This is a genomic window from Salegentibacter tibetensis (assembly GCF_020164485.1).
GTDB lineage: Bacteria > Bacteroidota > Bacteroidia > Flavobacteriales > Flavobacteriaceae > Salegentibacter > Salegentibacter tibetensis.
Genome location: NZ_JAIQZA010000003.1, coordinates 115,344 through 172,851 on the forward strand (window position 1 = coordinate 115,344; position 57,508 = coordinate 172,851).

Genomic DNA, 57,508 nt, shown 5'->3' on the forward strand with positions numbered 1-57,508 from the left:
TCAATGATATTCCTGATGCAAGACTTGCTTCGCCAGATGTCTTTGCGAACAAGACCCTAAGTGATGAGATTAATTTTGATATGTCTAATTCCGAGGTTGAATCGGTGATTAGAAGAAAGGTTGATGAGTCTATTACTTCAGCTTTTGAAGTATTGAGAAAGCGTATTGATAAGTTTGGGGTGACCCAACCAAATATTCAACGTTTAGGAAATTCCGGAAGAATCCTTGTAGAATTACCTGGCGCAAAAGATATTAATCGTGTAAAAGGATTATTGCAAAGTACAGCGCAACTTGAGTTCTGGCACGTTTATAAAAATACCGAATTAGGTAACTTTTTAGCTCAGGCTAATAATGTGCTTAAAGACGTAGTAGGTAAAGAGGCTAAAGAAGCAGCAACTCAAACTGATACTACGGCTACTGAAACCGCTAGCGATATAGATGATCTACTTGCAGAAAGTGAAGATTCTACTGAAGTAAGTACAGGAAACAATCCTTTATTTGAATTAATAGAAAGTCCAGGATTCCAGGGAGGTCCTGTTCTTGCTTATTTCTCTGTACAGGATACAGCAAAAGTGAATAATTATCTGGAAATGTCTCAGGTAAGATCTTTGCTTCCTGCAGAGCAGCGTTACGCTAAATTTGCCTGGGGTATTCCGGAAGATGAAGAAGGAGTTATTGGTCTTTATGCATTAAGAGGAAATCGTAATATGGAGCCACCACTTAGTGGCGATGTAATTACAGATGCACAGCAAACTTATGATCAAATGGGACGTGTTGCTGTTTCTATGCAAATGGACGGAAGAGGAGCCAAGGCATGGGAAGAAATGACAGGTCTTGCTTCAACGCAACAGAGCAACATAGCAATCGTTTTAGATAACACTGTATATTCCGCTCCCGGAGTTTCTACCGGACCTATTTCAGGTGGAAGAAGTGAAATTACAGGAGATTTTAATATTACTCAAGGCCAGGATTTGGCTAATGTTCTTAGGGCAGGTAAACTTCCTGCTTCCGCAGATATTATTCAAAGTGAAATTGTAGGACCAAGTTTAGGTCAGGAGGCTATAGACAGCGGGATCTGGTCATTTGGGATCGCTCTTATTTTCGTATTGATATGGATGATCTTTTACTACGGTAAGGCCGGTCTTTTTGCCGATGTTGCTCTTGCAGTAAACATTCTATTTATCTTCGGAATCCTTGCCGGTTTAGGTGCCGTGTTAACTTTACCTGGTATTGCCGGTATCGTATTAACAATTGGTATCTCGGTAGATGCAAACGTACTTATCTTTGAGAGAATACGTGAAGAGCTTGCTAAAGGAAAAGTGCAGAAAGATGCAATTAAAGATGGTTTTAATAATGCGCTTTCTTCAATTCTGGATGCAAACATTACTACCGGTTTAACTGGTTTTATATTATTGATATTAGGTACAGGTCCTATTAAAGGCTTTGCTACTACCTTATTAATAGGTATTGCAACTTCTTTATTTACTGCAATTTTTATCACCAGGTTGTTTATAGATGGTTATGGTAAAAACGGAAAATCACTTGAATTCGCTACAGGCGCAACCAAGAATCTTTTCAGAAATGTAAAAATAGATTGGCTTGGAAAGCGTAAAGTAGCTTATGTGATCTCTGGGATTTTAATTATTCTTAGTGTTGGTTCATTATTGGTACAGGGACTTAACCAGGGGGTTGATTTTGTTGGAGGTAGAACGTATACAGTACGTTTTGACAAGGATGTAAACCCAACCGATGTTGAGCAGGATCTTATCGCTGAATTTGGAAGTGCTGAAGCAAAAACTTTTGGCCCAAACAATCAGCTTAAAATAACTACTAAATATAAAGTAGACGAAGAAAGCACAGAGGTAGATGACGAGATTCAGGAATCTATGTTTGATGCTTTACAATCTTATTTACCGGCAGGTCTTACTTATGATGAATTTGCAACTGGTGGTGCCCGCCAGGATATTGGTATTATGCAGTCTATGAAAGTAGGTCCAACCATTGCCGATGATATTAAAAACGATTCCTTCTGGGCGATCTTAGGATCTCTCGTGGTAATCTTCCTTTACATCTTATTGCGATTTAGAAAATGGCAGTTTAGTATTGGTGCTGTTGCCGCAGTAGCTCACGATGTTATTATAGTATTAGGTATTTTCTCCTTACTTTATAAAGTGATGCCATTTAGTATGGAAATTAACCAGGCTTTTATCGCTGCAATCCTTACAGTAATTGGTTACTCATTGAACGATACAGTGGTAGTGTTCGATAGGATTAGGGAGTTTGTGAACGAGCACACCAGCTGGCCGTTAAGCAGAACTGTAAATAGCGCTTTAGATAGTACTATAAGCCGTACGCTTAACACCTCGCTTACCACCTTAATAGTGTTGCTTGCTATCTTCATCTTTGGAGGTGAAGGCATTAGAGGCTTTATGTTTGCCTTAATAATTGGTGTGATTGTAGGTACTTATTCCTCTTTATTTATCGCGACTCCTGTTATGTTTGACAGTGTAACCGATAAATCCAAGATTGAAAAGAAAAAGAAAATTGAAGAAGATTCAACTGAAGCAACTACCGCTTAAGTTTTCTTCGGAAAGATATAAGTAAAAAGCGCTCCAATTTGGAGCGCTTTTTTTATGCGCTGTTTTAGTTTAAATTAGGTTTATAGCTCGTAAACCCTAGTATGTTCAATTTTGGAAACTTCATTTCAGACTGCTCGATTTTAGGTTAAAATTGTATTTGATTGGATGTTATGAGTTGTATTCAATGCATCCAAGAACGTAAAAATATCTATCTTTGATTAGTGGTAAATCGAATAGAAAATATTAATTATAATTTAATTGAGTGGGCTATAACCAGAGCAGGTTTTAAGCTAGAAGATTTTTTTGCCAAAAACCCAAAGGTTGAAGAATGGATAAAAGGAAATAAGTACCCCACAATCAAGCAGCTAGAAGACTTCACGCATAAAGTTCACGTACCATTTGGTTATTTATTCTTAAATGAACCTCCACAAGAAGAACTAAATATTCCATTTTTTAGAACTGGTAAAGAAGACATCAAAAAGGTTTCTTTGAATATTTATCATACTGTTCAAATGCTTCAGGAACGGCAATCTTGGCTAACTGATTATTTAACTGAGAGTGGATATGATAATTTAAGCTTTGTAGGAGCTTTCGATGAAAATGATAACTACAAAGAAATTGTGAGTGACATAAGAAAAACTTTAAATCTAAGTGAAGGTTGGGCGAAGGAGTTTAGAACTTGGGAAGAAACATTAGATTACCTTAGTCGGAAAATTGAAGATACAGGAATAATTGTCACCTTTAATGGTGTTGTTGGTAACAATACAAGAAGAAGAATCGATGTTGAGGAATGTAGAGGATTTGTTTTAGTTAATGATAAGGCACCTTTTTTATTTATTAATTCTGCAGATGCCAAAGCAGCTCAAATGTTTACCTTAATTCACGAATTAGCTCATATTTGGTTAGGTGAAAGTGCCGGTTTTAATAATGATAATATGTTGCCGGCTGATGATCCAATCGAAAAACTTTGTGATAAGGTTGCAGCTGAGTTTTTAGTACCAGAAACACATTTTAGAAAATTATGGCTGACTACCCAAAACTTCAAAACATTGAGTAGAAATTTAAAAGTTAGTCCAATAGTTGTTTCTCGAAGAGCTTTCGATTTAAAGTTAATTACAAAAGAAGAATTCTTCGAATTTTATAATTCTTACATCAAAAGTTTTCATCTTAACAAGGAAAATCAAGCATCTGGAGGAAACTTTTATTCAACTGCTAGAAAAAGGGTTAGCCTAAGATTTGCGAACTATGTTAATACTGCTGTAAAAGAAAATAATCTTCTATACAGAGATGCATACCGTCTAACTAATTTAAGAGGAAATACCTATGAAAAGTTTGTGAACGAATATCTATATCAAGTATGAGAAGATATTTATTGGACACAAATTTCTTTATTCAAGCTCATCGTTCATATTATCCATTGGATGTAGCTGAAAGTTTTTGGTTAAGGACGAAAGAATTAGCAAAAAATGGACATATAATAAGCATAGATAAAGTAAAGAAAGAGATCTATGACAAGGCATCACATGAAGATGAACTGAAAATTTGGTGTGGTGATAACTTAGAAGATGAGTTCTTCAACTCAACAGATATAGCTCTTCCTCAATATATTCAAATCGTTCAATGGGTTAATTCAAAGAGACATCAATATCACGATCGTGCTATTGAGGAATTTTTGCAAGCAGATTTAGCTGATCCATGGTTAGTTGCTTATGCAATGAAGGAAAACTTGGTAATTGTAACTTATGAAAAAAGTGCTCCGGACTCTAAAAAACGAGTCAAAATTCCTGAAGTATGCAACCACTTTGGAGTAAGATTTATAGACACTATCGAGATGATGAGAGAACTCAATTCTAAATTTTAGTGGCAATCAGAATAAGTATAATTTTAGAAACAAATATACTTAAGGTAAAGCCGAGAAGTCCGAGTCCCTGCTCGACGAGAACTACCAAAATGTATTAAGTCTTCTGCTAAACTAATTTAAGTAAATGAAAGATGTGGTTTAAAACCTAATCTATCCTCTGGAAATCTATTTTATCACCAACTTCAATATTCCAGTCGTCGGCAAGGCCGGCATTTAATTCAAGAACAAATTGGGCCGGTGCTTCAGATGGTAAAGAAGTTTCATCTTCAGGCTGAGCATTCTTTTGAAAGCTTACCGCAGTACTGTCTGAAGCGAAATAAATAATATCTAAGGCGATATAAGTATTCTTCATATAAAAAGCCCTGGGAGCTTCATCATCGTAAATAAAGAGCATTCCCTGGTCGTCTTCCATGCTTTCACGGTACATTAAACCCGTTTGATGTTCATAAGCATTGTCTGCAATTTCAATATCAATTTGCTGTATGGTATCTCCATTAGGTTTAAGTAAGGTTGCTTCCCCTTCTTTAGTAAAAGTTATTTCCTCGGTTTCTATAGGAGTTTCAGCGTCATCATTCTTACAGGAAGATAAAATTGAAGCAGCTAAAACAGCCGATAAAATTATGGATTTGCGTATCATACGGTTCTCGGTTTGGTAGGGCGATACATAAAGTAAAGTCCAGCTATTATAAATGGAATACTAAGCCATTGCCCTGTGTTTAATAACCAGGTGGTACGCTCTTCTACCTGGGCTTCTTTTACAAATTCAACAAAGAATCTTACTGTCCATAGTAGAACCAGGAACAGGCCGAAAATATAGCCTACTTTATGGCGTTTTTCGGTTTTCCAGTATAAATACCACAAGAGTATAAAAATAAGTAAATAGCAGAAAGATTCATATAGCTGTGCAGGGTGTCTGGGGAAAGTCTCTCCTAAATTAGCGAAAATCACCCCGTAATCTGAGTTTGTAGGTTTTCCAATAATTTCAGAATTCATAAAATTTCCTATTCTTACAAAAATGGCACCACTGGCTACAGGAATAACAATTCGGTCTAAAACCCACAATACAGGTTTGTCTAATACGCGTTTGCGGTAAAGGTACATGGCGATAATAATTCCTATCGCAGCACCGTGACTTGCTAAACCTCTAAAACCGGTAAACTCAAACTCCGGTTCAAAGCGAACCGGTAAGAATATTTCTAGTAAATGATTTTGAAAATAATCCCAGTCATAAAAAATTACGTGACCCAACCTGGCTCCAATCAATGTTGCTAAAACGGTATAGATAAAAAGGGAATCCAGTTTTTCTATTGCGATCTTTTCCCTTACAAAAATGCTTTTCATAATATACCATCCAAGTCCGAAGGCTATTAAAAACATTAAACTATAATAGTGAAGGGTGAAAAAACCTAAGTCTAAACCTTCTGAAGGGCTCCAGGTGATCGCGTTAAAAAGCATAAATTAAAATTGATTAGTAGGGTAAAGATACATATTTGCAAGTAGTTGCCCTATACTTTGGTTTCTGTTTTTTCTGGAACCGGGTCGTAGCCTTTTCCTCCCCAGGGATTGCAACTAAAAATTCGCTTTAAGCTTAACCAGCCGCCTTTAAAAACCCCAAAGCGTTGCAGTGCAATTAAACTGTATTGGGAGCAGGTTGGTGTATACCTGCAAGTTGCAGGCGTTAGCGGAGAAATAAAATTCTGGTAAAATTTCACTAACAGGATAAACGGATATGCCAGCCATTTTTTAAGCATCGTTTTTCCTGTTTTTATATGTTTATAATTTTGACGCAAACCTGGGAATTCAGCATAGACTTTTAATCATTCCCCTATTTGTTGCCAGTTTTTGCGTCCAGCATCATGCTGGTTTTATACTGAAAGTAGTGCCTTCTTTTCCGTCTTTAAGCTGAATTCCCATGTCCTGCAATTGATCCCTTATCTGGTCACTTAAAGCAAAATCTTTGTTATTTCTGGCTTCCGCGCGAAGTTTTATAAGCAATTCTATAGTGGAAGAAAGCTTATCTGATGTATCATTGTTTTCTGAAACTTTATCTAAAAGTCCCAAAACATCGAACATAAAAGCCGACATGGTTTTCTGTAGTTCTTCTTTATCTTCCGCAGTTATTGTGGCAGCTTCTTCCTTGATATTGTTGATCATTTTAACCGCATCAAAAAGCTTGGCAATAAGGATTGGGCTGTTAAAATCATCGTTCATTGCATCATAGCAAGACTGTTTCCAGGTCTTGATATCTACGCTGGATTTTCCGGAAACCGGTAAGTCTTCAATTGCGTGGTATGCGTCCATCAATCGGTTGAAACCTTTCTCGCTGGCTTTTAAGGCTTCATCTGAAAAGTCAAGAATACTTCGGTAATTCGCCTGGAGCATAAAAAATCTTGTCACATTCGGCGAAAATGGTTTATCTAAAATATCATTATTTCCGGAGAAAATTTCTTCAGGAAGAATATTGTTTCCGGTGCTTTTAGCCATTTTTTTCCCGTTTAAAGTAAGCATATTGGCGTGCAACCAGTAATGAACGGGATTTTTCCCGGTAGCTGCTTCTCCCTGGGCAATCTCACATTCGTGGTGCGGAAATTTAAGATCCATTCCTCCGCCGTGAATATCAAATTCTTCTCCCAGGTATTTGGTGCTCATTACGGTACACTCCAGGTGCCAGCCTGGAAAACCGTCACTCCAGGGTGATGGCCAGCGCATTATATGCTGTGGCTCGGCTTTTTTCCAAAGTGCAAAATCCTGCGGATTTTTCTTATCACTCTGCGCTGCGAGTTCACGGGTATTGGCGATCATATTTTCAATATCCCTTCCGCTTAGCTTACCATAATGATTAGTTTCATTAAATTTCTTTACATCAAAATAAACTGACCCGTTTACCTCGTAAGCAAAACCTTTTTCAAGTATCGTTTTAACGATTTCAATTTGTTCAACAATATGCCCGGTAGCCGTAGGTTCTATACTCGGCGGCAGGTTGTTGAATTTTTGAAGGATATTGTGAAAATCTATGGTGTAGCGTTGTACTACTTCCATAGGTTCTATTTGTTCTAAACGTGCCTTTTTAGCAATTCTATCTTCCCCACTGTCGGCATCATTTTCCAGGTGACCAGCATCGGTAATATTTCTAACGTATCTTACTTTATATCCCAAATGTTTCAGATAACGAAAAATTAGGTCAAAAGAAATAAAAGTTCGGCAATTACCTAAATGAACATTACTGTAAACAGTAGGGCCGCAAACATACATTCCAACATTTCCTTCATTTATCGGTTCAAAGACTTCTTTTTCCCCGCTCATCGAATTGTACATTTTTAAGCTTTGTTCCTGGTAAAGCGCCATAGATAGTTAGTTGTTGGTTGTTAAAAAAATAGAAATTTTTAAAAGGAAGTATCCAGTTTTATATAGTCAAGAAATTCCCTTTTCACAGATTGTTCCTTGAAAGCTCCGCCAAATTCACTGGTTACGGTGCTACTGTCTATATCTCTTATTCCGCGGCTGTTAACGCAAAGGTGTTTTGCATCTACCACGCAGGCAACATCTGGAGTGCCAAGTGCTTTTTGCAATTCCTGAACAATTTGCATTGTCATTCGTTCCTGCACCTGAGGCCTTTTTGCGAAATAATCTACAATACGGTTCATCTTAGAAAGTCCTATAACGCGGCCTTTAGAAATGTAGGCTACGTGGGCTTTCCCAACTATGGGGAGTAAATGGTGTTCACAGGTAGAATAAACAGTGATGTTCTTCTCTACCAGCATTTCGCCATATTTGTACTTGTTTTCAAAAGTAGATGCGATGGGTTTTCTTTCGGGATCAAGGCCTGCAAAAATTTCATTTACAAACATTTTAGCTACCCTTTGCGGAGTTCCTTTAAGACTATCGTCAGTAAGATCGAGGCCTAAAGTTTCCATAATATGTTTTACATCTTTATTGATGAGCGCTACTTTTTCTATATCACTCAGTTCAAAAGCATCTTCACGAATAGGGCTTTCTGCACTGCTACCTGCATGGGCGTCTCCCTGCTCATCAATTTCATTCAAAATTTTGTCTATTTTCATACCGTTTTTACAATAATAGTCGTAAACCGATTGTTTGGCTTGCAAAGATACATATTTAATAGGTTTTTATGTAATCATAAAAGACTGGGTTTAAATAGATATTTGTTATTTTGTAACTTCTATGACTTATTATGAAAAAAGGGCTACTACTTCTTTTTTGTGTTTTTCTTCTTTTTGGAAGTACAGGCGTTGGTTTTGGCCAGGGAAGTTCCTGTGGAAGTTTAGATCCTTTTTGCGCCGGGAATGAAGAGCTGGTATTTCCAAATTCTAATGCAAATAATAGCAATGTAGTAAATGGCGAACCAGGACCAGATTATGGTTGTTTATTATCGCAGCCCTATCCTGCATGGTTTTACTTGCAGGTAGAAGAAACCGGAAATCTTCGTTTCAATATTTCACAATTTCAAAATGAAGATGGCAGTGGTTCTCAATATGATGTAGATTTTATTGTATGGGGTCCTTTCGAGCGAACAGACGATTATTGCACCAACGAATCTCTAAGCGCAGAAAATATAGTAGACTGTAGTTACGAACCCGATGCTGTAGAGCAAATGGATATTCTAAATGCTCAAGCAGGCCAGGTTTATGTCGTATTAATCACTAATTATGATGAGTTGCCCGGATTTATAAGCCTGCAACAAACCAATGCCGATCAGGCTAACTCTGGTTCTACAGATTGCGGAATATTAGACGAGGTGCTTGGTCCCGATAGATTCCTTTGTGATGAAGATGAAACTACTCTGGATGCAACTACAGATGGGGTAGAGCGTTACGAATGGTATAGGTTTAATGAAATGAATAATGCTTTTGAGATAATTGAGAATGAAGAGGAACCGACCTTAACAGTTACCAATTCGGGACGATATAGGGTAATTGTTTATGAAAATATAACAGGCCAGGCTGATGAAGATGAAATTGAGGTTGCTTTTTATAGCGAACCCGTAGCAAGTGTTCCTGAAAAACTTTATATCTGTGATCCAACTCAAACCACTATAGATTTAACTTTAACTTCAGCCGAAATTCTTAGCGGCAATACTTCTGAAGAAAATTACAGGGTTAATTTTTACGAAACTTCACAGGATTTGGAAGATGAGAATCCTATTTCCAATACAACAGCATTTCCGGTTGATGGAGCCAGGGAAATCATTGCCCGGGTAGAAGGTTTGGAAAGTGGTTGCTATTCACAGGAGATTTCATTTGATATAGAGCTATCTTTTATTCCTGAAAATTTTCTGCCGGAAGAAAGTGTGCTTTGCGTAAACTTAGATGGTTCGGTGAACCAGGAAGCAGGAATTGGTGAGGATTTAGGAGTGAATTATGATTACGAATGGATAGCCGAAGGAAACAGCATTAGTACCGATGCGATTTTGAATTTTACAGAAATGCCCGACTTTAATGATGTATCTTTGATTGTCACAGATAGCCGGTCTGGCTGTAGTGTGCAACTTACCACAACTTTATTGACTTATTCCCGGCCTGAAATGGTTTCTGTAGAAATAGAAGGAAGCGATTTTACAGGAGGCTATTTAATTACCGCTGAAGCTTCCGGTGGGATAGGAAGTGAAAATACGTCTTATGAATACCGAGCCGATAATGGTGCCTGGCAGCAAAGTGGGGTGTTTAGGAATTTAAATCCAGGTTCTCATATCATTAGTGCTCGTGAAATTAATGGATGCGGGGAAACTACTTCAGATGATTTTTTCCTTGTAGGTTATCCGCGTTTTTTTACTCCGAATGCCGATGGATATAACGATACGTGGAATATTAACAATACCGCAGAGATTCAAATACTAAAACTTTATGTTTTTGATCGCTACGGAAAATTAATCAAAGAATTAACTCCCGGTGGCGAAGGTTGGGACGGCACTTACAATGGCAGAGCTTTACCCGCAGACGATTATTGGTTTAGAGTTGAGTTTGAAATGCAGGACGGTAAACGTGATCATTTCGGAGCTAATTTTACACTGAAAAGATAAATGGCTGTTTGAAAAAGTCTTATTGCCGTCAAGCTGAGACCTGTGATAAAAAATTTTATCTAGCGGAGGGAAATGACGTTCTTTAAAAAAGGCCAATGTTAGGACGGAGGTAGCAGGATGTGGTAATCTGTTCTATAGAAAAAGCCACGAATACACGAATATTAAATTGCATCTATGGTAGGATGCGATAGCAGTACGTGACAGTCTTTTGTTCTCGGTTCCCGGTTTTTAGAATCTGTTTAGTGTTTGAATTTTTATCATTCTTATTAAAATACCTACGAGGTTAAAAGAAACCTCGCAGGAGAGATCGGTTTTCCTGCAAGGTTTACAAAACCTTGTAGGTCTGAATAGAGATGTGCTAAGGCATTTAAAATCCAGAAACCTTTATCTCCTCTTCATTTAAAGACCTTATTAAAAAACGTCAATGGTAGGTCTGAGATAAAAAAGTTTTATCTAGCGGAGGGAAATGACGTTTCGAGCATAGCGAGTTTTAAACTCCGTGTGTGAGTGTAGAAAATCAGCAGCGTTAATAATTTTTGAAGCCTTGGAAAAAATTTAGCTGCTGATTTGCGATTTTTTGGCCCTGTTGCCAAAAAAACACCTCCACATAGGACGCCTTTTTTTGTTTCGTTTTTTGGGCGAGCAAAAAATGAAAAAAAGAAACTTCCATACCAGTTAAGTTTCATTTTGAATTATAAAAACAAGCCTGAATAACAGGACTTTAAAAATACGTCAATGGTAACTTGTTTCAGCTTATAACATGTTTTAATTGCCAACATCTTAGATCCTGAAACAAGTTCAGGATGACGATTCTAACAAGACTTTTCAAACAGCTACTTTAACCTACAATTTATTCAGAATTCAAATTAAGCAGCGGGAAGATCGCCTTCCCCTTTTCTTGGTAACATAGATTTTCCCATTAGGTATTTATCTACGTGATAAGCGGCTTCACGGCCTTCAGAAATTGCCCAAACAATTAAAGATTGTCCGCGGCGCATATCGCCGGCAGTAAAAATATTTGGCACGTTGGTTTGATAAGCTTCGTCTCCTTTAATATTGGTTCGGCTATCCAATTCAAGTCCTAATTGTTCACTTAAAGTTTTTTCCGGACCGGTAAAACCTAAAGCTAAAAGTACTAATTCACAAGGCCATTCTTTTTCTGAACCTTCCACCTCTTTTAGCTGTGGTCTCCCATTTTCGCCTTTAACCCATTCTATATTAACGGTTTTTAGAGCTTTTAATTTTCCTTCTTTATCCCGAATAAATTCTTTGGTGTTAATGCTCCAGTTACGTTCCACACCTTCTTCGTGAGAAGAAGTAGTTTTTAGTGTAAAAGGCCAGTAAGGCCAGGGATTTTCCCTATCTCGGTGTTCTGTTGGCATCGGCATAATTTCAAAATTCGTTACCGATTTTGCTCCGTGACGATTAGAGGTGCCCACACAGTCAGAGCCGGTATCACCACCACCTATTACGATTACATTTTTACCAGCAGCCGAATATTTTTCGGTTTGTTCTTTCAAGCCGTCTACAACTTCGTTGTTGTTTTTCAGGAAATCCATTGCTTGCATCACACCATCGCCTTCAGCTCCTTCAATAGGAAGGTTTCGGCGTTTGGTGGCACCACCACAAAGTACTACGGCATCAAATTCTTTAAGTTTTTCAGCTTCATAATTTTCACCTACATGAACGCCGGTTTCAAATTTGATTCCTTCTTCCTTCATAATATTTACCCGGCGATCTATCACGTGTTTTTCCATCTTAAAATCGGGGATTCCGTAACGTAAAAGTCCGCCAATTTTCTTGTCGCGTTCAAATACGGTAACCTCATGTCCGGCGCGGTTTAGCTGCTGTGCTGCTGCGAGGCCGGCAGGGCCTGAGCCTACAACTGCAGCTGTTTTTCCGGTTCTGGATGCTGGAGGTTGCGGGGTAACCCATCCTTCTTTAAATCCTCGTTCTACGATATATTTCTCAATAAGTTCAATCGCAACCGGTGGATCTGTAATTCCCAATACACAAGCCGATTCGCAAGGTGCCGGGCATAATCTCCCGGTAAATTCAGGGAAATTATTTGTTCCGTGTAAAATGCTAAGTGCCTTTTTCCAGTCGTTTTTATAAACAGCGTGGTTAAAATCGGGAATTAAATTACCCAGCGGGCAACCGCTGTGACAAAAGGGAATCCCACAATCCATACACCGCGCTCCCTGAACACCTAGCTCTTCGGGAGACATTTCTTTAGTGAATTCTTTATAATCTTTAACTCGTTTCTCAACAGCTTCTGTCTCTTCAACCTTACGGTCGTATTCCATAAAACCTCTTATCTTACCCATAATTATGCTGTTTTGAGTTCAGTTTGTCTTTTTAACATTTTTTCTTCTTCCATTTTTTGTAAAGCCTTTTTATATTCTGCTGGCATTACTTTTATAAACTTATCTGCATTATCATTCCAGTTTTCAAGAATATCTTTGGCCACATCGCTTTCGGTATAGCGGTAGTGATTTTCTATAAGCTTTTTGAGCTCTGCCTTGTTTTCTTTTGAAGGATCTTCTAAACCAATCATTTCCATATTGAAATTATGATGATCCAAGGTATTATCCGGGTTATAGATATATGCGATTCCCCCGCTCATTCCTGCGGCGAAATTTCTTCCTATTTTTCCTAGAATTACGGCAATACCACCGGTCATATATTCACAGCCGTGATCTCCAATTCCTTCAATCACTGCTTTGGCACCGGAGTTTCTTACGCAGAATCGCTCACCACCCATTCCGTTAATATATGCTTCACCATCTGTGGCGCCATAAAGGGCAACATTTCCAATAATGACGTTTTCATTAGATTTGAAGGATGCTTCTTTAGGTTTTCTAACACTTAAAGTCGCGCCAGAAAGTCCTTTTCCTAAGTAGTCGTTGGAGTTTCCGTTGATATTCATCGTTAAACCTTTGGTCGCAAAAGCACCAAAACTTTGCCCTCCGGAACCTGTGAAATTTAAAGTGAGGGTGCCATCGGGTAATCCTTTTGCACCATGAATTTTTGAAATTTCGTTGCTTAAAATAGCGCCGGTTGTACGGTTAACGTTACTAATTGGGAAATCCAGGCTCATTTTTTCTTTTCTATAAATCGCTGGATGCGCATGTTTTAATATTTCAAAATCCAGCACGTTTTCAAGATTGTGATCCTGTGTTTCGGTATTGTAGAGCGGCATGTCTTCATCGATCTTCGGCTTATACAGAATGTTAGAAAGGTCTAAGCCCTGGGCCTTGTAATGTTCTATCGCCCGGTTCATATCCAGTTTCTGGCTCTGCCCAACCATTTCGTTAATACTTCTGTAACCAAGATCGGCCATAATCTGTCTTAATTCCTGTGCGATGAAATACATAAAATTGATCACATCTTCTGGAGTACCCTTAAATTTCTTACGAAGTTCAGGATCTTGTGTAGCGATTCCCACCGGGCAGGTGTTTAAGTGACATGCTCGCATCATAATACAACCTGATGCCACAAGCGGCGCGGTAGAAAAACCAAATTCTTCTGCACCAAGTAAAGCGGCTATAGCTACATCACGACCGGTTTTTAACTGCCCGTCACATTCAACCACGATCCTGTTTCTAAGGTTATTAATAAGTAGGGTTTGCTGAGCTTCGGCGATTCCTAGTTCCCAGGGCAGACCTGCGTGTCTAAGTGAGGTGAGGGGAGAGGCTCCCGTACCCCCGTCAAATCCTGAAATAAGAACTACATCGGCTTTTGCTTTTGCCACCCCGGCAGCAATAGTTCCCACGCCAACTTTAGAAACCAGTTTTACATTAATCCTGGCTTCGCGATTCGCGTTTTTAAGATCGAAGATCAATTGAGCCAAATCCTCTATGGAATAAATATCGTGGTGAGGTGGCGGTGAAATTAAACCTACATAAGGAGTGGAATTTCTGGTTTTTGCAATATCGGGATTCACTTTTGGTCCCGGCAATTGCCCACCTTCGCCAGGTTTTGCACCCTGGGCCATTTTAATTTGAATTTCTTTTGCGTTACTCAAATAGTTTATCGAAACGCCAAATCTTCCTGAAGCAACCTGTTTTATAGCAGAATTTCTCCAGTTTCCATCAAGATCTTTATGAAAACGCTGCGGATCCTCTCCTCCTTCTCCCGAGTTACTTTTCCCCTGCATACGGTTCATCGCCACGGCAAGGTTCTCGTGCGCTTCTTTACTTATGGAGCCAAAAGACATCGCTCCGGTTTTAAAACGTTTTACGATCTCTGTCCAGGGTTCCACTTCTTCAACAGGAATAGGATTTAGATCACGGAACTTAAACATTCCGCGAAGCGTCATTAAGCGCTCGCTTTGGTCATTTATTAATTTTGAATATTCTTCGTAAGCTTTAGTGCTATTTTGCTTTACTGCCTGTTGCAGTTTTGCCACACTGGCCGGGTTAAACATATGTCTTTCTCCGGTTCTTCTCCAGCGATAATCACCTCCAATTTCCAGATCCAGATCGGTGTCTGTTTTCTTTGGAGCAAAAGCATTTTCGAAGCGTTTTTGAATTTCTTTTTCTACTTCATACAATCCAATTCCCTCAATTCGGGTAGGTGTATTGGTAAAATATTTATTGACAAATTTCTGGTTTAGACCTAGAATCTCAAATATTTGTGCGCCGCGATAGGAGTGAAGGGTAGAAATACCAATCTTGTTCATAATTTTCACAATCCCTTTTCCAATGGCAACGTTAAAATTCTCTACGGCAACTTCAGGATCCTCAACTTCAATCTCTTTTTCTTCAACGAGGCTGTAGATAATTTCATTCACCATATAAGGATTAATGGCGCTGGCACCATAACCGAATAATAATGCAAAATGATGTGGTTCTCTTGGTTCAGCCGATTCTATAACAATTCCGAAGGAAGATCTTCGGTTATATTTTTTCACTCGGTGATGCACAAAAGAACAAGCTAAAAGCGAAGGTATAGGTGCTAATTTCGGATCAGCATTTCGGTCTGTAAGAATTATCACATTACAGCCATCGTCTACTGCATCATTTATTTCGTAAATAATTTCATCGAGTCTAGTTTCGAGTCCGTTTAAACCTTTTTCGGCTTCATATAAAATAGAAATAGAGGCGGTTTTGAAATCGGGATGCTCTATATATTTTATTTTATCCAAATCTTCGTTAGAAATTACGGGATTTTGGATTCTTAGTTTCTTGGATTGCTCGGGAATAATATCGAATAAATTTCGATCCTCTCCAATAGACAAACTGATGTCAGTTACAATTTCTTCCCTTATTCCATCTAAAGGCGGGTTGGTTACCTGGGCAAATAATTGCTTAAAATAATTGAATAAAAGTTGGGATTTATCTGAAAGGACCGCCAGAGGAATATCGGCACCCATAGAACCAATCGCTTCTTTTCCCTGAAGCGCCATTGGGCTAATTATGGTTTTTATGTCTTCCTGTGTATATCCAAAAAGCTTTTGACGGGTGTTGATATCTATTTTTTCAACCGGGGTTTTGTTACCGGTATATGCTACTTCAGATAGGTTTAGTAAATTTTCGTCTAACCATTTACGGTAAGGTCTTTCTGAAATTATTTTTTGCTTTACTTCTTCATCGCCAATAATTCGACCTTCCTGCATATCTACCAGGAACATTCTTCCCGGCTCTAATCTTCCATGTAATTCAACATTTTCCGGTTTAATCTCTAGAACCCCGGTTTCAGAAGACATAATTACGTAACCGTCTTTAGTAAGCGTGTACCTGGAAGGACGTAAACCATTTCTGTCTAATAATGCACCAATATATTTTCCATCGGTAAATGGAATAGAAGCCGGTCCATCCCAGGGCTCCATGATACAGGCATTATATTCGTAAAATGCTTTCTTTTCATCGGCCATGGTAGGGTTTTTCTCCCAGGCTTCCGGCACCATCATCATAATAGCTTCAGGTAAAGAACGGCCGGTTTGTAAAAGCAATTCCAGTACCATATCCATAGATGCTGAATCTGATTTCCCTTCAGGAACAATAGGGATAACCTCTTTTAGGTCTTCTCCAAATTTTTCACTTTCAAAAAGCTCTTCCCTGGCTTTCATTCGGCTTAAATTTCCGCGTAGCGTATTTATCTCCCCATTGTGGCACATATAGCGAAAAGGTTGTGCCAAATCCCAGGTTGGGAAAGTGTTGGTGGAGAAACGCTGGTGTACCAAAGCAAGCTTGGTTACCACATCTGGTTCGTTCAGGTCACGGTAATAGATATTGATATCCTGTGGCATCAACAAACCTTTATAGATAATGGTATTTGTTGATAAACTTGGCAGGTAAAAATATTCTGCTTCAGAAAGTTCTGATTTTTCAATTCTGTGTTCGGCGATTTTCCTGGCGGAAAAAAGTTTTGCATTAAAACTTTCATCAGAAACATCGTCTCCCTTTCCTATAAAGACCTGCTGTACGTTAGGTTCAGTGAGTGAAGCGATGCTTCCCAAACAGGCTCTGTTTACCGGCACTTCACGCCAGCCAATAAGATTAAGGCCCTGCCCAACAATCTCTTCTTCAAAAATCTCCCGGCAAATTTTACGCTGATTTTCAGACTGCGGAAGAAAAACCATTCCTACTGCATATTCCTTAAAATCCGGAAGTTTAAATTCACAGGTTTTTTTGAAGAAATCGTGAGGAATTTCAATTAAAATACCGGCACCATCGCCTGTTTTGCCATCTGCACTTACCGCACCCCGATGCTCCAGGCGAATAAGAATATCTAAGGCTTTGTGAATTATATCGTTTGTTCGCTTGCCTTTTAGATTACATATAAATCCTGCGCCACAATTATCGTGCTCAAATTCGGGTGAATAGAGCCCCTGTTTTTTTAATTTCATGTCCTTATCGTCCTTAAGTTATCGTTTCAAAATTACCTATTTAGATAAATATTATGAAGCGTTTGACACTTAAAGTAAGAAGAAATTCAGTAAAAACAATTAAATTAATTATAAATGATAATTATACAATTTGATCCCTTCTATATTATTGATTCTATAAATTTCATACTTGGGTTAAGCTCATAAAAAAAGTCCGATTTAGAAAAAATCGGACTTTAGTTTAATTAAATACTGAAAAATTAATCTCTTAGAATAGCTCTGGAAATTACAATTTTTTGAATTTCTGAAGTTCCCTCGTATATCTGGGTGATCTTCGCATCGCGCATTAAACGCTCTACGTGGTATTCTTTTACGTAACCATTCCCACCGTGTACCTGTACTGCTTCGGTAGTAACATCCATAGCGGTTTTTGAAGCGTAGACTTTAGCCATTGCTCCGGTAAGGTCATAATTTCCGCCCTTGTCTTTATCCCAGGCAGCTTTCATAACCAAATGTCTTGAGGCTTCAATTGAAGTGTACATATCGGCCAGTTTAAATGCTATAGCCTGGTGATTGCAAATCTCGGTACCAAAAGCCTTTCGTTGTTTTGAATAATCTAAAGCCAGTTCGTAAGCACCGGAAGCGATTCCCAAAGCCTGGGCTGCAATTCCTATTCTTCCGCCAGAAAGGGTTTTCATAGCGAATTTAAAGCCAAAACCATCTTCGCCAATTCTATTTTCTTTTGGAACTTTAATATCGTTGAAATTCAAAGAATGCGTGTCGCTTCCGCGAATTCCCATTTTTTGTTCTTTGGGTCCAATTTCAAAACCTTCCGTTCCCTTTTCTACTATAAAGGCATTAATGCCTTTGTGTTTTTTCTCACGGTCGGTTTGGGCAATTACAATATAATAATCGGCTGAATTCCCGTTGGTAATCCAGTTTTTTGTTCCATTCAGTAAGTAATGGTCTCCTTTATCTATTGCGGTAGTTCTTTGTGAAGTGGCGTCACTCCCTGCTTCAGGCTCTGAAAGGCAAAAAGCGCCCAATTTCTCTCCGGTTGTAAGTTTTGAAAGGTATTTTTCTTTTTGTTCCTGATTTCCGTAGGTATCAAGCCCCCAGCAAACCAGGGAATTATTAACCGACATTACCACAGAAGCAGAAGCATCAATTTTTGAGATTTCTTCCATCGCAAGAATGTAAGATATTGTATCCATACCGCCGCCGCCAAATTCTGGAGAAGCCATCATCCCAAGAAAACCAAGGTCTCCCATCTTTTTCACCTGTTCGGCGGGGAACTCCTGTTTCTCGTCTCTTTCAATCACACCGGGCAATAATTCGTTTTTAGCAAAATCACGCGCGGCATCGCGAATCATTATATGTTCTTCTGTAAGTTTGAAATCCATATTATTATTTTAATTTAGAAAAATCTAATTTTGGTCACCAAAGATAAAGTTTTGGTGTGTAATTTTCAATTAAGTTTCATTAATTTTACGAATATGAAAAAAGCTAATTACAAAATTATTGGTGTGATGTCGGGGACATCCTTGGATGGTATCGATCTGGTCTATATTAATTTTGATTTTAAAAACTCATGGAGCTACAAGATCCTAAAGGCTGAAACCGTTCCTTATCCCTTAAACTGGCAGGAAACCCTGGCAGCCGCGATAAATTATTCTGAAGAACGCTTAGAAGAGCTTAATAAGAAATATACAAATTTTCTTGCCGGAATTATCTCCCGCTTTATTGAGACTCATCAAATAAAAGATATAGACGCGGTTTGTAGCCACGGTCACACAATAAAACATGAGCCTGAAAATAATTACACTTTACAAATCGGGAATTTACCAGAACTGGCTTATCTCACCGGACAAACTGTAATTTGTGATTTCAGGGTACAGGATGTGAAATTGGGTGGGCAAGGCGCACCGCTTGTTCCTGTGGGCGATCAATTGCTTTTTTTAGATTATAAGTATTGCCTCAATTTAGGCGGATTCGCAAATATTTCTACCGATAACAATGGCGAACGCCTGGCATATGATATTTGTGCCGTAAACACCGTGATAAATTATTATGCTCAGAAATTAGGAAAAGAATTTGATGAAGGGGGAAAGCTGGCTGCTTCAGGTGAATTGAATGAAGATTTGCTTAAAAAGTTAAATAACCTGGCTTTTTACGCTCAAAATCCCCCTAAATCTTTGGGAGTGGAATGGGTGAAAAACGAGGTTTTTCCAATTCTAAAGGAATATGAAGAAAACCTTCCGGAAATTCTTCATACCTATACCGTTCACGTTGCCCAGCAGATAGCCAATACACTGGACGATAATCCTGGTTCAAAAGTTTTGATGAGTGGCGGGGGGACCTTTAATAATTTTTTAATTCGACTTCTAAAAGAAGAATCCAAATGTCATTTCACGATTCCTTCAGATGAAATTATAAATTATAAAGAAGCTCTAATTTTCGGTTTACTGGGTGTTCTCAAACTTCGGGATGAGGTAAATGTATTAAAATCGGTAACCGGGGCGAAAAAAGATCATTCTTCCGGAGTAATTTACGAGATTTAAACTTTTTGCTGAAAAACCAAAAATATACCTCCTAGTTTATATATTTGTGAAAAATTAGAGTATAAATGAAGGAATTATTAAAATTATACGAAAATAAAGAACCCGAAATAGTTTTTAACTGGAAAGATTCTGAAACCGAAGCTGAAGGTTGGACAGTAATTAATTCCTTACGTGGTGGTGCCGCCGGTGGAGGGACAAGAATGCGTGTAGGATTAGACCAAAATGAAGTGCTTTCCCTGGCCAAAACCATGGAAGTGAAATTCACCGTTTCAGGACCTCCAATTGGAGGAGCAAAATCGGGAATAAATTTTGATCCAAATGACCCGCGAAAAAAAGGAGTTTTAGAGCGTTGGTATAAAGCGGTTTCACCTTTATTGAAGAGTTATTACGGTACCGGTGGCGATCTAAATGTAGATGAGATAAATGAAGTAATCCCAATTACCGAAAACTGTGGTGTTTGGCATCCTCAGGAAGGTGTTTTTAACGGGCATTTTAAACCCAGCGAAGCCGATAAAATTAATAGAATTGGACAGTTACGCCATGGAGTAATTAAGGTGCTGGAAAACACTCGTTTTTCTCCAGATGTTACCCGAAAATATACCGTTGCCGATATGATTACCGGTTACGGCGTGGCCGAATCAGTAAAACATTACTACGATATTTATGGTGGCGATGTTACAGAGAAAAAAGCTATTGTTCAGGGCTTTGGAAACGTAGGTTCTTCAGCAGCTTATTACCTGGCTCAAATGGGCGTGAAAGTGGTAGGAATTATAGATCGTGCTGGCGGATTAATCAATGAAGAAGGATTTACTTTTGAAGAAATAACAGAGCTTTTCCTTAATAAAGAAGGCAATACCCTTAAGCATGAAAATCTAATTCCTTTTGAAGAAATCAACGAAAAGATTTGGGAAATTGATGCAGAGATCTTTGCACCTTGTGCAGCTTCCCGTTTAATTACGCAGGACCAAATTAATAGTCTTATTGAAAGAAAATTAGAGGTGATTACCAGTGGCGCCAACGTGCCTTTTGCCGATAAGGAAATTTTCTTTGGTTCTATAATGGAATCTACCGATGAAAAAGTTAGCCTTATTCCCGACTTTATAGCAAACTGTGGAATGGCGAGAGTTTTCGCATATTTTATGGAGAGAAGAGTGCAAATGACCGATGAGTCAATTTTTAATGATACTTCGATGACCATCAAAAATGCAATTCAGAATACCTACGATAATAATAGTAGCAAAACCAATATCAGTAAAACCGCTTTTGAAGTTGCGTTGAAACAATTGGTATAAGTTTTTGAGTAATCTTTTAATTTTAGTTGATTGAGATTATTCCTAAGATCCCGTTTTCGAGCGGGATTTTTTATGGTTTAAATTGACAGAATTTCAGCTTCAAAAAATAAAAAATTCCCAATTGGGATAAAGCAGTTTGCACTGCTGATTATTTTACTAAATTTGATTTACAATTAAATCTGGTTTATCACGTTACATTAAAAACCCAATTAGAAACTTATGCTATACTTTTTTCAGCAGGACGGCGTTGCCGAAGCCGCCCAGGAGGCAGAGCCGGTGGTAGAAGAAAAAACCCTGTCTTTATTCGATTTAATGCTTAGTGGAGGCCTTGGAGGTCAAATTATTATCCTCATTTTATTTATCCTGTTATTCGCGGCAGTTTATATTTACTTTGAAAGGCTATTTGCAATAAAATCGGCCAGCCAGGTAGATAAGAATTTTATGCTCCAGATAAAAGATAATGTCTTAAATGGAAATATTGAATCGGCTAAAATGCGATGTGCACAAAGTGATTCTCCTGTAGCCAGGTTAACTGAAAAAGGAATTTCCCGAATCGGAAGTCCGTTAGATGATATTAATACCGCTATAGAAAATGCAGGTCGCTTAGAAGTTTATAAGCTGGAAAAGAATGTAAGTATTTTGGCAACTATTGCCGGAGCAGCGCCAATGATTGGATTTTTGGGGACTGTAATAGGTATGGTAATTGCGTTTCATGAACTGGCAACCAGTAGTGGCCAGGCTCAAATGGGAGCGCTTGCCGAAGGTATTTATACAGCGATGACCACAACCGTTGCCGGACTTATTGTAGGTATTATCGCTTATATTGGTTATAACCATTTGGTGGTAAAAACCGATAAAGTAGTGCATCAAATGGAAGCTACCGCAGTAGATTTCCTTGACCTGTTAAACGAGCCCGCTTAATATGAATTTAAGAGGAAGAAATAAAGTAAGCCCCGAGTTCAGTATGAGCTCAATGACAGATATTGTATTTTTGTTGTTGATCTTTTTCATGCTTACCTCGCCGGTAATTACTCCAGAAGCATTGGATCTAATACTTCCAAAAGCCAAAGGGAAAACGACCAGTGTTCAAAATGTAGCGGTGAGCATTACTAAAGACCTTCAATTTTATGTTGACGATCAACGAATATCTCAGGCAGCATTAGAAAGTACATTAAAGACTAAACTGGCCGGCAAAGAAAAGCCAACTATTGTATTAAGGGCTGACGAAGGTGTACCTATTGAAAAGGCCGTAAGTGTTATGGATATCGCGAATCGAAATAGTTATAGAATCGTTTTAGCGGTTAAACCTGAATAAATCTAATTATGTTAGAAACCAAACACGAAAAAAAATCATTTACCATCACGGTTATCTTACACGTGCTGTTAATTGCATTGTTATTTCTGTTGGGCTTTAAATATTTAGACCCGCCACCAGAGAGTGGTATTGCCATAAATTTTGGTACTTCTGAAGTTGGTTCAGGAGAAGAGCAACCTACCGAGCCGGTAAAATCTGCTCCTCAACAAACCACTGTTCCAGAAGCTCAAACTCAGCCAGAACCGGTTATAGAAGAGGAAGTGGTAACCCAGCAAATGGAAGAAGCTCCGGTAATTCAGGAAAAACAAAAACCAAAGCCGGTAGTAGAAAAGGAGCCGGAAAAACCTATAGAAGAACCACCGGCTAAAAAGCCCGAACCCAAACCAGACCAGTCTACTACCGATGCTATGAGTAGTATTCTAAACGGCCCTGAACGCTCCGGCACCGAAAGTGGAGGAGAAGGTAACGATAATCAGGCAGGCGATAAAGGCGATCCTGATGGTGATCCTAATGCAAGTTCCTATTACGGAACTGGCTCAGGCCTTGATGGAGATGGCAATTATCGTTTAGGTGGAAGACGCGCCTTAAATAAAGAAAAATTCGTTCAGGATTGTAATGAATCCGGGATTGTGGTGGTTCGTATTGAAGTAAATCAAAACGGACAGGTAATCAGTGCCACTCCGGGTGTAAAAGGAACTACTAACAGTGCTTCCTGTTTAACAGATCCTGCGAGAAGGGCTGCAATGGCAACTCGATTTAATAGCGATAACAATGCACCTTCACGTCAGGTAGGAACTATTATTTATAACTTCAAACTTTCTGAATAAGTGGCGGGATATACTAAAACTGTCGAGTGGATGTTTCAGCAGTTGCCTATGTACCAAAGAGTAGGTGCGCAGGCATTCAAAAAAGATCTTTCCCGCACCATTAAACTTGCCGAACATTTAGGTAATCCGCATAAAGAATTCAAGTCGGTACATATTGCCGGTACTAATGGTAAAGGCTCCACCAGCCATATGTTGGCTTCTGTTTTGCAGGAAGCCGGGTATAAAGTGGGCTTATATACATCTCCACATTTAAAAGATTTCAGAGAACGAATTAAGGTCAACGGGGAATTTATTTTAAAGAAAACGGTGACAGGTTTTATTAACGAGCATAAAGATTTTTTAACAGAAAATAAATTTTCCTTTTTTGAAATGACCGTTGGGATGGCTTTCGACCATTTTGCCAGGGTAAAAGTAGATATTGCTATAATTGAAGTAGGATTGGGCGGTCGCCTTGATTCCACCAATATTATTACTCCTGAAGTTTCAGTCATTACCAATATAGGTTTAGATCACACCGCATTTTTAGGAGATACGCTGCCAGAGATTGCTTCGGAAAAAGCCGGAATTATAAAAGATAATATTCCGGTTATAATTGGCGAGAAACAAAAAGAAACTACTAAAATATTTACTGAAAAAGCTCAACAGCATAATTCAGAAATTTACTTTGCACAGGATTTAAAACTTCCAAAATATCATACCGACCTAAAGGGTGATTACCAGAACAAGAATATAAAAAGCGTGATCGCTGCAGTGAAAGTTTTGAGAGAAAAGGGCTGGGAGATTCCGGAGGAATGTCTTAAAAACGGACTTAATAGCGTTAAACTGCATACTTCGCTACAAGGTAGATGGGATATTTTAAAGGAAAAACCTAAGGTAATTTGTGATACCGCCCATAATACCGAAGGCTTAACTTTGGTCTTTAAACAACTTAAAAAAGAGAAATTTCAGCATTTACACATTGTTTTAGGCGTGGTAAACGATAAAGATTTGAATAAAATTCTTCCATTGTTTCCAAAAACCGCCATTTATTATTTTTCAAAACCGGAAGTTCCACGCGGGTTGGAAGCTGAAATTCTACAAGAAAAAGCTGCAGAATTTAGCCTGGAAGGCAGGGTATTTAATTCGGTTTCAGAAGCCTACGACTCTGCTGTAGACGCGGCCTTAGATGAGGATTTGGTCTTCGTGGGGGGAAGTACCTTTACGGTAGCAGAAATAATTTAATTTTTTTGAAATTTTTCTTGGTGTAGATTAAAAACTAATCTATATTTGCATCCGCATTCAGGAATAGGGCGCGTAGCTCAGTTGGTTCAGAGCACTTGGTTTACACCCAAGGGGTCAGGGGTTCGAATCCCTTCGCGCCCACAGAAATTCAAAAGGCTTCTATAAAAGGAAGCCTTTTTTTAGCTTAACGTTCACAACTTTTCAATAAAAAGAAACTAGTTTTTTTGAAATATTAAGGGCGCGTAGCTCAGTTAGTTCAGAGCATCCCGATTTGCATCGGGAGGGTTAGGGATTAGAATCCCAGAATTATAGTCGGACTTTCAAGTATTAGAAAGTCAAATTTATTGAAATTAGGGGCGCGTAGCTCAGTTGGTTCAGAGCATCCCGATTTTACATCGGGAGTGTCAGGGATTAGAATCTCAGAATTATAGTCGGACTTTCAAGTATTAGAAAGTCAAATTTATTGAAATTAGGGCGCGTAGCTCAGTTGGTTCAGAGCATCCCGATTTGCATCGGAAGGGTCAGGGATTAGAATCCCAGAATTATAGTCGGACTTTCAAGTATTAGAAAGTCAAATTTATTGAAATTAGGGCGCGTAGCTCAGTTGGTTCAGAGCACTTGGTTTACACCCAAGGGGTCAGGGGTTCGAATCCCTTCGCGCCCACAAAAACCCAAGGTTTCCATTTTCGGAAACTTTTTTTATATTTAGTAAAATGTAGCTCAGTTAGTTTAGAGCATCCCGATTTTACATCGGGAGAGTCAGGGGTTTCCCGAAGTGAATTCGGGACAGGCTGAATCCCTTCGCGCCCACTTTTACTCCCAAATCCCAAAGTTTACCTACTTCAGGGATTTTTTTATGCCGAAATTTTACGTTTACATATTGTTTTCTGAAATGTTAGATAAATATTATATCGGTTCTACTAAGGATATTGCTACCCGATTGGAAAAACATCGGCAAAGTAAAAAAGGTTTTACCGCAAAAGCCAGGGATTGGATAGTGGTTTATTCTGAGAATTTTGAAAGTAGACAGGAAGCAATAAAAAGAGAGCGTCAAATCAAAAAGTGGAAAAGCCGGAAAATGATTGAAAAATTAATTGAAAAGTAACTCAGTTAGTTCAGAGCATCCCGATTTTACATCGGGAGGGTCAGGGGTTTCCTGAAGTGAATTCGGGACAGGCTGAATCCCTTCGCACCCACTTTTACTCCCAAATTCCAAAGTTTACCTATTTGAGGGATTTTTTTATGTCGAAATTTTACGTTTACATATTGTTTTCTGAAATGTTAGATAAATATTATATCGGTTCTACTAAGGATATTGCTACCCGATTGGAAAAACATCGGCAAAGTAAAAAAGGTTTTACCGCAAAAGCCAGGGATTGGATAGTGGTTTATTCTGAGAATTTTGAAAGTAGACAGGAAGCAATAAAAAGAGAGCGTCAAATCAAAAAGTGGAAAAGCCGGAAAATGATTGAAAAATTAATTGAAAAGTAACTCAGTTAGTTCAGAGCATCCCGATTTTACATCGGGAGGGTCAGGGGTTTCCTGAAGTGAATTCGGGACAGGCTGAATCCCTTCGCACCCACTTTTACTCCCAAATTCCAAAGTTTACCTATTTGAGGGATTTTTTTATGTCGAAATTTTACGTTGGAAAATCTACACGTGGAACCCACGCAACCTGTGGAAATTTATGCCTTTATTTAAGTAGTAGTTTTCTCCTCTGCTTTAATATAGGTAGCCAGATATTCTGCGTCTTTTTTAATTCCGCCTAAAGTGGCAGAACCCCGGGTATGTAACCAGGGAAGTCCTATAAAATAAAGACCTTCAATATTACTGATTCCACGATTGTGTTTGGGATAACCGTCTTTAGTAAGTTCCAGACCATCTATCCAGCTAAAATTTGGTCTGTATCCCGTAGCCCAAACGATATTCTTTAATTCTTCAATTTTACGATTTTCGGTAATAATAATTTCGCCTTTAGCATTTTTGGTTTTTCCAACAGGAATTACATTATCCCTTTTCAAAATGCCTTTTACATCGGTTCCAATTATTGGTTGTTTGGACTGACTCAACTTTTTTCCCAGCCAGGTTTTTCGGCTAAAACTTAAAAAACCAATTTTCGTGAACCACCACCACAATGTTTTTCCTAAAATCTCCTGCGGGAGCACATGTACATCGGTAGCGCCGGAAAAATAAGTAGTTCTATTGGTTTTGGAAATTTCATCGAGAATTTGAAAGCCGGAATCTCCTGCTCCCACGACCATTGCAGGGCCCGCCTTTAATTGCTCCGGATTTTTATAATAGTTACTATGAATCTGGAAAACTTCATCTGAAATTTTCTTTGAAAAGGAAGGCGTATATGGAATATGAAATGGTCCGGTAGCAATAACTACATTTCGGGATTTTATCTCACCACTTTGATGTTTCAGGATAAAAAAATCCTCTTCTTTAGTTACTTGCTCTACCAGGGTATTTAATCTAACATTTATATCAAATTCAGCTACATAATTTTTAAAATATTCAGCTACATCTTCTTTACTGGGATAATAGCCTTTTTCTGCCGGGAAATCCATCCCGGGTAAATTGTTGAATTCTGAAGGCGTAAAGAGTTTAAGCGAATCCCAGCGGTTTAACCACGAAGCTCCGACTTCCTTTTCCTTATCAACTATTATATACTCTTTACTCATTTTATTGAGGTAATAAGCCATTGAAAGTCCGGCCTGTGCACCACCAACAATTATAAAATCCAGCATTAAGTTTAATTTTTATCAAAGGTAGGCTTTAATTTCTGCCCGTTTAATCCTGCAAAAAGATACAGAATTGCTAATTTTATATGAAATTAAGCTTATGGAAAGAAAGATAAAACCTTATGTACTGGCCGAAACCAATTGGAAACACGTTAAAGATGAAGAGTTTACTATAGCAGTTTTACCCTGGGGCGCTACCGAAGCGCACAATTACCATTTGCCTTATGCTACCGATAATATTCTTGCGGAAGAAGTAGCCATAAGCTCGGCAGGAAAGGCCTGGGAAAAGAATGCAAAAGCAGTGGTATTACCAACTATCCCGTTTGGAGTTAATACCGGACAAATGGATGTGAAACTCTGTATGAACCTTAATCCCAGTACCCAATATGCCATTTTAAAGGATGTTGCACAGGTTTTACAGAAGCATAAAATTAACAAACTGGTCATCTTAAACGCGCACGGCGGAAATAATTTTAAGCAGATGATCAGGGAGTTAAGTCTTGAATTTCCGGATATCTTTGCCTGTTCCGTAAACTGGTGGCAAACAACTGATGCAAAACCTTATTTTAACGAACCCGGAGACCACGCAGGGGAACTGGAAACCGCAGCAGTGATGCACTTAAGGCCGGAGTTAGTCCTGCCTTTAGAAGAAGCCGGAGACGGCAAAGCCAAAACTTTTAAAATTAAAGCTTTTAAAGAAGGTTGGGCCAGTACGCAAAGGGAATGGACACAGGTTACCGCAGATACCGGAGTTGGAAATCCTAAAGCAGCAACTGCTGAAAAAGGCAAAATTTTCTTTGAACAAGCCACCGATATGATCGCCGATTTCTTCGTAGAATTACACTCGGCCGATCTTAAAGACATGTATCATTAACTTCTGAAAAACCCATGCTTAAAGCTTTAGCTTATATTTTTGGATTTTTACTTTTAGGTGAGTTAATCACCTATTTTTTTGAGCTCCCAATTGCCGGAAATATTCTGGGAATGTTCCTTATTTTCCTGGCTTTACGGCTTAAAATTGTAAATCTTGAAGATGTAAAACCTGCTTCAGATAAGTTAATAAAATACCTGGTCTTGTTCTTTATTCCTTACGGTGTGGGCCTAATGGTTTATTTTAAAATCATCGCCGATTATTGGCTGCCTATTTCAATAGCAGTTATCGCCAGTACCATCATCACGCTCTATGTTTCAGCAATTATTATTGAAAAATTCGGGAAGTAATGCAGGATTTTTTTCAATTACCGGTATTTGGGGTTTTTATAAGTATAGTTGCTTTTGCAGGTGCACGTGAGCTTCGGAAGAAATATAATTACATATTGCTGAACCCGGTGCTGGTAGCTATTGTATCTATAATTTCCTTTTTACTAATTTTCAATATCGCTTTTGAAGATTACAACCGGGGTGGGAAATTTATAAGTTTCTTTTTGGGGCCATCTGTGGTTGCTTTGGGCGTTTTCTTTTATGAGAAATATGAAGAAGTAAAACAGAATTTAAAAGTGTTCTTACTTTCGGTAGCCGCGGGTGGAGTAACCGGGATTTTAATGGTAATCATTTTTCTCCTACTTTTTAAAGTTCCTGATTTTATTATTGAATCGCTCGCAGCAAAATCGGTTACCACACCTATCGCTATTGAAATCACCAAACTCACCGGTGGAATTCCGGAAATTACTGCAGGAATTGTAATAGCAGTTGGAATATTCGGGAACGCTTTTGGACCTTTTATTCTAAAGAAATTGGGTATAAAAAGCAAAGTGGCTATTGGTACGGCGTTGGGTACAGCCGCCCACGGAATTGGTACTGCCCGGGCTTTTGAAGAAAGTAAGCTGGCCGGAGTTTACAGTGGACTCGCAATGTGTGTCAACGGAATTATTACCGCACTTATCACTCCGTATTTGCTTCAGCTATTTTTTGGGCTTTTCTCCTGACTCGTTTCGTTTTGTTCTCCGCTTAAAATATTCAATAATTGAAGGTGCGGTAAATCCGTGAACTACTATAGATATTAAAATAATATAAGCAGTAATCGAGTATAATTCATTTTTATGTTCAAAGCCTTCAAATTGAACAAAAGCCCAGGCAAGGTAAAATACTGAACCAATTCCCTTAATTCCAAGGAAACTAATGGCAAGTTTATTTTTAAAACTGTCTTTTATTCCTGCCATACTTATAATTCCCGCCAGTGGTCTTATAATTAAAACAAAGGCAAAAGCGAACACAATGCCGCGCCAGTCGGTAAGACTTAGCACTCCGTTTATAATAGAACCTCCAAAAAGAATGATCCAAACCACAAGCAGAATTCGCTCAATTTCGTGCACAAAATCGTGCATTTTGGTTTTATAATCTCCACTAACTTTTTCGTAATGGCGAAGGCTTAATCCGGTAAAGAAAACAGCAAGAAAACCGTAACCGTGTAGGAGTTCTGTAGCACCGTAACTAAATAAAGTTAGGGATAATGCAAGGAAACCATCAAAAGTTTTAATGCCGGCGTATTTGTGTACTTTGTCCAGAATAAAACCAATAGCATTTCCAATCGCAAAACCTGCTATAGTTCCTATTATAATTTTTAAAAAGAACTTATCCAGCATCCAATCGGTGAAATCAAAAGCGGCCCAACCTCCGGCTTGTGCTACCAATACCGCCATATAGGTGAAAGGGAATGCCAGGCCGTCGTTTAAGCCGGCTTCTCCGGTAAGTGCAAATCTAATTTTTCCTTTATGTTCTTTTTCCCTTTCAGGATCATCAAGTTGAGTTTCAGAAGCTAAAACAGGGTCTGTGGGAGCAAGGATGGCAGCAAGTAAAAGCGAGGAAGGGACACTAAAGAAAAGAAAATTTTTACCCAGGAAATAGGCTGAAGCCATGCAAAGTGGCATCGTTAGAAAAACAAGTAAAAGAGGCCTCTTCCAGGCCTTAAGACTGTAATTTTCACCAATTTTTAAGCCGGCGCCCATCAGGGATATAATCACGATCATCTCAGAAAAATACATAAGGCCCTCATCAGCCCATAGGGGGTCTGGCCATCCAATAGGCAATCCAAATCCTACCAAAAGAAAACCAATTAGTAAAAGAATTATAGGGCCGCTGATTTTTATTTTGTTGGAAATGGAAGGTAGCCAGGCCATGATGAGGGTGGTGAAACCAATTCCAGCTAAGATCCAGTAGTGTTCTTTCATACAATTATAAAAATAGGAGATTTTAATTGATCCTGTATGATCCTCTCTAAACTTTTGCAAAAGTCTAACAAGTCAGGGGAAATATATTTTATATTATTAGTTAACCAACTGATATTTATCATATTAAAATATTCTTTTACGGTCTAAATTTGAGAGACTAACCAAAGACCGTAAAGCATGGATACTTCTTTGTTTCTCGCTAAATTCTGGGGCTGGTACCTTTTGATTTTCTTTTTTGTACTTAGTTTTAATCCCAGAAGAATACAACAGATTTTTGAAGATCTGAAAGATCATAAATTTCTGATTTTGGCCGCCTTTGCCGCAATCATTATAGGTTTACTTAATATTCTCTTTCACAATATCTGGGAACTGGGCTGGGAATTTATAATAACCGCCCTGGGTTGGACCTCCCTCTTTGTAGGCCTTGGACTCTTTGTTTTCCCTGACCCTACCACCAAAAAACTTACCGTACTTAACCTCAAATTTGTACAGGTTATTTACGTGCTGCTATTCCTTTTGGGAATTTTCCTACTGAATATGGGTTATCAACTCGTGTTATACTAAAATATAAGATTATGAAATTCATTAAAAAATTTAGGGAACTCTCTATAAAGGACGTGGCTGAGGTAGGCGGGAAAAATGCATCCCTTGGCGAAATGTACAACGAATTATCTTCTGAAGGTGTTTTGGTGCCAGATGGATTTGCGACTACTTCAGAGGCTTTCTGGATTTTTATAAAGTCGAATAATATTGAGGAAAAAATAAAAAGCCTGTTAAAAAACCTGGACCGGGATAATTTTGAAAACTTAAGTAGGATTGGTGCTGAAGCCAGGGAATTAATTTTGACAGGAAGTTTTTCTGAGGATTTTTCCGAAGAAATAATTACAGCCTACAGGGATCTGGGAGAAGAGGGAGATATACAGGTTGCGGTAAGAAGCAGCGCCACTGCTGAGGATTTGCCCAACGCGAGCTTTGCCGGCCAGCACGACACTTTTCTAAATATTAAGGGGTCTGAAGCTTTGCTTAATGCGGTTAAGAATTGTTTTGCTTCCCTTTATACCAATAGGGCCATAAAATACCGGGAAGACCAGGGATTTCTACATCACGAAGTCGCGCTCTCTGTGGGGGTTCAAAAAATGGTGCGTTCGGATATTAGTTGCTCCGGAATTGGTTTCAGCCTGGAACCCGAATCGGGTTTTAAGAATATTATTCATTTATCTGGAGTTTGGGGATTGGGTGAAAATATTGTGCAGGGGCTGGTAAACCCAGATGAATTTGATGTTTTTAAACCAACTATTGATAAAGCTGAAAATCCCATTATTCAGAAAAAGCTGGGACATAAGGAACTTTCTATGGTTTACGCCGAATCTAGTGGCCATTCTTCAACTGTGAATATTGAAACTCCGCTCGAGAAACAGGATAGTTTTGTTTTGAGTGAGGAGGAAGTGATTAAGCTTTCCCGATGGATTTTAGTCATCGAAAAGCATTATAAGCGTCCCATGGATGTGGAGTGGGCAAAAGACGGGTTAACCAACGAGCTTTTTATAACCCAAGCCCGGCCCGAAACAGTACATAAGGATGGGGATAAACGATTTTATGTGGAATTTCAACTCAAAGAAAAAGGTGAAATTTTAACCAGCGGAAGCGCTATTGGCTCCAGCATCGCAACCGGGAAAGCCCGGTTCTTAAAATCGCCGGAGGAAGGCCATAAATTAAATCCCGGTGAAATCTTAATCACCAATAACACCAGTCCGGATTGGGATCCTGTACTAAAATTAGTAGCAGCGGTGGTAACCGAAAGAGGGGGGCGAACAAGTCACGCGGCAATTGTGGCCCGGGAGCTTGGGGTTCCGGCAATTGTGGGAACAAATGATGCTACTGAAAAAATTAAGGATGGCGAAATGATTACCGTTTCCTGCGAGGGGAAGACCGGTTTTGTATATAAAGGCGCGCTGGAATTTGATCAAAAAGAGATTGATTTTGGAAAGATTTCCCTGCCAAAAACCGAAGCTAAATTTATACTATCAGATCCGGACAGGGCTTTTCAGCTTTCTTTTTATCCAAATAATGGGGTTGGCTTATTGAGAATGGAATTCATCATTACCCATAAGGTGAAAATCCACCCTATGGCTTTAGTGAAATTTAAAGAGGTCAAAGAAGATGGAGCTAAAAAAATCATTGAAGAATTGACCTGGCAATATAAAGATAAACGCGACTTTTTTGTAGAAGAATTATCCCGGGGAATTGCAGTAATGGCTGCTGCTTTTTATCCTAAAGAAGTGATTGTAAGACTCAGTGATTTTAAGAGTAACGAGTACGCTAATTTAATCGGAGGTCGACAATTTGAGCCTTTGGAAGAAAATCCTATGCTGGGTTTTAGAGGTGCAGCACGTTATTATCATCCCAATTATAAAGAGGCTTTTGAGCTGGAATGCAAAGCCATAAAAAGGGTTCGGGACGAAATGGGCCTTGAGAATTTAAAAGTGATGGTCCCTTTTTGCAGGACTATAACTGAAGCGAAAAGTGTAATTGATTTAATGAAAGAATTTGGCCTGGTACGTGGAAAAAAATCCCTTGAAATTTACATGATGGTTGAAATTCCCTCCAACGTAATTCTCCTGGAGGAATTTGCTGAATTCTTCGACGGATTTTCCATTGGCTCTAACGACCTCACCCAACTTACTCTTGGAATTGACCGCGATTCAGAATTAATGGCGGGTGTGTTTGATGAAAATAACGCTGCTGCAAAAGAGATGATCGCAACATCAATTCAAAAAGCCAGGAAAGTTGGAAAAAAAATAGGACTTTGCGGGCAGGCACCCAGTGATTTCCCTGAATTCGCTTCTTTTCTTGTAGATGAAAAAATAAGCAGTATTTCCTTTAATCCCGATGCGCTTGTAAAAGGAATAGAAAATATCAATAAGGCAGAGGTCGTACGGTAAAAACTACGCAATGTTATAAAATCTGCATGCTATTTCTGTTGAAATCCTTTCTAAATTTTAAATAGATGTCATTCCAGGTATTATGATGGCGAATTAATCTTATTTGATATTGACGGAAATCATACTTTTTTTGTTTGATTTGGCTTAATTTCAATAGGTCATAAAACATTTAATTATGGAAAGTATAAGGAAAAGGCCGAAAGGCGATTTTATTGCCGAAGCCAATATGGAGCAGCTCTATACGCTGACGAAACACTGGAATTCCGACCTGCATTTTTTTAGAGACGATCTTAGTTTTCTGCATAAACTTTTAGACAGCTATTTTATTTGGATAGATAAAGATGAAAATTATAAAATGGCTTCAAAAATGAAAAATGAGCTTTTAAAGTTGAGGGAGCGATGCGGGGATTTATTGGAGAAGACCGATAAGCATAGGGAACAAATAGGAAAAATGATTTTGGAAAAAATGGAAGATTCTAGGGTTTTTAGATTGGAACACGAACATTTGGAAGACGAGATAGCAAGTTTTGTAAAGGCGTTCAGGTTAAACAGGTTAGAACTTTTTAAGATAACCGAGTATATAAAAGACACCGATAAGGTGCCGGAGATCTCCTGAAATGAATGCTGAAAAATTAGCCTAATCTATAGCAAAGTGACCCTCATCATATTTTGAGAAGTAGCTTGAACCTAACTTTGAGGAAACATTAAAACCTACTAGTATGCTCATAAATATTCAGTTTATAAAAACAAAAGGAAGTGAAGTTTTAACCCAAATTGTATCCAAAAACCTAAATAAACTATCAGATAAATATGACTGGCTTATAAAAGCTGAAGTTTTTTTTAAAGAAGAAAATGACCCTACAGGAAAATCAAAGATTTGTGAGATCGAGTTAAGTGCGCCCGGGCCAAGGATCTTTGCTTCCTCAACCGAAGAAAGTTTTGAATTAGCCATTAAAAAAACCGTCTTCGAACTGGAGCAGCAGCTCAAAAAACGAAAAGCTGTTTTCGTAGCACATTAAGATGCTTATAGGGACTGTTTAAATTTTAGATTTTACAACCCATAGCGGTTAAGCTCAATTTACCTGACTTTTAGTGAAATCATTTTTTAAGCAGTCTCTTTTTTTAGAAGATCAATTCCCGAAATTCCCAGGCTTTATAGCTGTAGAAAATTAAAAATCCTACCGCTACTACGAGCTCCATAAAAGTGGAAGCAAGCAAGCCGATAAACGACCCGTATGCCGCACGTAAAGCTGATTTGGAATCAGATTTATTGATGATTTCACCAATAAAAGCTCCGGCAAAAGCTCCAATTACTATTCCCAGCGGGATTGGCACAAAAATACCAATCACCAATCCAATAGTGGCTCCCCACATTCCGGCTTTACTGCCGCCATATTTTTTTGTGCCCATGGCGGGGATAATAAGCTGCAGGGCATAAATTATAGCGGCGAGAATAAAAGCGATTCCCAATACCCAGTAATTCATTGGCACCGATGGCGCCAAATACAGTAGGAGTAATCCCACCCAACTAAGCGGTACGCCGGGTAAGACCGGTAAAAAACTACCAAGGATCGCCAGGATCATTAACACCGCTCCAATTGCAAAAAATATAAGGTCCATAGTCTTTCAAAATAAATTGATTTTCAAAGATAGATTAATTCCGAATTAAATTTTTAACTAAAAGATTAGGTTAAACTAAAATGTTAGTTTATATTTGATTGTATTTTAAAATTATGCCTATGGAATATAAAACTGTTTTAAAGGTTTTTATCATTATTTCCCTAATGATTGGAATTACTGGTTGTAGGGAAGAAACTCAGGCTAAAGTAGAAACCTTAGATAATAAGAAAGAAATTGCAACCTTCAATTTTGATAATAAGAGAGAACTATCTGAATATAAAAAACTGGAGTTAGATAAAACTCATCCCAATTTATTGAATCCGGCAATTTCAAAATCTGAATATAAATTAGTAGTTCAATCCTGGACAGAGTTACATCAGAAAATTGGTGATTATCTTTCAGAACATGATTTTAACTGGGAAATAGAAGATACTGCGGTATCTATAGTGCATAAAATATACTTTAAGCCTAATGGAGAGATTGAAAATTACTTCTTTAATGTTTTAAATGAAAATGTTTCGAAACAAAAGAAAAAACAGTTTGCGAGTTTAGTTTCCGACTTTGCAAGAGATAATCACATCGAGTTTAAAAAGGATGAAGGTTTTGCTCAATGCGGTAAAACGAGATATTTTAATGAGTGAAAATAGATTTCCGTCTGCACGGAAATGACAAAGAAATATTTATGAAACAACTAACCAAGGCTGAGGAAGAGATTATGCAAATTCTCTGGAAACTGGAGAAAGCAAATGTTGCTTCTATAATTGAGGAAATGCCGGAGCCAAAGCCGGCTTATAATACGGTTTCTACCATTGTGAGGATCCTGGAGGATAAAGGTTTTGTAGATCACGAAAAGAAGGGGAAAGGTTACTTGTATTTTCCGCTTTTGGCGCGTGAAACCTATAGCAACCAAAGCATCAATAAATTGATGAACAATTATTTTAATGGCTCCTTTAAAAGTATGGTTTCTTTTTTTATGAAAAAGAACGATATGGACACCAAAGACCTGGAAGCCATTTTAAAAGAAATCAATAAAAAAGAGAAATAATGTTACAGTATATACTTCAGGTGGTGTTGTTTCAACTCGGCTTTTTGCTGATGTATGAACTGCTGCTCAAAAAAGAGACATTTTTTACCATAAACAGGTGGTATTTATTGGTGACACCGCTCGTTTCCCTTTTTCTGCCTTTGCTAAAATTTCAAAGTTTAGCTATGCTAGTACCAGCTGAATCTATCTCGGCACTTTCACAGGTATGGCTTCCCGAAGTTTATATTGGCGGTCAGCCTGAAAATATTCAGCAATTACCCGCCGTAAGTGTAGCGCAGGAGCAAGGGTTGCAAATTAATTGGTGGTTGGTGACTTATATTTCAGGCGTAGTGCTTAGTTTAATTTTATTACTGAAAAAATACCGAAACCTAAATCATTTATTTCGCTTCCGAAGAATTTCTGAAGACAAAGAACTGCGAATAATTGAAGTTCCTAATTCAAATATTGCCTGTACGTTCTTCAAAACCGTGTTTTTGGGCGATAAATTATCTGCAGTAGAAAAGCAACAAATCCTGTCTCACGAGCTGGTTCATGTAAAACAAAAACACAGCCTGGATCTGCTGTTTTTTGAAGTTTTAAAAATTTTATTCTGGTTTAATCCGCTGGTGTACATCTACCAGAGCAGGATCGCAACTTTGCATGAGTTCATCGCCGATGCAAATGTGGTAAAAACTACCGCCAAACGCAGCTATTATGAACAGTTGCTTAACACCGCGTTTAACACGCAGAATATTTCATTCATCAATCAATTTTTTAATCATTCATTAATCAAAAAACGAATTATTATGTTACAAAAATCAAGATCAAAAACCATCGCGAAATTCAAGTACCTTTTTGTGCTGCCCTTACTTTTTATGATGCTCACTTATGTGTCCTGTTCAGAAGAAAATTCATCTATGAACGCTCAGGAAGATTCGCTATCTCAGTATAGCTATACTTTAGAAAAAGGGGAAGAAATGGTTGGAGAAAAAAAGAGAATTCATAAGAAGTATGAAGATTTCCTTACCAATAATCCGGATTATGTAAGTTGGGCTACGATCGATGGTCAATCCATAAGCTATTCTGTACATAGTGTAGAGGAAGAAGTGCCTGAGGGCTACATCAAATTATACGTTAGCGATAAATATGATATGTACATCAATTTACCGAATTCCGGAAAAGAAAAAGACGCTGATAAATATGCTGAAGAAATAGAATATGATAGCGATAATGCGGTTCCTTTTGCAGTAATTGATGAGGTTCCTGTTTTTCAGGGTTGTGAAAATCTAACTTCAAATGAGGAGCGAAAGAAGTGTATGTCTAATAAAATTTCGCAGTTTGTAAATAGAAATTTTAATACCGGTTTAAGTAAGGAGTTAAACCTTGAAGAACCTAGTCGTATAATTACTCAATTTAGAATAGATGAAACCGGGAAGGTTGTAGATATAAAAGCTCGGGCATCCCGTCCTGAACTGCAAACCGAAGCCATTCGGGTTATTTCTGAACTTCCTAAAATGAAGCCTGGGAAACAGGGAGGGAAAGATGTTAGTGTTATGTATTCACTACCTATTATTTTAAACAATTGAATAAAATCAGTTTCATTATTATATTAATGTTAGCCTTCAAAGCCGAAGCTCAAACTTCGGCTTTGGCCATTTCAGATAGTTTGTATGCCGTGGGGGAATATTCGGAAGCGATAGATAAACTCCAGGAAATAACTCCCAGGACAGAGAAAACCTATCTTAAGCTAGCTAAGAATTATGCTGCGAATCGACAACCCGAAATCGCGCTGGAGAACTACAAAAAGGTTTTAAACCAAAATCCAGATCGTATTCTAACCACCATAGATTATGGCGACTTACTGGTGAAAACCGGAAAATTGGAAACTGCCGATAGTCTTTTTAAAGAATTGGCCGAAAAATATCCGAAGAACGCCAATTTTAAGTTTCAGCAGGCTTTAATTAAGGAAAAACTAGAAGACAGTACAGCGATGCATTATTTTATGTACACTATCATGCTGGACACTACGCACCAGGCAGCGCTTTACAAAGTAGCTAAAGATAAATTAAAGAACCGCCAGTACACCATGGCAGAGCATTATAGTAAACGCGGGCTTCGGGCAAATCCTAATAATCCCTCTTTGCTTTCTATTCTGGCACAAACTTATTCTTCATTAAAACTCTATAAAGAAGCGATTCCGCCTTATGAAAAGTTGATTGATCTTGGGCAGGGCACCGAGTTTATCTATAACAAACTTGGATTTGCTTATTATCAAATTGGAGATTATAAAGAGGCGATTACATTGTATAAAAAGGCGTTGGAGCTGGAAGACCGAAATTCGGCCACGCATTATACCCTCGGAAAATTGTATGCCTTAACGGGGGATTTAGATAAGTCTGAAACCCATTTATTGATGTCTATTCTTATTAAAAAACAACCGGTAGATGCTGAATATTTGAGTCTGGGGCTTACCTACAAAATGCAGGAAGATTATAAAGATGCACTGGAATATTTTAATAAAGCCCTGGAAGAAAACCCCGATAACGAAAGAGCCTTATACGAACGTGCCGTAGCAGCCGATAATTATTTTGCTGATGATGAGACCGCAATTGGTTATTACCAGGCTTATTTTAATAAATACGAAAGTATTGGAAACGACGGGATGTTATATCGTGCAAAAACCAGGATAAGCGATCTTAAGAAAAAAATACATTTAGCTGGAAATTAGCTTGGGTGAAAACTTTCAGGGCAAAGACAAATAAACATTTTTTAGAATATAAAAATATCAATCTGGATGACTCCGGCTGGCAGGAAGATGTGAAGTCTTTAGAACTGGATGTGATTAAAGATTAGCTATTGATTTTCACAAAGCTTTCTTTTAAATTTCATTACTTTTGCTCAAAGTCCAAGCGCGTTTGCCAATGAAAAAAGCTTTACTCGATAATCGAGATTTAAATGCTCTGAAACCTGTCTCGAGATTTAAGTGTTGTTGCTTCTATAATTGCCTCCTGATTTTGTTCCGGCGAAGTTTACTTGCAATTGCTGTTTTAGCAGTTTTCTCCTGTAATTTTGAGACTAAGAAAATTTCTTCAGAAGAAGTGCTGGAGCTTGAATCCCGAACGCTTAATTGGAAAGAAGTGGACGAATATCCTGCTTTTGAAAATTGCCAGAATGAAACCGAACTTCGTGCGGCACGCGAATGCTTTGAGCGGGAAGTCGCTGAAAATATTTACGCTTATCTTTCCAAACAACAACCCGTAGTAACTGAATCTATAGACGATACGCTTTATCTTTACCTTGAAATTAATAGCTCGGGACGTCCCGAGATAGATTCGGTACAAATAGATTCTACACTAAACAATCAACTTCCGGAATTAAGATTGTGGTTAAATCAAAGTATAGATTCCCTTCCAAAAATTTACCCGGCCAGCAAGCGAGGTGTGCCGGTTTCTACCGTTTTTAAAATGCCTATTGTTATTAAAGCTGAATAAGCCAAAAGTTAGAAATACGAGGTTAGAGGTACGAATTAATATTACTTTTATCTGGGGTTATTTCTAAATTATCAAACATAACATTCCTGTTATATATAAATCTCGTAAATTTAGTTAGCAAAAAACTTCAGATGAAAAAAGTAGAAATATATGTTGAAAAAGCTGAAGATGGGACGTATTGGGGTAGCTCTCAAAATATTCCTGGTGGTATAAGTGCTTTTGGAAATTCATTGGATGAACTAAAGCAAAATCTAAAGATTGCATTTCAGGATATAAAGAAGTAGCCGAAGATCTTAATGAAGATTGGTTAGATGAACTCAAAGATTTAGGTGAATTTGAATACAAGCTTGATATAGCTTCATTCTTTAAACTTCTCCCGATAAAAATTTCTGCTATTGCCGAAAAACCGGTATAAATCCTTCATTGATGCGTCAATATGCCAGCGGAAAAGCAAATGCTTCAGAAGAAAGGGCAAGAAAAATTGAAAAAGCCATTCACGAATTAGGCGAAGACCTTCTTTCCATTTCTATCTAATTCCCAATCACCACATTCCATTTTTTTACCGTCCAGGCTTTTATGAGTCCGTTTTTTACATAAGGATCGTTCTCTGCAAAAGATTTAGCTATTTTATCTGTCTCGGCTTTAAAAACCAGTACAGCTTCGTTAGCTGAATCTATAGTACCACCTAGCGTAAGGTAGCCTTCATTAAAATATTCGGTGGCGTGGTTTAAATGTTCTTTCCTGAAATTTACTCGATCTTCAAGGTAATTTTCTCCGGTGATATAACTTAAAATATAATAATCCATCTTTATCTTTTGAATTGTCTTCCTTTCCAGTAAAAGTCCGAAAATAGGGATTTCACGGCTACGTAAGTGCTAAAAAAAGGATAAAAGATACTACTCCAAAAATAACTTCGCAAGACTGTTTCCCGCTGAAAAAATTTAGCTGAACTGAAGATTAAAATAAAATCCAAATTGAATTTTATTAGAAAAATAATCAAAATAGGTTGGTAAGGCAAAACCAGAACAAACACTAAAATAGCAGCGATCACCAGGCTTAAATTCATTAAAAGAACGCTTAGTCCTGTAAATTTAGCGAACAGGCTTTTGTAGGCCGGAGCTTTAGAAGCCCATCTTATCCTTTGAGAAACCAAATTGCCTAAATTATTCTGAGGACGAGTATACACAATAGCATTTCGACTTTTCAAAAATCCGACCTTATAATTTTCCTGCTGAAATTTTTGAAGCAGGAAAACATCGTCGCCACTGGCAATTTCATCATTTCCCGAGAACCCCGAAACCTCTAAAAAAGCTTCCTTTTCATAACATAAATTAGCGCCGTTGCACATAAAAGCTTTTTCTAACCCAAAAGCTCCTGCGGTTGATGCCTGTAGGCTTAAAATATCGAGCTCTTCAAAATTTCGAAAGTTGGGTTTTTGTTTAATTTTTGCAGCAACTTGACGTAAAGAAACCGGACCGGCAATGAGCCTATTTCCGGTTTTTAGAATAAAATCGCTATAAGTTTTTAACCAGTTTTCAGGAACACGGCAATCGGCATCGGTGGTAAGGATATATTCCAAATTTGCTGAATTAATAGCAGTGCTAATAGCGTCTTTTTTCGGCGAATTTGAAACTCGTCTATTTTCTAAAATTACTAGTTTGAATTCTGAATAAGTTTTCTGGAATTTTTCTATGATTTCTACCGAGTTATCTTCAGATTCATCATTGACCAGTATAATTTCAAATTTTGTTTTTAGGTAATTTATTTGAGTGAGGGAATTAAGTAAATCCGGTAAATTTTCGGCTTCATTTCTGAAAGGAATAACTATGGAAAACCCGATTTCCGCAGGTGAATTTTCCGAAGGGAATTCCTGTGTTTTTTTCCAGCCATAAAGCAGCATTAGGATTAAAACCGAATAACAGATACAGATGATAATAAAGATAAACATATTCGGTTTTTTAATCCCTCATTGAGGGTTTAATTCCCCGAGGCTTGCCTCGAAATTATAAAATAGTTTTCTAACTCATACCTCGTGGGCTTTCCCCGAGGTTCTTGATTTCTTAATTTCCCTGTAAAGTAAACTAATTTACAGCAAAACCACGGGCGGTAAAGTAGAAAAGTGCTTCCAGTAATTTTGTAATTAGAACCCCGCTTAGCGAGTAAGGAAATGAAATTGCTTAGCTTTGCGAAGCTGGCTGAAATTATGCGAGCTTTAAACCGAAACAGCTATTTTGAAGAGCGAAAGAATTATTTTAGGAATTGATCCCGGCACCACTATTATGGGTTTCGGACTCATAAAAGTGGAGAACAAAGAGATGAAATTTATGCAGCTGAACGAATTGCAGCTGAGTAAATACAGCGACCCCTACGTAAAACTAAAATTGATTTTTGAGCGCACCATAGAATTGATCGACACTTATCATCCCGATGAAATCGCGATTGAAGCCCCATTTTTTGGAAAAAATGTGCAGTCTATGCTTAAACTTGGTAGGGCACAAGGCGTGGCGATGGCTGCCGGTCTTTCACGACAAATACCAATTACCGAATATTTACCCAAGAAAATAAAAATGGCGATTACCGGCAATGGGAACGCCAGCAAGGAACAGGTGGCTAAAATGCTGCAAAGTTTACTTGGCTTGAAATCCCTGCCCAAAAATCTCGACTCAACCGATGGGTTAGCTGCAGCGGTTTGTCATTTTTACAATTCGGGGCGGACTGAAGTTGGTAAAAATTATACCGGTTGGGCGGCTTTTGTAAAGCAAAACCCGAAGAAAATTAAATAATTTCAGGTAATCTTCAAATCAACAAAATGTCTGGTATCTACATCCACATTCCTTTTTGTAAGCAGGCCTGCCATTATTGTGATTTTCATTTTTCTACCTCTTTAAAAAAGAAAGGGCAGCTGGTGGAGATGCTTTGCAAGGAATTGGTATTGCGAAAAGACGAACTTACATCACCTGAAATTCAGACAATTTATTTAGGAGGTGGCACTCCGAGTTTACTGGAAGCCGATGAACTTCAGCAGATTTTTGAAACAATTTACGCTAATTATAAAATTGCTGAAAACCCCGAAATCACCCTTGAGGCAAATCCAGATGATTTAACCGAAGAAAAAATTAAAATGCTGGCGGCTTCGAAGATCAACCGTTTAAGCATTGGAATCCAGTCATTTTTTGAGGAAGATTTAAAGCTGATGAACCGTGCTCATAATTCGGAAGAAGCTTTAAAAAGCATCAATCTCTCCAAACAATATTTTGATAATATTTCCATAGACCTTATTTACGGAATTCCCGGGATGAGTTTAGAGCAGTGGAAAAGAAACCTCGAAATCTCGCTTGAACTCGGCGTACCACATATTTCCAGTTATGCGCTAACGGTAGAACCGAATACTGCGCTTCAGAAGTTTATTGAAAGAGGGAAAATTAAACCGGTAGACGATGAAGCTGCCAAACTTCACTTTGAAATTTTAGTTGAAACCCTTACCAAAAATGGCTTTGAACATTATGAATTTTCCAATTTCGGCAAACCAGGCTATTTTTCACAAAACAATACAGCTTACTGGCTGGGGAAACCTTATTTGGGAATTGGTCCTGCTGCTCATTCTTACGATGGTAATTCCCGGAAATGGAATATTTCTAACAATCCGATTTATATAAAATCATTGGTAAAAGGCGAAATTCCGCAGGAAACAGAAGAATTATCAATTTCAGATAAATACAACGAATATGTAATGACAAGGCTACGCACTAAATTTGGGGTCGATATTGATGAGGTTGGTGAAAAATTTGGGGAAAGTTATAAAGATCATTTTCTCAACCTGGCAAAACCGCTGCAAAAAGAAAATTTACTAAAAGAAACTAGTGGTATTTTCTATATTACTTCAAAAGGAAAATTTTTAAGCGATGGTATCGCGGCAGATTTGTTTTTTCTGAGTGAATAAGTTTTGTTTCCTATTTAGGAAACTTTTATCTTTGAGTAAAATCACATCGTGGCAGGTAAGATAAAAGTCGAGTTTTTAGAAGAAGTTTTGCAGTTTCTTGATTCTGTAGATGTAAAAGCCCAAAAGAAAATTCTGTTAAATATTGATAAGTTTACTCACACCAGAGATAAAGAACTATTTAAGAAGTTAAGTGCGGATATTTGGGAGTTTAGAAGGCTCTATAACAAAAAACAATACCGGCTTTTTGCATTTTGGGATAAACGAAAAACCAATATTACTGTAGTTGTGGCAACCCATGGGATAATTAAAAAAAACGCAAAAAACTCCGAAGAAGGAAATTCAGAAAGCTACAGAGCTAATGAAAAGATATTTTGAAGATTAATAAAATAGGATGCTATGAAAACATATTCTTTAGATGAGGTAAAAGACAGGTATATTGGTAAAGAAGGCACTGCTGAAAGAGACCAGTATGAAAACGAGTTACGTCTTGATATAATTGGCGATGCAATAAAAACAGCAAGGAAAGAAAGAAAATTGACCCAATCGCAACTTGGAGAACTTGTTGGTGTAAAAAAAGCGCAAATCTCTAAAATTGAAAACAACCTTAAAGATGCTCGTTTTGAAACTATTCTGAAGGTTTTTAAGGCGCTTGATGCAAAAGTGAGTTTTAATGTAGAGCTGGAAAACAGGGAGCTTGATCTTGCTGAATAATTGCTTTTGAATAAGAACAAACCCTTCCGTCTTTATCAGCTGGTGCTGATAAACCCACCTTCCCTTGAAAAGGGAAGGTACTCTTGATATAATCAAATTTTCACTGCTTAACGTGCAAAACTTTTTTAATACATTTAGCTTGTGAAAGCAAGTATAGAACTCAACAACAAAACCTACCACACAGATTTTTCGAAACCCTTAGATATTTCAATCGGGTTGCGGGGGGATGCCAAAAATCCGGTGGCCTGGTATTTGGATGCGCCAAGAATAAACCCGGTAAAAGATGGGGGTTTTATAGGGAAGGTTTCCGAAGGTGCTTCGGTTAATTTTAATAACATCCTATTTAATCCCCACGCACACGGAACCCATACCGAATGTGTTGGGCATATTTCCAGGGAATTTCATAGCATCAATCAAACGCTAAAAACTTTCTTCTTTTTTTCTAAATTAATTTCGATAGAACCTGAAACAATAGGTGAAGACCAGGTGATTTCCGTAGCAATTTTAAAGGAAAAATTTAAAAATAAAGATACAGAGGCTTTAATTATTCGAACGCTTCCCAATTTTCGGGAAAAACAAACGAGAAAATATTCGCATACCAACTGGGCCTACCTCAGCGAGGATGCTGCGGTTTACCTTAGAAATTGCGGGGTAAAACATTTGCTAATCGATTTACCATCGGTAGATAAAGAAAAGGACGGTGGGAAGTTACTGGCGCACAAAGCTTTTTGGAACTACCCCAAAAATACACGCTTTGAAGCCACAATCACTGAGCTTATTTATCTCCCAAATTCTATCGAGGATGGGGATTATTTGCTAAACCTGCAATTCGCTTCTTTTGAAAATGATGCCAGCCCTTCAAAACCTGTCTTATATAAAATTCAGCAGCAATGAAAATAACACTCAAACTCGAAGAGCTCGCAATGTTACTGTTGGGGGGCTTTGCTTTTAGTCGATTAGATTTGGCCTGGTGGTGGTTTTTGGTTTTGTTTTTCACACCAGATTTTGGAATGCTGGGTTATCTCTTCGGAAATAAAATCGGCGCTCTCACCTACAACATTTTTCACCATAAAGGCCTTGCCATTTTGCTATGGTTCTTGGGATTTTATCTTCAAAATGAGGTATTTCAATTAATAGGCGTAATTTTGTTTTCGCACGCGGCTTTTGATCGTATTTTAGGCTACGGACTCAAATATGAAAAAGGCTTCAAATTCACTCATTTGGGAGAAATAGGAAAGTAATATGGAATTTTTATTTATCGGTTTGGCCGTGGGAGCGGTTGTGGCTTATTTTATTTTTGCCCGGTTTAACAGAGAAAAATCAAAGCTTAAAACCAACGAGCAATCGCTGGTGATTATGGACAAGATAAAAAGCGTTTGCAAGTTCATTACGGTTGAAGGCGATTTTTCTGAAATCTATCATTACGAGAATTTAAAGGAAAAATACCTGAGTTTGCTCCTGGGGAAGAAAAAAGCCATTGTGTTGGTAAATGCCAAAGCCCACGTAGGATTTGACCTTAGCAAAATTCGAATGAATAGCGATAACGAGAAAAGAACGATTATACTTACCAATTTTCCCCAACCGGAACTGCTTACCGTAGAAACCGATTTTAAATATTATGACAAGCGGGAAGGCTGGGCCAATCCTTTTACCACTTCAGATCTCACCGATATTAACCGCGATGCGAAAAATTATATCGTAGATAAGATCCCGCAAAGCGGACTTTTGGACCAGGCACGAAAAGAGGCTTTAGATACCATTTTATTAATGGAAAAAATTGTGGAAACCATAGGTTGGAAACTCGATTATACCGCGCTGACTTTAGAGGATAAAAACCAGAAGAGGATCGAAAATTAAATTGATACGTCATTCTGAACTTGTTTCAGAATCTAGCGTGTTTTTTAAAGTTTTTCAATTTTCACCGAAATGACAAGACTTATATTATGGACATTGAGACCCTTAGAAATTACTGCATTGGCAAAAAAGGCGTGACCGAAGAACTGCCTTTTGGGCCAGATACGCTGGTTTTTAAAGTGATGGGGAAGATTTTTGCACTGGCCGGACTGGATTCCGCTCCTATTAGCGTAAATTTAAAGTGCGACCCTGCAAAAGCCTTAGAACTTCGAGAAGAGTATGAAGCTCATATTTTACCCGGTTATCATATGAATAAAAAACACTGGAATACCGTGATCCTGGACGGCCGCCTGAACCTCGATTTTATTTATGAATTGATAGACCATTCCTACGATTTGGTAATAGCGGGCTTAACGAAAAAACAACAACAAGAACTTAAAGATTTAGATGAATAACCCACTCGAATTTTATAAAAAACAAAAAGGAATACATCAGCAGGAATTAGGCAAGATTTCAAGAAAATTGATGGTTTCCAGTTTAATTCGCTTACTGATTTTCCTGGCAATTTGCTTCGCTATTTATTATTTCTTTGGAAATATGAACGTGATCGTTCCGGTAATTATCGGAGGGATAGCGCTTTTCCTTTTTCTGGTTTCCCGGCACAGCGACCTTAAGGATAAAAGTGACAAGCAAAAGGAAATCATCAAGCTAAACGAACTGGAAATCGATATTCTAAAAACCAGAAATTTCCACGAATTGCCAAACGGAAGCGAATTTGAAAATCCGTTGCATGCTTACAGTCAGGACATTGATTTGTTTGGTCAGGGATCGTTTTTTCAATATTCCAATCGAACTTCGCTTTACGAGGGTACTAAAAAACTCGCCGGTATTTTTACCGAAAACAGCATTGAGGATATTCAGCAGAAACAGGAAACCATAAAAGAATTAGCGCAAAAATCGGAATGGCGGCAGGAGTTTACCGCGCTGGCCAAATTGGTGAAGACCGAAACCCCTTCAAAAACCGTGATTGATTGGTTTAAAAATTATAAAAACTTTGTCCCGAATTATATCAAATGGCTGCCCGCAGTATTTTCGGTGATTTCGATTTTAGTTATCGCAGGTTACTCTTTTGATTATTTAAAGGGCATCCATCTTTTTCTTTGGTTTCTGGCCGGATTACTTTTTACCGGAATTTACCTGAAAAAGATCAATTTACTTTCGGGTAGTGTGAGTAAAATTCAGGATACTTTTCATCAATACCATTTCTTACTTGGACTTATAGAACGGGAAAATTTTTCTTCGGAAGCCTTAAAGAAGAATCAGGAACTTATTAATGCTGAAAAGAAAAAAGCCTCGGCGATTTTTAAAGAATTTTCCAAAGCCATTGATTCGTTAGACCAGCGAAACAATATGCTCTTTGGTATTTTCGCCAATGGGTTTTTGCTTTGGGACCTTCGCCAAAGTTATAAACTGGAAAAATGGATTTCAGCCTACCGTCAACACGTAGAAAACTGGTTTGAAGTGATTGAATTTACCGATGCCTATAATTCGCTGGGTAATTTTGTTTTTAACCATCCGGACTATGTTTTTCCTGAAATCATCAATGAAAAAAGAGGGATTTCTGCAGAGAAATTAGCGCACCCACTTTTAGATCCTGAAAAAAGAATAGCCAACGATTTTGCAATTGGCGATGAAGAATTTTTTATCATTACCGGGGCAAATATGGCTGGAAAAAGCACGTTCTTAAGAACGGTTTCCCTGCAAATTTTAATGAGCAATATCGGGCTGCCGGTTTGTGCTGAAGCTTGCAAATATTCGCCAATTAAACTTATTACCAGTATGCGCACCAGTGATTCTTTAAGTGACGACGAATCCTATTTCTTTTCAGAACTAAAGCGGCTTAAATTTATTGTAGATGAAATTAAAACCGACCGGTATTTTATAATTCTGGATGAAATCTTAAAAGGAACGAACAGTAGCGATAAAGCCATTGGCTCTAAAAAATTCATCAGAAAACTGGTTAATTCCAATTCCACCGGAATTATCGCGACGCACGATTTAAGTTTATGTGAAATCACTTCAGAATTAAGTGAAGTTAAAAATCACTATTTCGATGCGGAGATAATAAAGGATGAGTTGCATTTTGATTATAAATTTAAAGACGGAATTTGCCAGAATATGAATGCGTCTTTTCTCCTTCGGAAAATGGAAATTGTAGATGATTAATGCAAGACCTCACAGGTTTTTGAAAATTGTAAGATTATTTTTTTAATAAGAGAGTCTAATTCCGTCAAACTGAACCTCCCCGGCCGTTCAGGCGGGCTTGTTTCAGCTTCTAACATGATTTTTATAATCCACATCTTAGATCCCCGATAAAAATCGGGGCAGGCTCTGAAATAAATTCAGGATGACGATATTAAAAACTTTCAAAAGACCTTTTTTTGTGGAGAAAGAATCACAAAGTGTAGGAAAATAAAATTATAAATGGATTCACTAACTCAAATAGTACTAGGTGCCGCGGTAGGCGAAGCCGTCCTCGGTAAGAAAGTAGGGAATAAAGCAATGCTCTACGGCGCAATTGCGGGTACTATCCCAGACCTGGACACTTTTGCCAGTGCTTTTACCGATACTATTACCGCTATAGAAATCCATCGGGGGTTTACTCATTCTATTGCGTTTTCGATACTTTTTGCACCTGTTTTTGGCTGGCTAATTTCGAAAATTGAAAGGAAGTCGATCGCTACCTGGCAAAACTGGTCGTGGTTAATGTTTTGGGGCTTTTTTACGCATCCGTTGTTAGATTCGCATACTACCTGGGGCACGCAGTTGTTTTGGCCGCTGGAGACCCGCCTGGCGTACAAGAATATTTTTGTGATAGATCCGCTATACACTTTGCCGTTTCTTGTGTTTCTGATCCTGGCAATGCGGGAAAAACGGGGAACCACTAAAAGGCGAAAATTCAATAACCTGGGCCTTATAATTAGTAGTATTTATTTACTGATTATTACCCCGGCTTTAAAACTTTATACCTACAATAAATTTATCGGGGCACTCGATAATCAGAAAATTTCCTATAAAAAAATAGAAACCAAACCTTCACCCTTAAATGCTATTTTATGGTCGGCCAATGTAGAGGTGGATGATGCTTATTTAATCGGTAATTATTCGGTTTTTGATACACAACCAATCGATTTTGTTTCGCATCCTAAGAACCACAATTTGCTGGGCGATTGGAGCGAAAAACGAAATGTAAAACGCCTGATCAAAATTTCTGAAGGCTGGTATACGATCTCTGAAAAAGAAGGAGAAATCTACTTTAACGATCTACGTTTCGGAACCTTGAGCCCGGTAGCTAAAACCGATGCCGACTTCGCTTTTAGCTATAAACTGATTGAAGAAAACGGCGAAATCAAAGCCATAGAAACCGAAAAAACCCGGGGCGATGCAAAAGAATTATTATCGCAGTTGGGAAACCGAATATTGGGGAATTAGGTGTTTCTGGGAGTGGTTTTTAAAAAGAACGAAGAACCTAGAGAAAAGAATAAAGAAAATAGATAAAACATTCGTGTATTCGTGGCAGAATCAACATTGAAGCTAATTTTATAGGTCACAGGTCAATACACTCTTTCTACAAAATAATTATGGTTTATTAGAATCATTTCTCAATTTCATTATCCAGTTCGGTTTCAGGGATTATTTCTCCTTTATTTGACTGACTAATTCCGTTTTCTATCTTTTCAATTAATATCAGGCGTTCTACCAGCTCGTCAATCGAGAACGTGTCTGGGAGTTTTTCAATTTCTTCTTTTAATTTACTCTTAGTAAGCATTTTTTCATCATTTTAAAGCTAATTACAAGATACAATTTTAAATTTATTGAGATGACTTTCCCCAAAATCCCATATCGGATATTCGTGAATTTGTGGTAACCCTAAACTCCAACCCATTTCTTTAGAAACCTTATCTTTATTGAAAATTCCCATTTTCTATGAAACACTTAATTTCACTTGCCTTTACTTTTTTATTTATTTCCGCCTTATCGGCCCAACAGAATTCAAAAAACCTAGATTCGATAATCAGCAAAATTGAAGATCATAAAGCCTACGACAGGGAGGAATTTCCGTTAGGACTTTATACCGAAGAATATTATAAAGAGGAAGCTGAATTTGCCGAAAAACGTATAGAAGAACTTCAGGAGATCAATGCCGATTCTCTAAGCGAAACGGAACAGATCTCACTGGAAATGCTAAAATTCAAGCTTCAGGAAACGATAGATCGTTATAAATATGAAGCCTATTTGAATCCATTGCTTTCAGATTCCGGTTTTCATTTAAGCCTGGCTTACCAGGTGCGCGACTTGAATAATTATTCCCAGGTAAAAGCCTATTTGAATAAGTTGAATTCGATCCCTGTTTATGTAGATCAGCATTTTGCTTTGTTACGTGAAGGACTGCAAAAAGGAAATACCCAACCCCGGGTGATTTTTGAAGGCTATGAATCTACGTATAATGACCAAATCGTGGAAGATCCAAAAGAAAGTTATTTCTATGAACCTTTTGAAAATCTTCCAGGGATACTTTCCGAAGGGCAAAAGGATTCGGTTTTAACGGCTGCAGAAAATGCGATTGCCAATAATGTGATTCCGCAGTTTAAAAGAATTAAAGATTTTTTTGAAACCGAATATCTGCCAGAAACACGAACAAGTTTAGGTGTTTCTGAAATCCCAAACGGTCGTGAATATTATCAAAACCGACTGGATTATTATACCACTTTAGACCTGAGTGCGGAAGAAATTCACCAGATTGGTCTAGAGGAAGTAGCACGGATTAATTCAGAAATGAAGAAGATTATTGCCGAGGTTGAATTTGACGGGAGTTTCGAGGAATTCATCCATTTTTTAAGAACCGATGAGCAATTTTACGCCAGGACAGGCGAAGAATTATTAAAGGAAGCCCGCGACATTGCCAAGCGAATTGACGCAAAACTTCCGGTTTATTTTAAAACCTTACCGAGAAAACCTTATGGCGTAGCAAAAGTCCCCGATGCTATTGCTCCCAAATATACCACAGGTCGGTATATTGGTGCTTCAGATGAAACCCAACCGGGCTATTACTGGGTGAATACTTATAATTTGTCTAATCGTCCGTTATACGTGTTGCCATCTTTAACCGCACACGAAGCGGTGCCGGGTCATCACTTGCAAAATGCGCTTAATGCTGAACTGGGAGACAGTATACCTAAATTCCGCAGGAATATGTATTTATCGGCTTATGGAGAAGGTTGGGGCTTATATTCCGAATTTTTAGCTGAAGATATGGGGATTTATACCACGCCTTATGAACTTTTTGGAAAACTCACCTACGAGCAGTGGCGCGCCTGTCGCCTGGTGATCGATACCGGGATTCACGCTATGGGTTGGAGCAGGGAAGAAGCGGTTGAGTATTTTGAGAAAAATACCGCGCTTTCCATGCATAATATCAATACCGAAGTAGATCGCTATATTTCCTGGCCGGGACAGGCGGTTTCTTATAAAATTGGGGAGATTAAAATCAGGGAATTGCGTAAAAAAGCAGAAGAAGCCTTAGGTACCGATTTTAATATTCGCGATTTCCACGAGGTGATTTTGGAGCAGGGAGTTGTTACGCTTCCGATTCTGGAGAAAAGGGTTAATGCTTTTATTAAAAGTAGACAAAAAAAGTAGTGTTGCTAAATTAAATGATTAAACCTCTTCAGTCTGGATCCCGAAGAGGTTTTTCTTAATCTTTTTATCAGGTTTTTCTTAATTCTTTTTACCGGTTAATTTAACGATTGGTCTTTCGTGATTTTTATAGGTGATTTCTACGTTTACCTTTTTTTGATCTTCTACCAATTCCCGCGCTTTTTGTGATTCAATAGTATTTCCTTTATAATAAAAGATTGCACCATCTGCCAATAATTTTTCAAAGGTAGGTGGAGAGGGTGGGGTTTGAGGTTTGGGCGGTGGCGGAGGAAGAATTTCAAATCTAATTTTTTCGGCTTTATTTTTTTGCTCTGTAGTCATTCGACTTCTTATAAACATTATACGGTTGGCATCTTCTTGTTTCATTTTGAACTCCTCTTCAGGAATGGAATTATAAAACTTAACCAGCCTGTTGTGTTCTGCAATCATTTCAGGAGTGGCTTTTTCCTGTTCTGTTTGTTTAGAAGTACAGGTAGCCACACTTCCTTCCAGTTTATTTTCAGCCATTAAATGAATAAGGTCTTTCATAATGGAAGGTGAAGAATTTTCAGCAACTTCAATCTGGTATAAAGTATAATTTCTCTTTTTAATGTGTTTATCCAATTCTTCTATGGGAATTTTATTCTCTTGCAAAAAGAGTTGCCCGTCGTTATCTACTTCCAGGATGAGAATGTTGGAGTTAGCAGTCGTAACTTGTCTGGAATTCATTTCCTTCTCCAATGTTTCTTTATTGCTGAAGCTAAATAACAAAATGGAAATTAGGGGTAAGATCAACAACCCCTTTACTAAAATAGTTGATTTCGATGTGTGTGTTTTCATAATTGTAAAACGTTTTTTGATTGATGAATAATTAATAGGATTTACAAGATCACTTTGTAAATGTCCCGATGAAAATGATAATAATGTATATTGATATCCTGCTGTTTGAATTCCTTCTTTAATAACAGCTTTGTCTGCCAGAAATTCGTGATTAAGCTTAACGGCATCCTTCAAAAGAATTATGAGGGGATTAATCCAGAAAATAATTTGAAAGAGTTCCAGGAGCAGGACATCAAGGCTGTGCTTTTGTTGAGCATGAGCTTCTTCGTGTATAATCACTTCCTTCGGTATTTGCTCCTGCGCGTATTTCTTTCTGTTTAAAAAGATATAGCTGAAAAAGGTATGCGGATCAATTTTCTCGCTTAAAAGAATCCTCGTGCAACCTCCCTTTTTTATCTTCGGATTTGTTTTGATTTTTAACAGCAGCTCCCTAAGATTTCTGATAAATTTTAGACTGAAAAAAATCACTCCCATGGCATAAATGGTCCACAAGATGAAAGGCAGGTAATCTGTAAAAGATCTGTTTTCTGCTACTGAAGCTTCTTCAGAAAAAGTAAATAAAATTGGTTCAAAATTTCCTGGGCCCGGTTCAACATAAGTGGTAATTGTGACGAGAGGGATCCCAACCGATGCTACTACTGCAAAGAGTAAATAGAAACGTTTGAAAATGTGCATATTCTCCTTTTCGAGAAGCAGCTTGTAAAAAAGAAGCAAAGTAGCCAGGATCGCTACAGATTTTAAGATGTACCACTCCATAACTACTTTTTTTTTATTTCGTTATCTATTAACCTCTTTAAGTCCTCCAACTCTTCCTTGCTTAAATTGGTTTCTTTTGTGAAAAATGATGCAAACTGGGAGGCAGAATCATTGAAAAAATTTTTAATTATTCCATTAAACTGTTTGGAAAAATAATCCTTCTTTTTCACCAATGGAAAGTATTCCCGGGAACGGCCATATTGTTTGTAGTCCACGAAATTTTTGTCCTGGATTCTTTTTAAAAGTGTTGCGATAGTGGTAGGTGCGGGTTTAGGTTCCGGATAAGCATCTATAAGGTCTTTCATAAAGGCTTTTTCCTGTTTCCAGAGGATTTGCATTAATTGTTCTTCAGATTTTGAAAGACTCATTTTTCTACAAGTTTAGATCGTTCTCTACAAATGTAGAATAAATATTTATTTCTACAAACATAGAATTAAATATATTTTCAAATCCTGAGTTAATCACCAGAGTTCTTATGAGAATGTTATTTGAGGAAACCTGTATAGTTGACGAAATGATTGAATTAAATTTAAAATTCCTGGTATAAATTAAAAGTTTAATCCCTCATTGAGGGTTTAATTCCCCGAGGCTTGCCTCGAAATTATAAAATAGTTATCCAATTCATACCTCGTGTGCTTGCCCCGAGGTTCTTGATTTCATACAGAATTTCTTATCTTGGTAATAAATCTTCCCGCTATGAAAACCGTGGAAATCAGAAAAAAAATTAATTGAGGAAATAAACCTGACCGGCAATAATGACTTGCTGGAGGAACTTTACCGTTATTTAAATCGGGAGAATAAAATCCAGACAACTTACAAACTGAGCGACGAACAAAATTCTGCAATAAAGGAAGCTCGTGAACAAATTATAAATGGAGATTATTTGACCAATGAGCAAGCTGATAAGGAAACCGAAGAATGGATGCGCAAATAATTTATTCCAAAAGAGCTCCTGAAGTATTCGGGGAATAGAAATAAATCTAAAGTTTATAGCAGAAGACTGGCTACATTATTTAAAGGAGATATGAAAAATGTAATAAAATTTGAAGTTTTACTAGTTGATAAATATGGAAAAAAGGGAACGCAAGAAAGGGATCAATACGATGCAGGATCCCTGGATTTCCGACTTGAAATAATTTTGAAAGAAGCCAGGAAATAAGCTAATCTCACCCGGGAACAACATGCAGAGCCCACTGGGGCTAAAAAAAGTTATATTTCAAGAATCGAGCGTGGCCTAAGCGATATTCAAATATCTACCTACCAAAAATTAATTGAGATTGGATTGGAAAAGCAACTTAGTATTTCAATCAGATAGAAAAAGTGGTTTGATTAAAAACCTACCTTCGCAGCTTCAAAAATCACCAATGAATTTAGAAAAAGAAATAAGGGATCGCAGCGATAGCTCCTGCGAACTTTGTAGTTCTAATTGCTTAAAACCTCTTTTCGCTCATCGCTTTCTATAATTCCATCTCGAAGACGAATAATTCTATGAGCGTGCTTGGCGACTTCTTCTTCGTGAGTAACCAAAATTACGGTATTTCCTGCGGCATGGATCTCATCAAAAAGATTCATGATTTCTAATGAAGTTTTTGAATCCAGATTACCCGTAGGTTCATCGGCAAGGATTATGGAAGGTTTATTAACCAAAGCCCTTCCTACGGCAACCCTTTGGCGCTGCCCACCCGAAAGCTGATTGGGTTTATGGTCCATCCTGTCCCCAAGCCCTACGTCTGTTAAAACCTCCTCTGCACGTTTAATTCGGTCTGTTTTACTGTAACCGGCATAGATCATTGGTAAAGCAACATTTTCAAGCGCGGTGGTCCTGGGAAGCAGGTTGAAAGTTTGAAAAACAAATCCGATCTCCTTATTCCTAATTTCAGCGAGTTCATCGTCACTCATTTGGCTTGCATCTTTTCCATTCAGAATATAGCGTCCGGAAGTTGGCGTGTCAAGACAGCCCAGCAAGTTCATTAAGGTAGATTTTCCTGAACCGGAAGGTCCCATAATTGCAACATATTCGCCTCTGTCAATATCCAGATCGATGCCTTTTAGAACTTTTACGATCTCATTTCCCAACGGAAAATCCCTGGTAATTTGCCTGATTTCAATGACTTTACTCATGCAGAAATAATTTTGTGCTGATAGGACGCGGAATAGCCGTTTTTGTTACAACCTGATTCTAAAATGCTGTCGCGCCTGTTCTTTCCTAAAAAACACGAGTCCGAGGAAAAAAGTATCTATACTCACCCTTACTTCGGGATGAGCCTTAATTTCATCCCAGGCAGCTTCCATTCCGGGAGACCAGTGAATATCATCCAAAACAAAAACCGAATCATTATGAGCTGTGGGTAGCAATTGATGGAAATATTTTAAAGTCGCTTCTTTGGTATGGTGCCCGTCGAAATATATAAGATCAAAAGTGGTTTGTGGTTTGTGGTTTGTGGTTTGGTGTTTATTGTTTGTTGTTTTTAGTTGTGTTCTTTCTAAATTTCCTGAACTTTCGGTTTTTGTTTTATTTTGTGGATGGGTTAAAATTCTGGAAAGTATTTCCTCAAACTCCCCCACAACAAGCTTTACATTGTTAATGCCAAATTTATTTAGCTGGTGTCGGGCTACATCAGCGGTTTGCGGGCAACCTTCAATACTGATTAGGCTGCTTTTTTTGTTGGCAGCAAGGGCCGCAGCACCAATTCCCAGGGAAGTCCCAAGTTCAAGGTTATTCTTACATTCTAAATAATTTACCAACCGAAATAAAAACCTGGCTCTTTTCTTCGGAATTCCAACATTTTTGGCAATCGCTGAGATCGTACGCTCATTAGAAGTAAACACCCTGCTCCCGGCACCGAAATCAGTAACTTTAATCTTTTTATGGTTTTTTAAAAGGTCTTTTCGGTATTCGTTTAGAAGCTTATATTCTTTGTGTTTTTTCTTATCATAAAAACAATTGGTCACCAAATCATATACAAAAGGGGAATGCAACCCATGTTGGTTTTGGGATTTGAATAGGAATTTTATGAATGATTTTAATTGCACTTTCAGTTCTCAGTTCTCAGTTCTCAGTTCTCAGTTGTGTGTTTTCGGTTTTTCTATGTTTTCCAGTTCTTTTCTACGTACTGAATAAACGAATAAATTTTACCTCCCAAAAGATCGTATTTTGTTCTTAAGTCTTTATTTCCGCGATTTCGTATAATTCATCAATCATCTCTAGTTGAGATAAACATTCTAGAAGCGAGGCATGGGCATAAATCAAAAACTTTATAAAATCCTGTTTGTAAACCCTTCTTCCGTAGCCTTCAACAATATTGTCTTTAATACTTTTTGAAGACCTTCTTACCTGGCTGCCTTGCTCGTATAATTCGGCCAGGCTTCAATATTTTCAAACTTTTCAATTTTCCCCATAATCCCCAATTTTTATACTAACTAAAAATACAAGAATTTTTAAACACCAAACACCAAACACCAAACACCAAACACCAAACACCAAACACCAAACACCAAATTACTGCCACCTGCCAACTGCCAACTGAATTCTACTCCGCCTTCGCCCCAAGCTCAAACCAGCGCTCGGTTTTTTCTTCAATCTGGTCTTCTATCTTTTTTAGTTCAACTGAATTTTCTGCCACTTTTTCGCCGGTGAGGTCCTGAAGGAATTTCTGCTGAATTTCCTCTTTTTTCTTCTCGAGTTTTGCGATTTCTTTCTCAAGTTTTCCGAATTCTTTCTGTTCGTTATAATTCAGGTTGCTTCCTGAACTGGTCTTTTTCCAGTCTTTTTTATTGTCTTTTTGGTTGGTAGATTGGGTTTCTTCTTTAGTTTCCGCAGATGCGCTTTCTTCATATTCACGATAATCACTATAATTACCCGGGAAATCCTGAACTTCGGCATTTCCCTGAAATACGAACAGGTGATCTACGATCTTATCCATAAAATACCTGTCGTGCGAAACCACTACCAAACAACCCGGAAAGTCCAGCAGGAAGCTCTCCAGCACGTTTAATGTAACGATATCAAGATCGTTGGTAGGCTCATCCAGGATCAGGAAATTAGGGTTTTGAATAAGCACCGTACACAGGTAAAGTCGTTTTCGCTCCCCACCGCTTAGTTTTTCAACAAAATCGTATTGTTTTTTACGATCGAATAAAAAGCGCTCTAAAAGCTGCTGTGCCGAAATCTGACGGCCTTTTTTTAATGGAATATAC

58 protein-coding genes, 2 tRNA genes and 1 pseudogene (2 of these 61 only partly in view) are annotated in these 57,508 nt (G+C 38.0%); 41 read left to right on the forward strand and 20 right to left on the reverse strand.

Annotation, left to right across the window (positions count from 1 at the left end; genetic code table 11):
- The 3 genes from secDF to LB467_RS02570 form a co-directional block, all read left to right on the forward strand.
- Positions 1 to 2,579 carry the 3' portion of a protein translocase subunit SecDF gene (secDF, locus tag LB467_RS02560; RefSeq protein ID WP_224472456.1) on the forward strand. Its footprint begins 430 nt before the window's first position, so only the last 2,579 of its 3,009 coding nucleotides appear in the window; its start codon lies beyond the left edge, outside the window; the stop codon is at positions 2,577 to 2,579.
- Between the two features lie 221 nt (positions 2,580 to 2,800).
- Positions 2,801 to 3,940 (forward strand): ImmA/IrrE family metallo-endopeptidase, encoded by a 1,140-nt coding sequence (locus LB467_RS02565; RefSeq protein WP_224472457.1) that lies wholly within the window; start codon positions 2,801 to 2,803, stop codon positions 3,938 to 3,940.
- Positions 3,937 to 4,440 carry a DUF4411 family protein gene (locus LB467_RS02570; protein WP_224472458.1) on the forward strand — a complete coding sequence of 168 codons (504 nt, stop codon included), beginning with the start codon at positions 3,937 to 3,939 and terminating at the stop codon, positions 4,438 to 4,440. The genes LB467_RS02565 and LB467_RS02570 overlap by 4 nt, the downstream gene beginning before the upstream one ends.
- Positions 4,441 to 4,585: 145 nt before the next feature.
- Here the strand turns inward: LB467_RS02570 and LB467_RS02575 are convergent, their stop codons facing one another.
- From LB467_RS02575 to folE, 5 genes are all read right to left on the reverse strand, one after another.
- On the reverse strand, positions 4,586 to 5,077 hold the full coding sequence (locus tag LB467_RS02575; protein ID WP_224472459.1) for a DUF192 domain-containing protein: 492 nt from the start codon (positions 5,075 to 5,077) through the stop codon (positions 4,586 to 4,588).
- Positions 5,074 to 5,895, reverse strand: coding sequence for a prolipoprotein diacylglyceryl transferase (lgt, locus tag LB467_RS02580; RefSeq protein ID WP_224472460.1), 822 nt, complete (start codon positions 5,893 to 5,895; stop codon positions 5,074 to 5,076). The genes LB467_RS02575 and lgt overlap by 4 nt, the downstream gene beginning before the upstream one ends.
- A gap of 50 nt (positions 5,896 to 5,945) precedes the next feature.
- Positions 5,946 to 6,191 (reverse strand): membrane protein insertion efficiency factor YidD, encoded by a 246-nt coding sequence (gene yidD / locus LB467_RS02585; RefSeq protein ID WP_224472519.1) that lies wholly within the window; start codon positions 6,189 to 6,191, stop codon positions 5,946 to 5,948.
- A gap of 103 nt (positions 6,192 to 6,294) precedes the next feature.
- On the reverse strand, positions 6,295 to 7,785 hold the full coding sequence (gene cysS / locus LB467_RS02590; protein WP_224472461.1) for a cysteine--tRNA ligase: 1,491 nt from the start codon (positions 7,783 to 7,785) through the stop codon (positions 6,295 to 6,297).
- A gap of 38 nt (positions 7,786 to 7,823) precedes the next feature.
- A complete protein-coding gene (folE, locus tag LB467_RS02595; protein WP_224472462.1) occupies positions 7,824 to 8,501 on the reverse strand; it encodes a GTP cyclohydrolase I FolE in 678 nt (225 codons plus the stop codon).
- A gap of 131 nt (positions 8,502 to 8,632) precedes the next feature.
- Here folE and LB467_RS02600 point away from each other — a divergent pair, with 131 nt between their 5' ends.
- Entirely contained in the window at positions 8,633 to 10,477 is a 1,845-nt protein-coding gene (locus LB467_RS02600; protein ID WP_224472463.1) for a T9SS type B sorting domain-containing protein, read from the forward strand.
- An 866-nt stretch (positions 10,478 to 11,343) separates the two neighbouring features.
- Here the strand turns inward: LB467_RS02600 and LB467_RS02605 are convergent.
- From LB467_RS02605 to LB467_RS02615, 3 genes are all read right to left on the reverse strand, one after another.
- Positions 11,344 to 12,804: a glutamate synthase subunit beta gene (locus LB467_RS02605; protein WP_224472464.1), complete on the reverse strand. Its 1,461-nt coding sequence runs from the start codon at positions 12,802 to 12,804 to the stop codon at positions 11,344 to 11,346.
- A gap of 2 nt (positions 12,805 to 12,806) precedes the next feature.
- Complete coding sequence (gltB, locus tag LB467_RS02610) at positions 12,807 to 17,330, reverse strand: glutamate synthase large subunit (protein ID WP_224472465.1); 4,524 nt, start codon at positions 17,328 to 17,330, stop codon at positions 12,807 to 12,809.
- 239 nt (positions 17,331 to 17,569) lie between these two features.
- Complete coding sequence (locus LB467_RS02615; RefSeq protein WP_224472466.1) at positions 17,570 to 18,712, reverse strand: acyl-CoA dehydrogenase; 1,143 nt, start codon at positions 18,710 to 18,712, stop codon at positions 17,570 to 17,572.
- A 93-nt stretch (positions 18,713 to 18,805) separates the two neighbouring features.
- Between LB467_RS02615 and LB467_RS02620 the strand changes: the two genes are divergently transcribed.
- From LB467_RS02620 to LB467_RS02665, 10 genes are all read left to right on the forward strand, one after another.
- Positions 18,806 to 19,870, forward strand: a complete 1,065-nt coding sequence (locus LB467_RS02620) for an anhydro-N-acetylmuramic acid kinase (RefSeq protein WP_224472467.1) — start codon at positions 18,806 to 18,808, stop codon at positions 19,868 to 19,870.
- A gap of 65 nt (positions 19,871 to 19,935) precedes the next feature.
- Positions 19,936 to 21,162, forward strand: a complete 1,227-nt coding sequence (locus LB467_RS02625; RefSeq protein WP_224472468.1) for a Glu/Leu/Phe/Val dehydrogenase dimerization domain-containing protein — start codon at positions 19,936 to 19,938, stop codon at positions 21,160 to 21,162.
- 219 nt (positions 21,163 to 21,381) lie between these two features.
- On the forward strand, positions 21,382 to 22,083 hold the full coding sequence (locus tag LB467_RS02630; protein ID WP_224470756.1) for a MotA/TolQ/ExbB proton channel family protein: 702 nt from the start codon (positions 21,382 to 21,384) through the stop codon (positions 22,081 to 22,083).
- 1 nt (position 22,084) lies between these two features.
- Positions 22,085 to 22,477: an ExbD/TolR family protein gene (locus LB467_RS02635; RefSeq protein WP_224472469.1), complete on the forward strand. Its 393-nt coding sequence runs from the start codon at positions 22,085 to 22,087 to the stop codon at positions 22,475 to 22,477.
- A gap of 8 nt (positions 22,478 to 22,485) precedes the next feature.
- On the forward strand, positions 22,486 to 23,304 hold the full coding sequence (locus LB467_RS02640) for an energy transducer TonB (RefSeq protein WP_224472470.1): 819 nt from the start codon (positions 22,486 to 22,488) through the stop codon (positions 23,302 to 23,304).
- 30 nt (positions 23,305 to 23,334) lie between these two features.
- Positions 23,335 to 24,525 (forward strand): bifunctional folylpolyglutamate synthase/dihydrofolate synthase, encoded by a 1,191-nt coding sequence (locus tag LB467_RS02645; RefSeq protein ID WP_224472471.1) that lies wholly within the window; start codon positions 23,335 to 23,337, stop codon positions 24,523 to 24,525.
- Between the two features lie 66 nt (positions 24,526 to 24,591).
- Positions 24,592 to 24,666: transfer RNA gene (locus LB467_RS02650), tRNA-Val, on the forward strand.
- 448 nt (positions 24,667 to 25,114) lie between these two features.
- Positions 25,115 to 25,189: transfer RNA gene (locus tag LB467_RS02655), tRNA-Val, on the forward strand.
- Between the two features lie 192 nt (positions 25,190 to 25,381).
- Positions 25,382 to 25,630, forward strand: a complete 249-nt coding sequence (locus tag LB467_RS02660; protein ID WP_224472472.1) for a GIY-YIG nuclease family protein — start codon at positions 25,382 to 25,384, stop codon at positions 25,628 to 25,630.
- Between the two features lie 137 nt (positions 25,631 to 25,767).
- Positions 25,768 to 26,016, forward strand: a complete 249-nt coding sequence (locus LB467_RS02665) for a GIY-YIG nuclease family protein (RefSeq protein WP_224472473.1) — start codon at positions 25,768 to 25,770, stop codon at positions 26,014 to 26,016.
- 206 nt (positions 26,017 to 26,222) lie between these two features.
- Here LB467_RS02665 and LB467_RS02670 read toward each other — a convergent pair whose 3' ends face one another.
- Positions 26,223 to 27,275 (reverse strand): flavin-containing monooxygenase, encoded by a 1,053-nt coding sequence (locus LB467_RS02670; RefSeq protein ID WP_224472474.1) that lies wholly within the window; start codon positions 27,273 to 27,275, stop codon positions 26,223 to 26,225.
- A 94-nt stretch (positions 27,276 to 27,369) separates the two neighbouring features.
- On the opposite strand from LB467_RS02670, the gene LB467_RS02675 reads away from it, so the two are divergent.
- From LB467_RS02675 to LB467_RS02685, 3 genes are read left to right on the forward strand one after another with little or no spacing between them, the layout of a single operon-like run.
- Positions 27,370 to 28,143: a creatininase family protein gene (locus LB467_RS02675; protein ID WP_224472475.1), complete on the forward strand. Its 774-nt coding sequence runs from the start codon at positions 27,370 to 27,372 to the stop codon at positions 28,141 to 28,143.
- 14 nt (positions 28,144 to 28,157) lie between these two features.
- On the forward strand, positions 28,158 to 28,490 hold the full coding sequence (locus tag LB467_RS02680) for a CidA/LrgA family protein (protein WP_224472476.1): 333 nt from the start codon (positions 28,158 to 28,160) through the stop codon (positions 28,488 to 28,490).
- The gene (locus tag LB467_RS02685; protein WP_224472477.1) at positions 28,490 to 29,194 is read left to right on the forward strand and encodes an LrgB family protein; all 705 of its coding nucleotides are present in this window, start codon (positions 28,490 to 28,492) and stop codon (positions 29,192 to 29,194) included. Before LB467_RS02680 ends, LB467_RS02685 begins: the two co-directional genes overlap by 1 nt.
- On the opposite strand, the gene LB467_RS02690 is transcribed toward LB467_RS02685, so the two are convergent.
- Entirely contained in the window at positions 29,171 to 30,436 is a 1,266-nt protein-coding gene (locus LB467_RS02690) for a cation:proton antiporter (RefSeq protein ID WP_224472478.1), read from the reverse strand. The two genes, LB467_RS02685 and LB467_RS02690, sit on opposite strands and share 24 nt — an antisense overlap.
- Positions 30,437 to 30,613: 177 nt before the next feature.
- Between LB467_RS02690 and LB467_RS02695 the strand changes: the two genes are divergently transcribed.
- The 4 genes from LB467_RS02695 to LB467_RS02710 all read left to right on the forward strand — a co-directional run bounded on the left by LB467_RS02695 (position 30,614) and on the right by LB467_RS02710 (position 34,397).
- Complete coding sequence (locus LB467_RS02695; RefSeq protein ID WP_224472479.1) at positions 30,614 to 31,000, forward strand: hypothetical protein; 387 nt, start codon at positions 30,614 to 30,616, stop codon at positions 30,998 to 31,000.
- An 11-nt stretch (positions 31,001 to 31,011) separates the two neighbouring features.
- Positions 31,012 to 33,378, forward strand: a complete 2,367-nt coding sequence (ppsA, locus tag LB467_RS02700) for a phosphoenolpyruvate synthase (protein ID WP_224472480.1) — start codon at positions 31,012 to 31,014, stop codon at positions 33,376 to 33,378.
- A gap of 175 nt (positions 33,379 to 33,553) precedes the next feature.
- A complete protein-coding gene (locus LB467_RS02705) occupies positions 33,554 to 33,994 on the forward strand; it encodes a hypothetical protein (protein ID WP_224472481.1) in 441 nt (146 codons plus the stop codon).
- A gap of 103 nt (positions 33,995 to 34,097) precedes the next feature.
- Complete coding sequence (locus LB467_RS02710; protein ID WP_224472482.1) at positions 34,098 to 34,397, forward strand: HPF/RaiA family ribosome-associated protein; 300 nt, start codon at positions 34,098 to 34,100, stop codon at positions 34,395 to 34,397.
- Between the two features lie 103 nt (positions 34,398 to 34,500).
- On the opposite strand, the gene LB467_RS02715 is transcribed toward LB467_RS02710, so the two are convergent.
- Positions 34,501 to 34,998, reverse strand: coding sequence for a DUF456 domain-containing protein (locus LB467_RS02715; protein ID WP_224472483.1), 498 nt, complete (start codon positions 34,996 to 34,998; stop codon positions 34,501 to 34,503).
- Between the two features lie 119 nt (positions 34,999 to 35,117).
- On the opposite strand from LB467_RS02715, the gene LB467_RS02720 reads away from it, so the two are divergent.
- From LB467_RS02720 to LB467_RS02745, 6 genes are all read left to right on the forward strand, one after another.
- A complete protein-coding gene (locus tag LB467_RS02720) occupies positions 35,118 to 35,639 on the forward strand; it encodes a hypothetical protein (protein ID WP_224472484.1) in 522 nt (173 codons plus the stop codon).
- Between the two features lie 41 nt (positions 35,640 to 35,680).
- Positions 35,681 to 36,043 (forward strand): BlaI/MecI/CopY family transcriptional regulator, encoded by a 363-nt coding sequence (locus tag LB467_RS02725; RefSeq protein ID WP_057482135.1) that lies wholly within the window; start codon positions 35,681 to 35,683, stop codon positions 36,041 to 36,043.
- Positions 36,043 to 37,608, forward strand: coding sequence for a M56 family metallopeptidase (locus LB467_RS02730; RefSeq protein ID WP_224472485.1), 1,566 nt, complete (start codon positions 36,043 to 36,045; stop codon positions 37,606 to 37,608). The genes LB467_RS02725 and LB467_RS02730 overlap by 1 nt, the downstream gene beginning before the upstream one ends.
- A 26-nt stretch (positions 37,609 to 37,634) precedes the next feature.
- Complete coding sequence (locus LB467_RS02735; protein WP_224472486.1) at positions 37,635 to 38,750, forward strand: tetratricopeptide repeat protein; 1,116 nt, start codon at positions 37,635 to 37,637, stop codon at positions 38,748 to 38,750.
- Positions 38,751 to 39,036: 286 nt separating this feature from the next.
- Positions 39,037 to 39,513, forward strand: coding sequence for a hypothetical protein (locus LB467_RS02740; RefSeq protein ID WP_224472487.1), 477 nt, complete (start codon positions 39,037 to 39,039; stop codon positions 39,511 to 39,513).
- A gap of 131 nt (positions 39,514 to 39,644) precedes the next feature.
- The gene (locus tag LB467_RS02745; RefSeq protein WP_224472488.1) at positions 39,645 to 39,797 is read left to right on the forward strand and encodes a type II toxin-antitoxin system HicB family antitoxin; all 153 of its coding nucleotides are present in this window, start codon (positions 39,645 to 39,647) and stop codon (positions 39,795 to 39,797) included.
- A 246-nt stretch (positions 39,798 to 40,043) separates the two neighbouring features.
- On the opposite strand, the gene LB467_RS02750 is transcribed toward LB467_RS02745, so the two are convergent.
- Together LB467_RS02750 and LB467_RS02755 are read right to left on the reverse strand one after the other, a co-directional pair.
- The gene (locus LB467_RS02750) at positions 40,044 to 40,319 is read right to left on the reverse strand and encodes a YciI family protein (protein WP_224472489.1); all 276 of its coding nucleotides are present in this window, start codon (positions 40,317 to 40,319) and stop codon (positions 40,044 to 40,046) included.
- Positions 40,320 to 40,321: 2 nt separating this feature from the next.
- Complete coding sequence (locus LB467_RS02755) at positions 40,322 to 41,461, reverse strand: glycosyltransferase family 2 protein (protein WP_224472490.1); 1,140 nt, start codon at positions 41,459 to 41,461, stop codon at positions 40,322 to 40,324.
- Between the two features lie 283 nt (positions 41,462 to 41,744).
- On the opposite strand from LB467_RS02755, the gene ruvC reads away from it, so the two are divergent.
- The 10 genes from ruvC (at position 41,745) to LB467_RS02805 (ending at position 49,510) form a co-directional block, all read left to right on the forward strand.
- The gene (ruvC, locus tag LB467_RS02760; RefSeq protein WP_224472491.1) at positions 41,745 to 42,296 is read left to right on the forward strand and encodes a crossover junction endodeoxyribonuclease RuvC; all 552 of its coding nucleotides are present in this window, start codon (positions 41,745 to 41,747) and stop codon (positions 42,294 to 42,296) included.
- Positions 42,297 to 42,322: 26 nt separating this feature from the next.
- Complete coding sequence (gene hemW, locus LB467_RS02765; RefSeq protein ID WP_224472492.1) at positions 42,323 to 43,453, forward strand: radical SAM family heme chaperone HemW; 1,131 nt, start codon at positions 42,323 to 42,325, stop codon at positions 43,451 to 43,453.
- A 48-nt stretch (positions 43,454 to 43,501) separates the two neighbouring features.
- Positions 43,502 to 43,828: a type II toxin-antitoxin system RelE/ParE family toxin gene (locus LB467_RS02770; RefSeq protein WP_317196335.1), complete on the forward strand. Its 327-nt coding sequence runs from the start codon at positions 43,502 to 43,504 to the stop codon at positions 43,826 to 43,828.
- 21 nt (positions 43,829 to 43,849) lie between these two features.
- Positions 43,850 to 44,164 (forward strand): helix-turn-helix domain-containing protein, encoded by a 315-nt coding sequence (locus LB467_RS02775; RefSeq protein WP_224472493.1) that lies wholly within the window; start codon positions 43,850 to 43,852, stop codon positions 44,162 to 44,164.
- A gap of 141 nt (positions 44,165 to 44,305) precedes the next feature.
- Complete coding sequence (locus LB467_RS02780) at positions 44,306 to 45,058, forward strand: cyclase family protein (RefSeq protein ID WP_224472494.1); 753 nt, start codon at positions 44,306 to 44,308, stop codon at positions 45,056 to 45,058.
- A complete protein-coding gene (locus LB467_RS02785) occupies positions 45,055 to 45,405 on the forward strand; it encodes a DUF4260 domain-containing protein (RefSeq protein ID WP_224472495.1) in 351 nt (116 codons plus the stop codon). The genes LB467_RS02780 and LB467_RS02785 overlap by 4 nt, the downstream gene beginning before the upstream one ends.
- A gap of 1 nt (position 45,406) precedes the next feature.
- Positions 45,407 to 46,021 (forward strand): DUF4230 domain-containing protein, encoded by a 615-nt coding sequence (locus tag LB467_RS02790; RefSeq protein ID WP_224472496.1) that lies wholly within the window; start codon positions 45,407 to 45,409, stop codon positions 46,019 to 46,021.
- Between the two features lie 86 nt (positions 46,022 to 46,107).
- Complete coding sequence (locus tag LB467_RS02795; RefSeq protein WP_224472497.1) at positions 46,108 to 46,473, forward strand: MmcQ/YjbR family DNA-binding protein; 366 nt, start codon at positions 46,108 to 46,110, stop codon at positions 46,471 to 46,473.
- Positions 46,466 to 48,244, forward strand: coding sequence for a MutS-related protein (locus LB467_RS02800; protein WP_224472498.1), 1,779 nt, complete (start codon positions 46,466 to 46,468; stop codon positions 48,242 to 48,244). The genes LB467_RS02795 and LB467_RS02800 overlap by 8 nt, the downstream gene beginning before the upstream one ends.
- 258 nt (positions 48,245 to 48,502) lie before the next feature.
- The gene (locus tag LB467_RS02805) at positions 48,503 to 49,510 is read left to right on the forward strand and encodes a metal-dependent hydrolase (RefSeq protein WP_224472499.1); all 1,008 of its coding nucleotides are present in this window, start codon (positions 48,503 to 48,505) and stop codon (positions 49,508 to 49,510) included.
- Between the two features lie 163 nt (positions 49,511 to 49,673).
- Here LB467_RS02805 and LB467_RS02810 read toward each other — a convergent pair whose 3' ends face one another.
- On the reverse strand, positions 49,674 to 49,847 hold the full coding sequence (locus LB467_RS02810; protein WP_224472500.1) for a hypothetical protein: 174 nt from the start codon (positions 49,845 to 49,847) through the stop codon (positions 49,674 to 49,676).
- 158 nt (positions 49,848 to 50,005) lie between these two features.
- Here LB467_RS02810 and LB467_RS02815 point away from each other — a divergent pair, with 158 nt between their 5' ends.
- Positions 50,006 to 51,718, forward strand: a complete 1,713-nt coding sequence (locus LB467_RS02815; RefSeq protein WP_224472501.1) for a DUF885 domain-containing protein — start codon at positions 50,006 to 50,008, stop codon at positions 51,716 to 51,718.
- A gap of 78 nt (positions 51,719 to 51,796) precedes the next feature.
- On the opposite strand, the gene LB467_RS02820 is transcribed toward LB467_RS02815, so the two are convergent.
- On the reverse strand, positions 51,797 to 53,311 hold the full coding sequence (locus LB467_RS02820) for a M56 family metallopeptidase (RefSeq protein WP_224472502.1): 1,515 nt from the start codon (positions 53,309 to 53,311) through the stop codon (positions 51,797 to 51,799).
- A gap of 2 nt (positions 53,312 to 53,313) precedes the next feature.
- Complete coding sequence (locus tag LB467_RS02825) at positions 53,314 to 53,679, reverse strand: BlaI/MecI/CopY family transcriptional regulator (protein WP_224472503.1); 366 nt, start codon at positions 53,677 to 53,679, stop codon at positions 53,314 to 53,316.
- Positions 53,680 to 54,071: 392 nt separating this feature from the next.
- Between LB467_RS02825 and LB467_RS02830 the strand changes: the two genes are divergently transcribed.
- The 3 genes and pseudogenes from LB467_RS02830 to LB467_RS19015 all read left to right on the forward strand — a co-directional run.
- Positions 54,072 to 54,245, forward strand: a complete 174-nt coding sequence (locus tag LB467_RS02830; protein ID WP_224472504.1) for a hypothetical protein — start codon at positions 54,072 to 54,074, stop codon at positions 54,243 to 54,245.
- A gap of 90 nt (positions 54,246 to 54,335) precedes the next feature.
- Positions 54,336 to 54,470: a hypothetical protein gene (locus LB467_RS19160; protein ID WP_262901611.1), complete on the forward strand. Its 135-nt coding sequence runs from the start codon at positions 54,336 to 54,338 to the stop codon at positions 54,468 to 54,470.
- A gap of 15 nt (positions 54,471 to 54,485) precedes the next feature.
- A pseudogene (locus tag LB467_RS19015) lies at positions 54,486 to 54,626 on the forward strand (helix-turn-helix domain-containing protein); the annotation flags it as partial.
- A gap of 107 nt (positions 54,627 to 54,733) precedes the next feature.
- On the opposite strand, the gene LB467_RS02840 reads toward LB467_RS19015, so the two are convergent.
- The 4 genes from LB467_RS02840 to LB467_RS02855 form a co-directional block, all read right to left on the reverse strand.
- Positions 54,734 to 55,432 (reverse strand): ABC transporter ATP-binding protein, encoded by a 699-nt coding sequence (locus LB467_RS02840; RefSeq protein ID WP_224472505.1) that lies wholly within the window; start codon positions 55,430 to 55,432, stop codon positions 54,734 to 54,736.
- Positions 55,433 to 55,477: 45 nt separating this feature from the next.
- Complete coding sequence (locus LB467_RS02845) at positions 55,478 to 56,290, reverse strand: O-methyltransferase (protein WP_224472506.1); 813 nt, start codon at positions 56,288 to 56,290, stop codon at positions 55,478 to 55,480.
- A gap of 181 nt (positions 56,291 to 56,471) precedes the next feature.
- Complete coding sequence (locus LB467_RS02850; RefSeq protein WP_224472520.1) at positions 56,472 to 56,675, reverse strand: four helix bundle protein; 204 nt, start codon at positions 56,673 to 56,675, stop codon at positions 56,472 to 56,474.
- A gap of 166 nt (positions 56,676 to 56,841) precedes the next feature.
- On the reverse strand, positions 56,842 to 57,508 hold the final stretch of the coding sequence (locus LB467_RS02855; RefSeq protein WP_224472507.1) for an ABC-F family ATP-binding cassette domain-containing protein. It continues 1,205 nt past the right edge of the window; the window shows 667 of its 1,872 coding nt (coding positions 1,206-1,872); its start codon lies off the right edge, out of view; its stop codon occupies positions 56,842 to 56,844.

Bases quoted from the DNA above. Each gene is read 5' to 3' on its own strand.
- LB467_RS02570 (WP_224472458.1), top strand. From the start codon at position 3,937: ATGAGAAGATATTTATTGGACACAAATTTCTTTATTCAAGCTCATCGT.
- LB467_RS02575 (WP_224472459.1), bottom strand. From the start codon at position 5,077: ATGATACGCAAATCCATAATTTTATCGGCTGTTTTAGCTGCTTCAATT.
- lgt (WP_224472460.1), bottom strand. From the start codon at position 5,895: ATGCTTTTTAACGCGATCACCTGGAGCCCTTCAGAAGGTTTAGACTTA.
- yidD (WP_224472519.1), bottom strand. From the start codon at position 6,191: ATGCTTAAAAAATGGCTGGCATATCCGTTTATCCTGTTAGTGAAATTT.
- cysS (WP_224472461.1), bottom strand. From the start codon at position 7,785: ATGGCGCTTTACCAGGAACAAAGCTTAAAAATGTACAATTCGATGAGC.
- folE (WP_224472462.1), bottom strand. From the start codon at position 8,501: ATGAAAATAGACAAAATTTTGAATGAAATTGATGAGCAGGGAGACGCC.
- LB467_RS02600 (WP_224472463.1), top strand. From the start codon at position 8,633: ATGAAAAAAGGGCTACTACTTCTTTTTTGTGTTTTTCTTCTTTTTGGA.
- LB467_RS02605 (WP_224472464.1), bottom strand. From the start codon at position 12,804: ATGGGTAAGATAAGAGGTTTTATGGAATACGACCGTAAGGTTGAAGAG.
- gltB (WP_224472465.1), bottom strand. From the start codon at position 17,330: ATGAAATTAAAAAAACAGGGGCTCTATTCACCCGAATTTGAGCACGAT.
- LB467_RS02615 (WP_224472466.1), bottom strand. From the start codon at position 18,712: ATGGATTTCAAACTTACAGAAGAACATATAATGATTCGCGATGCCGCG.
- LB467_RS02620 (WP_224472467.1), top strand. From the start codon at position 18,806: ATGAAAAAAGCTAATTACAAAATTATTGGTGTGATGTCGGGGACATCC.
- LB467_RS02625 (WP_224472468.1), top strand. From the start codon at position 19,936: ATGAAGGAATTATTAAAATTATACGAAAATAAAGAACCCGAAATAGTT.
- LB467_RS02630 (WP_224470756.1), top strand. From the start codon at position 21,382: ATGCTATACTTTTTTCAGCAGGACGGCGTTGCCGAAGCCGCCCAGGAG.
- LB467_RS02635 (WP_224472469.1), top strand. From the start codon at position 22,085: ATGAATTTAAGAGGAAGAAATAAAGTAAGCCCCGAGTTCAGTATGAGC.
- LB467_RS02640 (WP_224472470.1), top strand. From the start codon at position 22,486: ATGTTAGAAACCAAACACGAAAAAAAATCATTTACCATCACGGTTATC.
- LB467_RS02645 (WP_224472471.1), top strand. From the start codon at position 23,335: ATGTTTCAGCAGTTGCCTATGTACCAAAGAGTAGGTGCGCAGGCATTC.
- LB467_RS02660 (WP_224472472.1), top strand. From the start codon at position 25,382: ATGCCGAAATTTTACGTTTACATATTGTTTTCTGAAATGTTAGATAAA.
- LB467_RS02665 (WP_224472473.1), top strand. From the start codon at position 25,768: ATGTCGAAATTTTACGTTTACATATTGTTTTCTGAAATGTTAGATAAA.
- LB467_RS02670 (WP_224472474.1), bottom strand. From the start codon at position 27,275: ATGCTGGATTTTATAATTGTTGGTGGTGCACAGGCCGGACTTTCAATG.
- LB467_RS02675 (WP_224472475.1), top strand. From the start codon at position 27,370: ATGGAAAGAAAGATAAAACCTTATGTACTGGCCGAAACCAATTGGAAA.
- LB467_RS02680 (WP_224472476.1), top strand. From the start codon at position 28,158: ATGCTTAAAGCTTTAGCTTATATTTTTGGATTTTTACTTTTAGGTGAG.
- LB467_RS02685 (WP_224472477.1), top strand. From the start codon at position 28,490: ATGCAGGATTTTTTTCAATTACCGGTATTTGGGGTTTTTATAAGTATA.
- LB467_RS02690 (WP_224472478.1), bottom strand. From the start codon at position 30,436: ATGAAAGAACACTACTGGATCTTAGCTGGAATTGGTTTCACCACCCTC.
- LB467_RS02695 (WP_224472479.1), top strand. From the start codon at position 30,614: ATGGATACTTCTTTGTTTCTCGCTAAATTCTGGGGCTGGTACCTTTTG.
- ppsA (WP_224472480.1), top strand. From the start codon at position 31,012: ATGAAATTCATTAAAAAATTTAGGGAACTCTCTATAAAGGACGTGGCT.
- LB467_RS02705 (WP_224472481.1), top strand. From the start codon at position 33,554: ATGGAAAGTATAAGGAAAAGGCCGAAAGGCGATTTTATTGCCGAAGCC.
- LB467_RS02710 (WP_224472482.1), top strand. From the start codon at position 34,098: ATGCTCATAAATATTCAGTTTATAAAAACAAAAGGAAGTGAAGTTTTA.
- LB467_RS02715 (WP_224472483.1), bottom strand. From the start codon at position 34,998: ATGGACCTTATATTTTTTGCAATTGGAGCGGTGTTAATGATCCTGGCG.
- LB467_RS02720 (WP_224472484.1), top strand. From the start codon at position 35,118: ATGGAATATAAAACTGTTTTAAAGGTTTTTATCATTATTTCCCTAATG.
- LB467_RS02725 (WP_057482135.1), top strand. From the start codon at position 35,681: ATGAAACAACTAACCAAGGCTGAGGAAGAGATTATGCAAATTCTCTGG.
- LB467_RS02730 (WP_224472485.1), top strand. From the start codon at position 36,043: ATGTTACAGTATATACTTCAGGTGGTGTTGTTTCAACTCGGCTTTTTG.
- LB467_RS02735 (WP_224472486.1), top strand. From the start codon at position 37,635: ATGTTAGCCTTCAAAGCCGAAGCTCAAACTTCGGCTTTGGCCATTTCA.
- LB467_RS02745 (WP_224472488.1), top strand. From the start codon at position 39,645: ATGAAAAAAGTAGAAATATATGTTGAAAAAGCTGAAGATGGGACGTAT.
- LB467_RS02750 (WP_224472489.1), bottom strand. From the start codon at position 40,319: ATGGATTATTATATTTTAAGTTATATCACCGGAGAAAATTACCTTGAA.
- LB467_RS02755 (WP_224472490.1), bottom strand. From the start codon at position 41,461: ATGTTTATCTTTATTATCATCTGTATCTGTTATTCGGTTTTAATCCTA.
- hemW (WP_224472492.1), top strand. From the start codon at position 42,323: ATGTCTGGTATCTACATCCACATTCCTTTTTGTAAGCAGGCCTGCCAT.
- LB467_RS02775 (WP_224472493.1), top strand. From the start codon at position 43,850: ATGAAAACATATTCTTTAGATGAGGTAAAAGACAGGTATATTGGTAAA.
- LB467_RS02785 (WP_224472495.1), top strand. From the start codon at position 45,055: ATGAAAATAACACTCAAACTCGAAGAGCTCGCAATGTTACTGTTGGGG.
- LB467_RS02790 (WP_224472496.1), top strand. From the start codon at position 45,407: ATGGAATTTTTATTTATCGGTTTGGCCGTGGGAGCGGTTGTGGCTTAT.
- LB467_RS02795 (WP_224472497.1), top strand. From the start codon at position 46,108: ATGGACATTGAGACCCTTAGAAATTACTGCATTGGCAAAAAAGGCGTG.
- LB467_RS02800 (WP_224472498.1), top strand. From the start codon at position 46,466: ATGAATAACCCACTCGAATTTTATAAAAAACAAAAAGGAATACATCAG.
- LB467_RS02805 (WP_224472499.1), top strand. From the start codon at position 48,503: ATGGATTCACTAACTCAAATAGTACTAGGTGCCGCGGTAGGCGAAGCC.
- LB467_RS02810 (WP_224472500.1), bottom strand. From the start codon at position 49,847: ATGCTTACTAAGAGTAAATTAAAAGAAGAAATTGAAAAACTCCCAGAC.
- LB467_RS02815 (WP_224472501.1), top strand. From the start codon at position 50,006: ATGAAACACTTAATTTCACTTGCCTTTACTTTTTTATTTATTTCCGCC.
- LB467_RS02820 (WP_224472502.1), bottom strand. From the start codon at position 53,311: ATGGAGTGGTACATCTTAAAATCTGTAGCGATCCTGGCTACTTTGCTT.
- LB467_RS02825 (WP_224472503.1), bottom strand. From the start codon at position 53,679: ATGAGTCTTTCAAAATCTGAAGAACAATTAATGCAAATCCTCTGGAAA.
- LB467_RS19160 (WP_262901611.1), top strand. From the start codon at position 54,336: ATGAAAAATGTAATAAAATTTGAAGTTTTACTAGTTGATAAATATGGA.
- LB467_RS02840 (WP_224472505.1), bottom strand. From the start codon at position 55,432: ATGAGTAAAGTCATTGAAATCAGGCAAATTACCAGGGATTTTCCGTTG.